Genomic DNA, 57,671 nt, shown 5'->3' with positions numbered 1-57,671 from the left:
GATGGATTGTCGAGCTTGTCGCGACGGTGTTCCGCGCCCACTGCCAGGCCCAGGGCGCCGCCCGGCAACTGCATCAGCTCGCGCGAGGCCTTGAAGTCGATGATGTCGAGCTTGGTCGTCGAATCGGAGGTGGCGTTGGTGACCATGGCTGCGTACAGCGAGGCCGGATTCTTGCCTGCCTGTGCACCGATGTAGTAGGGGAAATGCTTGCTGGCCGGACTGGAATCGCCCAGGGCATCCCTGACGACGGCCATGTTCAGCATGTTGCTGTAATCGAGGTGCAGCTTCGATTCCGAATGCGTGTAGCCTGCATCGTAGTCCCAGCCCATGGCATTGCCCTTGACGCCGAGCACGATGCGGTTGAACTCGTTGTTGGCCTGGCGCGTGCTGGGGCCGACGTCGAAAGCCTGGTAGCGCACGCGTACCGGCACGCCGTACGGATTTTGCGGATGGTTGGCGGCCAGCACAATGGTGGTGCCGGCACCGGAACCGTAATTGACGACGCCAGTCGGGCTGGTGGCGTTCGGCGGGAAGGCGACGGTGGGCGTGACCGATGGCGGGATCAGGGTAAAGGCCGTGTCGCGTTTCGAGTAGCCCGCTTCCGCGTATACCTGGGTGTCGGCATTGACTTGCCAGGTGCCGCGCGTGTACAGGTTGACCGATTCGATCTTCGGCTGCATCGAGCGGAACTGGTCGTGGTGCCACACGCAGCCGCCTTTCGGATCTTGCGGTGAAGACACGGACAAGGTGGAGCAGCCGGGCAGGGAGACATAGTTGTTGGTGACGGGGTCGCGGATCAGGCCTGTCGGCGAGGGATTCGCATCGTTGTTGCTGTTGATGTAGCCGCCGGCGAACTGGGTGTTGATCGCATAGCCATACGGGCGCAGGTCGCCCTTGCCTATCCATTTGCGCCCGGAGCGGTCGCTGTTCATCAGCATGTCCGATTTGCTGTATTCGGCATTGACGACGACATTGAATTTATCCGTGTCCAGGTTGCCCTTGCCGAAGGTCAGCGAGGCGCGGTGCTGCTTGGCGTCGCTGTCGCCGGAGATACCCGTGTCGGCCTTCAGGGTCAGGCCTTCGAAATCCTTGCGCAGGATGATGTTGACGACGCCGGCGATGGCGTCCGCGCCATACGTCGACGAGGCGCCGTCCTTGAGGATTTCGATGCGCTCGACAATCTGCATCGGCACGGTGGACAGGTCGGTAAAGCTCTTCTGGCCGTCATCGGCGCGCGCGAACGGCGCCATGCGGCGGCCATTGAGCAAGACCAGGGTCGAGGTGGCGCCCAGGCCGCGCAGCGAGATGGCCGTGGAACCGGCGGCAAAACCGTTGCCGAAGCCCGTCGGCAGGGAGCCGGCGCCATCGGCGGTCAGGGTTTGCAGGTATTCGGCCACGGTGGCCTTGCCCGATTTCATCAAGTCGTCGCGGGTGATGAGCTGTACCGGCGATGCGGTCTCGGCCGTGGCTCGTTTGATGCTCGAGCCTGTAATTTCCACACGTTGCACATTGGCATCTTGTGCCATTGCCGGCGCAGCCATGATGCCAAGGCTGAGCGCTGCCACGCTACCCGAAAAGATCAGGCGTACGGAGCGGGATATCACTGTTTCCATCATCATTCTCAGAACTCCGAAAGTGTGCTCGGCTGGCCCTTGTGCGGCACAGCTTTGCCAGGGTGATAAAGATTGCTGCGTCGGCAATCGCTGTGGGTCAAACGGCATATCGTGCATTGCCGTGATTGATAAGACCATTTGCCGGGAAAACCTGTCAACGCGCACACATGCTTTTTCGGCATGGAAACAACAGTGTTTTTTATAATATTGACTTGTTTCAATATTTGCAATTATTTCAATGTTGCAGTGCGCCGCATATTTTCCGTACTGCCATAAAAACAGCTGTCATTCGGGGCCGTAAGGGTTGTTACCAAGGTATTTTTTCATGGTGGCGGCTGGCTTTTGTTGCGATGCGGAAGATTTTCCCCGTGATCGGGCGGCCGTGGCTGCGCGCCACGCCAGCACTGCGGCTTTTCGCCCGGCGGACAAAATATGCGTTATCGTTACGCCTTTTTCCAGCGCGCCTGCATGCGGACGGGGCTGGCGATAAGCAAGGCATAGATCTTGCGTGGATGGACTGGTTTTGGCGGTGGAATCCTGTATCCCAGGGGGAAGCCAGTACAGGCGCACCAATGCGGTGCGACAGATAATCGAGATGAAGGGTATTACATGAAGTCACCATGGATGCGGCGCGTGGCGCTGCTCGCCTGCCTGGCCACCCTGCCGCTGGCGGCCGTTGCCGCCGATGCCGCCCCTGCCGCGGGCGCGCCGGTGAAAACCTTGCGCTATATTCTGCCGGCCGCCGAGACGGGCTTCGATCCGGCCACCGCGCGCGACCTGTATTCGAACCACATCACGCAGGCCGTCTTCGACACCCTGTACACCTATGATTACCTGGCGCGCCCCGTGAAGGTGGTGCCCGGTGCGGCCGCCGCCATGCCGGAAGTGTCCGCCGACGGCAAGACCTATACCATCCGCCTGAAAAAAGGCATCCTGTTCACGCCGGACGCCGCGTTCGGCGGCAAGCGCCGCGAACTGACGATGGCCGATTATGTGTATTCGTGGAAGCGTTTGTTCGACCCGCGCCTGGCTTCGCCGCACAGCTGGCTGTTCGAAGGCAAGGTGGTGGGCCTCGATGATCTGGCCAAGGAAGCGGCCAAGTCGAACAAGCTCGACTTCAACAAGAAGGTGGCCGGCCTGGAAATCCTCGACCCGTACACCTTGCGCATCACGCTGACCAAGACCGATTTCAATTTCCCCATGATCCTCGCCTACGTGCCGACGGCCGCCGTGGCGCGCGAAGTGGTGGACAAATATGGCGACGTGAAGGGCGAAGTGGGTTCGAATCCCGTCGGCACCGGCTATTACACCCTCGGTGAGTGGACGCGCGGCAACCGCATCGTCCTGAACCGCAACCCGCAGCACTTGCCCGAGACGTGGAACTTCATGGCAGGCGACGACCCGGACGACCAGCGCATCGTGCGCCAGATGCAGGGTAAACGCATTCCCGCCATCGACCGCATCGAAATTTCCGTGATGATCGAAGACCAGTCGCGCTGGCTGTCGTTCCAGAGCGGCGGCACGGATGTGTTCTGGCTCGATGGCCCGCTGGCGCCGAAAGCATTGCTCAACGGCAAGCTGCGTCCCGAGCTGGCGGAGAAGGGCGTGCAACTGTCGCGCCTGCTCGATCCCGAGATCAGCTATTACTACTGGAATATGGAAGACCCGACCCTGGGCGGCTTCAGCAAGGAAAAGATCGCCCTGCGCCGCGCCATCGCCATGGCGCACAATATCGACGAGGAAATCCGCATCATCTGGAATGGCCAGGCCAAGCGCCTCGACTATCCGATACCGCCCGGCGTCGTCGGCTACGATCCGCACTACAAATCCCTACTGCAATACGATCCCGTGCTGGCCAACAAATTGCTGGATAAATTCGGTTACAAGAAGGGCGCCGACGGCTGGCGCACTCTTCCGGACGGCAAGCCGCTGCTGATCCGCTACGCTTCGCGCAACGAAGCCAATGGCGTGCTGCAGGCGGAAATGTGGCGCAAGACGTACAACTCGCTGGGCATCCGCATGGAAAACGACCGCATGATCTTTTCCGACATTTTAAAGACGGAAAAGCAGTGCAAGATGCAGACGCGCACGGCGCCGTGGCTGGCCGACTATCCGGACGGCGACAACTTCATGCAGCTGTTCTACGGCCCGAACACGCACCAGAACAACAATGGCTGCTACCAGGATCCCGAGTACGATAAATGGTACGCGGCCAGCCAGGCCATGCCGGCCAGCCCTGAGCGCGACGAGCTGTTCCACAAGATGGCGCGCCGCCTGGAAGTCAATGCGGGCGCCCTGATCGGCTATGCGCGCTACCGCAACATGCTGGCGCAAAAGTCGGTGCAGGGCTACAAGAAGCACCCGATCCTGTTCCAGGAATGGGCGTATATGGATATCGACAATACGGGCGCGCCGGTGGCGCCTGCTGCCGACCCGGCTAAAAAATAAGCGCAGCTTATAGAAACAAGGAATCATTATGTTTGCTTATATCCTGCGCCGCCTGTGGCAGATGCTGCCGACCATGCTGGGCGTGGTCCTGCTGGTGTTTATCCTGTTTAACTGGGTCGGCGGTGACCCCGCCTACATTTTGGCCGGCAAGATGTCGAGTGCCGAAAGCATCGCCAACATCCGCCGCCAGCTCGGGGTCGACCAGCCGTATTACGTGCAGCTGTGGATCTTCATCAAGCAGATCGTCACGTTCGACTTCGGCCAGAGCTGGGCCACGGGGGAATCCGTGTCGCACATCATCACCTCGCGCCTGGGGCCGTCGATGATGGTCTTGATCCCGCTGACCGTGCTGGAAACGTTTTTTGGCGTGGCGCTGGCGCTGGCCATCGCCTTCGTGCGTGGCTCGCTGACGGACCGCGCCGTCATGATCGCCTGTACAGTGGGCATGTCGATTTCCATCCTCGTCTACATCATCGTCTTCCAGTACGGCTTCGCTTATAAACTGGGCCTGTTCCCCGTGCAGGGCTGGGGCGACAGCTTCTGGGAAAACCTGCTGCGCTATTCCACCTTGCCGATCCTGATCGGCCTGGCCGTGTCGATTGCGCCGACCCTGCGCCTGTTCCGCACCTTCGTGCTGGACGAGGCGAACCAGGATTACGTGCGCACGGCGCGCGCCAAGGGCCTCAAGGAAGGCCGCATCATGTGGGTGCACGTGCTGCGCAATGCCGGCATTCCCATCATTACCTATGTGATGTCGAACTTGCCGGCCCTGCTGATCGGCGCTTTCCTGCTCGAGCGCTTTTTCGGCATCCCCGGCATCGGGCGTGAAGTGATTCTGGCCGTCGAGCGCAGTGACTTTCCGGTGATCAAGGCGATCACCGTGTATGTTGCCGCCGCCACCATGCTCTTCAACCTGCTCACCGACCTGCTGTACCAGGCGGTCGATCCTCGCGTACAACTGAAGTAGAAAGAGACGATGTCGAAACCTCATACATCGCCCGGCCTGTGGGCCCTGGCGTGGCGCCGTTTGCGCGGCGACAAGATTGCAATGGTATCGCTGGCCGTGGTCGGCGCCTTTTTCCTGCTGGTGCTGGCGTCCGCCAGCGGCCTGGTGGCCTCCAACTGGGAAGACGAAGTGGCCGTCAGCTATGCGCCGCCGACCTTCGTGGGCGCCGACAAGGACGTCGCCGCCGATGGCGCGATGCCCGTGACGGACGAGCGCAGCGCGCCCACCCCCGTCAACGTGCTTGATCCGCTGGCCGACGACATCGCCGAACTGCGGGCCCAGATGGGCAGTAATCCATCGGCCGGCGTCGAGATGTACGGCGTCACGGACCCGCTGGCCGACGACTTGACGGCCTTGCGCGCCGGCATGGGCAAGGCCAAGAAACTCGTCACGCACAAGGCGGCAACCCTGCCGTTCGGCGCCGACAAGTGGGGTCACGACATCCTGCAGAAAACCATCAAGGGCGGCGAAACGTCGATCGTCGTGGGCCTGGTGGCGGCCTTGCTGGCCGTGGTGCTGGGCACCATCTTTGGCGCCGTGTCCGGCTACTTCGGCGGCGTCGTCGATGACTTTTTCAACTGGTTCTACAGCATTTTCACGTCGATCCCATCGATCCTGATGATCTTGACGGTGGCGGCCGTGCTGCAACAGAAGGGCGTGCTGACCATCGTGCTGATCCTGGGGCTGACGGGCTGGACGGGGCCGTACCGTTTGATACGCGCCGAATACATCAAGCACAAGGCGCGCGAATACGTGATGGCGGCAGACGCGATCGGCGCCTCGCACTGGCGCAAGATGTTTTCCCACATCTTCCCCAACGTGAGCCACGTTGCCTTGGTGCAAATGTCGATTCTGGTCGTGGGCTTCATCAAGGCGGAAGTGATTTTGAGCTTCCTCGGCTTTGGCGTGCCGGTGGGTACCGTCTCGTGGGGCAGCATGCTCAACGAGGCACAAAATGAACTGATCCTGGGCAAATGGTGGCAGCTGACAGCCGCCGCCACGGCGATGGCCGTGCTGGTGACGGCGTTCTCGCTGTTTACCGATGCCTTGCGCGATGCGCTCGACCCCAAAGTGAAATAGGAGTTGCTCATGGACCAGAATAACCTGTTGGAAGTGCGCGACCTGCGCGTCACCTTCCGCCTGGACAAGAAGACCACGTTCGAAGCCGTCAAGGGCATCTCGTTCAACGTGCCGCGCAACAGCACCGTCGCGCTGGTGGGCGAATCGGGCAGCGGCAAGTCCGTCAGCTCGCTGGCCGTGATGGGCTTGCTGCCGCCGGATAACACCATCATAGCCCCCGCCTCGAGCATCCACTTTGGCGGGCGCGACCTGCTCAAATTGTCGATCGCCGAGCGGCGCACCATGTGCGGCAAGGATATCTCGATGATCTTCCAGGAGCCGATGTCGTCGTTGAACCCCGTGTTCACGGTCGGCTTCCAGATCGCCGAAGTGTTGCGCCAGCACATGGGCATGAACCGCAAGCAGGCGCGCGCGCGTACGCTGGCGCTGCTGGAAGAAGTGGGCATCCCCGACCCGGCCACCAAGATCGACGCCTACCCGAGCCAGATGTCGGGCGGCCAGCAGCAGCGCGTGATGATCGCCATGGCGATCGCCTGCGAACCGAAACTCTTGATCGCGGACGAACCGACAACGGCGCTGGACGTGACGATCCAGAAGCAGATCATGGACCTGATCGCGGCGCTGCAAAAGAAGCATCAGATGTCCGTGCTGTTCATTACCCACGACCTGGGCCTGGTGGGGGAAATCGCCGACCAGGTGATCGTCATGCGCCACGGCGAAGTGCGCGAGACGGGCGAGGTGCGCCAGGTCTTTGAAGCACCGACCGACGCTTATACCAAAGCCCTGCTGCATTGCCGCCCTTCGCTGGACGAGCGCCCATGGCGCCTGCCAGTGATTGCCGATTACATGGACGGCAAGGCCGGCCCCGGTGTCGAGGTGAAACAGCGCACGCGCGGCTACACGCCCGGTGACGAGCCCGTGCTGGTGGTGAATAATCTCAGTAAAAGTTTTTATACGCGTGTCGGCCTGTTCGGCAAGCGCGAGTTCCAGGCCGTCAAGGACGTGTCGTTCACTTTGCCGCGCGGCAAGACGTTGGGCGTGGTGGGCGAGTCCGGTTCCGGCAAGACGACGGTGGGCTTGACCCTGCTGCGCCTGCACCAGGCAACGGGCGGCACGGCCATGTTCCACGGCAAGGATCTGATCGCCATGCCGAACAAGGAATATTTGCCGTATAAACGCCGCATCCAGATCATCTTCCAGAATCCATACGCGTCCTTGAACCCGCGCTTTACGGTGGGGCAGATTTTGCTGGAACCGATGCGCATTCACAAGATCGGCGCGACCGACCAGGAACGCATCGCCAAGGCCTACTGGCTGCTCGATAAAGTCGGCTTGCCGGAACAGGCCTTCCACCGCTATCCGCACGAGTTTTCTGGCGGACAACGCCAGCGCATCGCGATTGCCCGCTGCCTGACCATGCAGCCGGAAATCCTCGTGTGCGATGAATCCGTGTCGGCGCTGGACGTGTCGGTGCAGGCGCAGGTACTCAATTTGCTGCAGGATTTGCAGGATGAATTTGGCCTGTCCTACATCTTCATTTCGCACGATTTGTCGGTGGTGAAATACATCGCCGACCACGTGATGGTGATGCACAAGGGGCAAGTGGTGGAGCTGGCCGATTCGGATGAGCTGTACCGCAATCCCGTGCATCCATACACGCGCACCCTGCTCAGCGCCATACCCAAGGGCGTGCAAATCTAAACACGCTTTTACGGTAAGATAGCGGCCATGCCCAACCTCATTTACCTGCTCGAACATTACGGTGTCCTGATTGTCTTTGGCATCGTGCTGGTGGAGCAGCTCGGCCTGCCGATTCCCGCCTTTCCCATCCTCGTGGTGGCGGGGGCGCTGGCCGTCGATGGCGACATGAATGGGGGCCTGGTGCTGGCCGCCGCGCTAAGCGCCTGCCTGATCAGCGACTTCACGTGGTTCCGCGCGGGCCGCCATTTCGGCAAGCGCATCCTGCGGCTGCTGTGCCGCATCTCGCTGTCGCCCGATTACTGCGTCAGCCAGACGGAAGACAAATTCAAGCGCTGGGGCCCGAAAGCCCTGATCGTCTCCAAGTTCGTGCCGGGTTTCAATACCGTGGCGGCGCCCATGTCGGGCGCGCTGGGTACGCCGCCGGGACTGTTCTTCCTGTACGCGGGCCTGGGCGCCTTGCTGTGGAGCGGCACGGGCATCGTCGTCGGCGTGATTTTCCATGCCAGCGTGCAGCAGGTGCTCGACTTGCTCAGCACCATGGGCAGCACGGCCTTGCTGATGCTGGCCACCTTGCTGGGCTTGTTCCTGCTGTACAAATTCCTCGAACGCCGGCGTTTCCGCCAGGCCTTGCAGATCGAGCGCATCGGCATCGATGAATTGCTCGAACTCATAGAGCAGGGCGAAGAGCCGCTGATGGTCGACGCGCGCAGCGCCACGGCGCAGGCGCTGGAGCCGGCAGTGCCGGGCGCCTTGTTCTTCAACGGCAAGGAACCCGTGCCGGCCATGATCGCCATGGACAAGGACCGCCACATCATCGTGTATTGCAGCTGTCCCAACGACGTGACGGCCGCGCAAGTGGCCAAGCTGCTGCACCAGCACGGCTTCCACCGGGCCAAGCCCCTGCATGGCGGCCTCGACGCTTGGAATGCCGCCTACCGCTCCGACGAGCCGGCGCCTGCCAGCCTGCTGGGCGAAGGTTTGCCTTCCTGATCCGCCTGATTGCTGGCCGATAGCTGTTGCTTGGTAGCACGCAAGTCGGTAGTAATAATACGAAAACATCGTTGCAGCGCCGCCAGGACGGCAGCGCCACACCTGCGCCGTTCCATACAAAGCGGCTTTGCGCAAACTCCGGCATACTGTGTTTTCAAGGCGATTCCTGCTGCTATGCAACATGCTTTTCTTGAGTTTACCGAGTGCGAGCACTTACTATAAATCATTGTTTTCAAGCAATTTTTGCGCTGCCTGTTGCATTTGGAGTGGAACTACCAATAAAGGCTCGTTTTGATGTACTTAAACTACAAACTTTGCTTGCCTCCGGGCGCATTCATCCTTTAAGCTTGGCGTCCCATGCGTCCCACTTCATCATTTAAAATCATGAGCGCTTCGTCTTCTCCCGTACTGCCGACTTCCGCCTTCGCCGATGGACCGCGCCTGCTGGCCGACGTGGGCGGCACCAATGCCCGTTTCGCCCTGGAAGTGGCCGCTGGCCACATCACCCTGGTGGAAGTGCTGCCCTGTGCCGATTACCCGAGCCTGTCCGCCGCCCTGCAAGCCTATCTGGCCCTGCCGCATATCGCAGCCGCCGGCGGGCAAGCCGTGCGCCATGCCGTGATCGCCATCGCCAACCCGGTCGACGGCGATTTCCTCAGCATGACGAACCACCACTGGTCGTTCTCGATCCGCGCCATGCGCGAAGAGTGCGGTTTCACGACCCTGGACGTGGTCAACGATTTCACGGCCCTGGCGCGCGCCTTGCCGCAGTTGTCGAACGAGCAAAAGCACCAGGTGGGCGCGGGCACGGCCCGTCCGAACACGGCCATCGGCCTGATCGGCGCCGGCACGGGCCTGGGCGTATCGGGCCTGATTCCGTCGCATGGCGGCTGGATCGCCCTGCAAAGCGAAGGCGGCCACGTCAGCTTTGCGCCGTTCAATGAAACGGAAGTGAGCATTCTGCAATTTGCCTGGCGTGAATATGAGCACGTCTCGGCCGAACGCCTGATCTCCGGCGATGGTCTGGAACTGATCTACCGCGCCCTGGCCGACCGCGCGGGCGTGCCGGCGGAAGACTTGCCGGCGGCGGAAATCACGCGCCGCGCGCTGGCTGGCGAATCCCAGCTGTGCGACGACGTCATCGAAGCGTTCTGCTGCATGCTCGGCACGGTGGCGGGCAACGTTGCCGTCACCCTGGGTGCGCTGGGCGGCATTTATATCGGCGGCGGCATCGTGCCACGCCTGGGCGCGCGTTTCGACCGCTCCGGCTTCCGCGCCCGCTTCGAGCGCAAGGGCCGCTTCGCCAATTATGTCTCGCAAGTGCCGACCTTCGTCATCACGGCGCAGTACCCAGCTTTCCTGGGTGCATCGGCCATTCTGTCGGAGAAACTCGCCTCCCTGTGATGCGGGCAGCGGGCGATATGTCGCGCCAGAACCGGGTAAAACGCGTGTTTTGCCCGGTTTTGCGCTTTTCCGCTTTTTATCAGGTACAATTGGCATCGTTGGATGAAACGACGACTGTCGCTCTCCTGTCTGGCTGCTTCGTCGCCACGGGAAAAGCAGCTGCTCCGGAGATCGTTTCATTGCTGGTTACTTAGTGAAGGTTAATTAAGGCCAGCACCATGGATGGCAGGACTTTCACTGCATCCGCTTTAGTCCCGCTTTGCGCGCATCGGCCAAGGCGTCGGAAAAACAGCCTCAACTAGTAACCCAGCACGGCGTCATCATCGATGTCTGCCCTCTGTTACGTTGAAATGAACGTTTTTGATTTCTTTCTCTGCATACGAATTGCAACACACATCCGCACAGAATTGCTATGAATACAATTGAGGCTAAAAAAGTCCTCGAAACCGCGTTGCTGTGCGCTCGTGAGTCGCTGACGATCCACAGCTTGAAGAAGCTGTTCGTCGATGCGGACGAGAATGGTCGCGTGCGCGGCGTCGGCGTTGGCGCCGACACGATCAAGCAATTGCTGGAAGAGTTGCGCGATGAGTGGGAAGGGCGCGGCATCGAGATCGTCAGTCTGGCGTCGGGCTGGCGCTTTCAAAGCCGCCCGGAAATGAAGATGTATCTCGATCGCATGACGCCCGAGCGGCCGCCCAAGTATTCGCGGGCGACCCTGGAAACCCTCGCCATCATCGCCTACCGCCAGCCGGTGACGCGCGGCGATATCGAGGAAATTCGCGGCGTTGCCGTCAATTCGCAGACGATCAAGATGCTGGAAGACCGTGGCTGGGTCGATGCCATCGGTTACCGCGACGTGGTGGGGCGGCCGGCCTTGCTGGCCACCACCAAGCAATTTTTGGATGACCTGGGTTTGCAATCGCTGTCCCAGCTGCCGCCTTTGCAGCAAATCAGCGAGATGCAGGGCAATGGGCTCGAAGCCCTGGAAGCGGCCCTGCAAGAAAATTTTGACAAGGCAAGCAATGAGCTTGTCCCCCAGCTTGGTGCAGGTAGCAATACGGCTGTGACAGATATAGATGTGACAGCAAGCCTTGATGCCGGCCCCGATGCTTCGCCCACGGACGAAGCCTACACTCACGACCCTGCGCCAGAACTAACGGTTGACGCTGCGCCAGGTCAGCACAGCCAAGAAACGAAGAATGAATAATCCGAACACACCCGAGACAGTAACCGCCAGCGACGAAGCCATCGTTGCCAAGCCCAAGCGCCGCACCAAGGCTCAGATCGAAGCCGATGCCGCTGCTGCAACTACCGCTGCTGGCGACGCTGTCCCAGCCAAGCCGAAGCGCCGCACGAAAGCCGACGTGGCTGCTGATGCGCCCGTCGCCGCTGCTGAAGTTGGAGCCGCCCCAGCCGTCAAGAAAACCCGCGCCAAGCCAGCCTTGAAGGCCGTGGCCGACGCCGCGGAAGCGGCTGCCGAAGCGGTTGCCGCACCTGCACCGCGTCCGCCGCGCGCCCGCGCCGCCGCCAAGGCCGCTGCCGCTGTCGCTGAAACGGCGCCCGAAGCCGTCGCCGACAAGCCGGCTGAGGCACGTCCGACCCGCGGTCCGCGCCAGATGCGTGGCGTGCAGGCGGAACGCGCACTGCGCCAGCCGCCGCGCGCCGAAGCACCGCAGGCCGCCGAAGCCGTTGCAGCCGCGCCTGCCGCAGAGCAAGCCGCCGCGCCTGTCGCCGACGTGTTCGATGCCGAAGGCAACCTCGTTTCCGGCCCGCGCCTGCCGCGCGGTCCGCGCAACGACGTACCGGGCGCTGGCAAGAATGCCGGCAAGAGCCGTAAAAAGGGCAAGGGCCGCCAGGCTGCGCCAGGCAAACTCAGCGACGCTGATGCTGTCTTCTCGTTCGTCACCTCCGACGCGTTCGACAGCGAAGAAGGCGGCACGGGCCGCGTGCAGAAAGTGGCCGTGCGCCGCGACCTGACGTCCGACGACGACGCGCCGAAGCTGCACAAGGTGCTGGCCGAAGCCGGTCTCGGTTCGCGCCGCGACATGGAAGACCTGATCATTTCGGGCCGCGTGTCCGTGAATGGCGAGCCGGCCCACATCGGCCAGCGCATCTTGCCGAGCGACCACGTGCGCATCAACGGCAAACTGATTCAGCGCCGCGTCAGCAAGAAGCCGCCGCGCGTATTGGTCTACCACAAGCCGGCCGGCGAAATCGTCAGCCACAACGACCCGGACGGCCGTCCATCCGTGTTCGACCGCCTGCCAACCATGAAGGCAGGCAAGTGGCTGGCCGTTGGCCGCCTCGACTTCAACACGGAAGGCTTGCTGCTGTTTACCACCTCCGGTGACCTGGCCAACCGTTTGATGCACCCGCGCTACGGCATCGACCGCGAATACGCCGTGCGTACGCTGGGCGAGCTGGAAGAGGGCATGCGCCAGAAACTGCTGGCCGGCGTCGAGCTGGAAGACGGCCTGGCGCAGTTCTCCAAGATCGCCGATGGCGGCGGCGAAGGCATCAACAAGTGGTACCGCGTGGTGATCGGCGAAGGCCGTAACCGCGAAGTGCGCCGCATGTTCGAAGCGATCGGCCTGACCGTGTCGCGCCTGATCCGTACCCGCTACGGCGCCATGACCCTGCCAAGCGGCCTGAAGCGCGGCCGCTGGGAAGAGATGGATGAAAACACCGTGCGCGACTTGCTGACCGCCTACGGTATCGAAAAGAAAATGCCGGCATCGGGCGACCCCCGTGCCGCTGGCGCCGCCAAGGGCCGCGAAGCGCGCAAGGTCGAACGCAAGGACCGCGATGACGAGCCGAATGGCAACCGCATCGATGTGAGCAACCGCAACGCCGATCCGTTCCCGGTCGCGCCGCGCCGTGGCCAGCCGCAAGGCCAGTTTGCCCGTCCGCAAGGTCAGGGCCGTCCAGGCGGCGTCGGCCGTCCAGGCGAAGCGCGTGGTCCTGGCCGCGGCCAGCCGCAAGGTCCGTTCCAGGGTGGCCAGCCCCGTTCGTCGGCATCGTTCGAAGGCGCGCAAGGCCAAGGCCAGGGCCAGGGCCGTCCGCCGCGTGCGGCAGGCCAGGGGCAGGGCCGTCCTTCCGGTGGTGGCGAAGGCCGCGCGCCGCAGCGCGGTCCGCGCCAGCCCGATCCGCTGCAAACGGCCTTCGGCTTCGCCAACACGGGTCCGCGCCGCAATACGGGCGGTGGTGCCGGTGGGCAAGCGCGTTCCGGTGGCCAGCCGCGTGGCGGCATGGATCGCGGCGGCATGGATGGCATGCCGCGCCGCCGCAGCAAAGGTTAATCGGGAAGAGTTTCTTCTTGCGCACCCGCCGATCTGCGGCGGGTGCGCGCTCTTGTAACTGTTGTAAGCCGGGCCGCTCCTCGTGTGCGGCATTGCGGCGAAGTTAATAAGAGGTTATAATCTGCAGCCTAATAAAAGTTCTCCGCAGGGTTGTTTGGTGGGGAGTGCTTTCATCTGGTTGGGGAAATACAAGAAGATGGGCAGATGCCCATTTTTTTTTTGTTGAACCGTTTGTCATGGCTCCGCAAGGGGCCATATATGACTTGAATGCGTGTTTTTGCATGTTGTCGGCGCCCAAGTGGTGCTGTCATGCCGAAAACGGGCCTTATTTCTGGAGAATTTCTTGCAGCAGTTGGGATTAATTGAAAAGACAGTTACTGGTCTGGGCTATGAGCTCGTTGATGTCGAACGTGCCGAGCGCGGACTGCTGCGCGTCTTTATTGATTTCAGCGCCGCCGATGCCGCTGAAAAAGGTCCGATCACGGTCGAAGACTGTGCCACGGTGAGTCACCAGTTATCGCATGTGTTGACGGTAGAGAACGTTCCTTACGAGCGTCTCGAGATTTCTTCCCCGGGTCTTGATCGTCCGGTGCGCAAGCTGGAAGACTTTGTCCGTTTCGCAGGTCAGGAAATCATCGTCAAGCTGATGGTGGCGATGCCGGGTACGAACAACCGGAAATCGTTCCAGGGGATCTTGCAAGAACCCGTGGGCGATAAATTGTCGTTGGAATTTGAAGGTAAGGATGGTCCGGCGATGTTGGAGTTTACGCTCGCGGATGTGGATAAGGCACGCTTGGTGCCGCAGGTGGTTTTTAAGGGACGCAAAGCATGAGCCGCGAAGTTTTATTATTGGTTGACGCGCTGGCGCGCGAAAAAAACGTCGATAAAGATGTCGTCTTCGGCGCCCTCGAATTCGCGTTGGCGCAAGCCACGAAGAAACGGTATGAGGGTGAGGTAGACATCCGCGTTTCGATCGACCGCGAAACGGGCGAATTCGAATCGTTCCGCCGCTGGCACGTCGTGCCCGATGAAGCGGGCCTGCAATTGCCGGATCAGGAGATCCTGCATTTCGAGGCAAAAGAACAGATTTCCGATATCGAAGTCGATGACCACATCGAAGAACCGATCGAATCCGTTGAATTCGGCCGCCGTTTCGCCCAGGATACCAAACAGGTTGTCCTGCAGCGCGTGCGTGACGCCGAACGCGAACAGATCCTGGTCGACTTCCTGGAACGCGGCGACTCGCTCGTCACCGGCACCATCAAGCGCATGGAACGCGGCGACGCCATCGTCGAATCGGGCAAGATCGAAGCCCGTCTGCCACGCGACCAGATGATCCCGAAAGAGAATCTGCGTATCGGCGACCGCGTGCGTGCTTTCATCTTGCGCATCGACCGCAATATGCGCGGCCCGCAAGTGATTCTGTCGCGCACCGCGCCAGACTTCATCATGAAGCTGTTTGAGCTGGAAGTGCCGGAAATCGAGCAAGGCATGCTGGAAATCAAATCCGCTGCCCGCGATGCCGGCGTGCGCGCCAAGATCGCCGTCTACACGGCCGACAAGCGCATCGACCCGATCGGTACTTGCGTCGGCATGCGCGGTTCGCGCGTGCAGGCTGTCACCGGCGAACTCGGTGGCGAACGCGTCGACATCGTGCTGTGGTCGGAAGATCCGGCGCAGTTCGTCATCGGCGCCCTGGCGCCGGCGAACGTGTCGTCGATCATGGTTGACGAAGAAAAACACGCGATGGATGTCGTCGTGGACGAAGAAAACCTGGCAATCGCGATCGGCCGTTCCGGCCAGAACGTGCGCCTGGCCTCGGACCTGACCGGCTGGAAGATCAACATCATGACGGCCGAAGAATCGGCTGACAAAGCTGCCCAGGAAACGGCTGCCGTGCGCATCCTGTTCATGGAAAAGCTCGATGTCGACCAGGAAGTGGCCGATATTCTGGTGGAAGAAGGTTTCGCCAGTCTGGAAGAAATCGCTTACGTGCCAATTTCCGAAATGCTGGAAATCGAATCGTTTGACGAAGATACCGTCAATGAACTCCGTACCCGTGCGCGTGATGCGCTCGTTACCGAAGCGATTGCTTCGGAAGAGGGTCTGGAAGGCATGGACGAGGCGTTGGTAGGTCTGGAAGGCATGGACCGCATTACCGCCGGCAAGCTGGGTCTGGCTGGTATCAAGACCGTTGAAGCATTTGCAGCACTGGCATACGACGAATTTGGCGCAATCCTGGCCTTGTCTGCGGACCGTGCGCGTGAACTGATTACAAGTGAATTTAAAGATGTGACCGACGATGAGATGAAGTTGGTTGACTCGAAATACGACGATCGTGCCAAGGCGTTGCAAGCCAAGGCATGGAGTCTGGCCGAATCCGCAAAGGCTTAATTTGAGTATCTTTATCATCTCCGCGACACATAGAAAAGAGGACTGAATGGCGAGTAACAACGTAGCCCAATTTGCCACCGAACTGAAGATGCCTGCAGATTTGCTGCTGACGCAGCTGCGTTCTGCCGGCGTCGAGAAAAGTTCGACGTCAGATCCATTGTCGAAAGATGATAAGGACAAGCTTTTGGATCATCTGCGCCGCACACACGGCGCAGCGGCTGACACAGAAAAGAAAAAAATCACCGTGACCCGCAAGGAAACGACTGAGATCAAGCAAGCTGACGCAACCGGCAAATCGCGCACCATCCAGGTGGAAGTGCGCAAGAAACGCACTTTCGTCCAGCGTGACGAAGCTGCGCCGGTCGCAGCTGAACCGGTCGCGCCTGCCGCACCGGTGATCGATCCCGCCGACGTGGCGCGCCGTGAAGAAGAAGCCCGTAAACAGGCTGAACTGATCGCCCGCCAGGAAGCCGATCTGCGCGAAAAGCAAGAACGTTTGGCCAAGCTCGACGCGGAAAAAGAAGCCCAGGCGAAAGCCACACAGCAGGCTGAACTGGCTGCGAAGAAAGAAGCTGAAGCGGAAGCGAAGAAAGCCGCCGCCAAAGCTGCTGCCGCGCCTGCCGCGAGCGCCGCTGCGCCTGTCGTTGACGACGCCGCCGCCGAAGCGAAAAAAGCTGCTGCCGCTGAAGAAGCGAAGAAGAAAGCGGCTGCCGCTGCTGTTGCCGCCAAGGAAGCCGCTGACAAAGCGGAAGCCACCGAGCGTGCACGCAAGGCCGTTGCCGACGAAGTCGCCCAGATCAAGGCCATGATGAACGCGCCACGCCGCGCCATCAAGGCACCGGAACCCGTACCGGTTCCCGTCAAGCCGAAGGCGCCGGAAGGCACCCTGCACAAGCCTGCTGACAAGAAACCTGGCGACAAGCCGGGCGACAAGAAGCCTGCTGTTGCAGACAAGAAATCCATCAAGTCGGCCAATGTGTCGTCCACCTGGTCCGATGACGCGAAAAAACGCGGCACCACCGGTGGTCCCAAGCCACGCGGCAACAGCGGCCCAGGCGGCCGTGACAGCTGGCGCGGTGGCGCGAAGGGCCGTCGCCCGACGCACCATGACGACCGTGAATCGAACTTCCAGGCTCCTACGGAAGCCGTCGTCAAAGACGTGCACGTACCGGAAACGATCACCGTGGCCGAACTGGCGCACAAAATGTCCGTCAAGGCATCCGAAGTCATCAAGCATTTGATGAAATTGGGCCAGATGTGCACGATCAACCAGGTGCTGGACCAGGAAACCGCCATGATTCTGGTGGAAGAAATGGGCCACAAGGCGTTCGCCGCCGAACTGGACGATCCGGAAGCGTTGCTGGCCGATGTGGGCGAACACGCGCACTTCGAAACCAAGCCACGCGCACCGGTGGTCACCGTCATGGGTCACGTCGACCACGGCAAGACCTCGCTGCTGGACTATATTCGTCGCGCCAAGGTGGCATCCGGCGAAGCGGGCGGCATTACGCAGCATATCGGTGCTTACCACGTCGATACGCCACGCGGCATGATCACCTTCCTCGACACCCCGGGCCACGAAGCGTTTACCGCGATGCGTGCCCGTGGCGCCAAGGCAACCGACATCGTGATTCTGGTGGTTGCCGCCGACGATGGCGTGATGCCGCAAACGAAAGAAGCGATTGCCCATGCGAAAGCAGCTGGCGTACCGCTGGTGGTGGCGATCAACAAGGTCGACAAACCAGGCGGCAACGTTGACCGCGTGACGCAGGAACTGGTCGCAGAACAAGTCGTACCGGAAGAATACGGTGGCGAATCGCCATTCGTGCCGGTCTCGGCCAAAACGGGTCAAGGTATCGACGACCTGCTGGAACAAGTGCTGTTGCAAGCCGAAGTGCTGGAACTTACGGCACCGGTCGATGCGCCTGCGCGCGGCCTGGTAGTCGAGGCGCGTCTGGACAAGGGCCGTGGTCCTGTCGCGACGATCCTGGTGCAGTCCGGTACCTTGCGCCGCGGCGACGTGATCCTGGCTGGCTCTTCGTATGGCCGTGTTCGCGCCATGCTGGACGAGAACGGCAAGTCGATCGCTGAAGCCGGTCCTTCGATTCCGGTCGAAATCCAGGGCTTGACGGAAGTGCCGGTTGCCGGTGAAGAAGTCGTCGTCATGGCTGACGAGCGCAAAGCGCGTGAAATCGGTCTGTTCCGTCAAGGTAAGTTCCGCGACGTGAAACTGGCGAAACAGCAAGCTGCGAAACTGGAAAACATGTTCGACCAGATGGCCGAAGGCGAAGTGAAAAACTTGCCATTGATCATCAAAACCGACGTGCAAGGTTCGCAAGAAGCGCTGGTCGGTTCGCTGCAGAAACTGTCGACCTCCGAAGTGCGCGTACAAGTTGTGCACGCAGCCGTCGGCGGCATCACGGAATCGGACGTCAACCTGGCAGTCGCCTCGAAAGCGGTCATCATCGGCTTTAACGCCCGTGCTGATGCCCAGGCACGCAAGCTGGCCGAGTCGAATGGCGTGGACATTCGCTACTACAACATCATTTACGATGCGATCGACGAGATCAAATCGGCGTTGTCGGGCATGTTGGCACCAGAGAAACGCGAAACCGTCATCGGCCAGGTCGAGATCCGCCAGGTTATCCTGGTCTCGAAAGTGGGCGCGATTGCCGGTTGCCTGGTCACCGATGGCGTGGTCAAGCGTGCTTCTTCCGTCCGCCTGTTGCGCAACAACATCGTGGTCTGGAGCGGCGAGATCGACTCCCTGAAACGCTTCAAGGACGATGCGAAAGAAGTTCGCGCCGGTCTGGAGTGCGGCCTGTCGCTGAAGAACTACAACGACATTCAGGTTGGCGACACCCTGGAAGTGTTTGAAGTCCAGGAAATCGCTCGTACCCTGTAATCACAGAAGCAATGGCGCGGACATATCGTTGTCCGCGCAAACACGTGGGGCGCATTGGTCAACGGGCAACCGTTTGACTCATGCGCCCTGCGGCACTTAGGACAGCATAAAATCATGGCTAAACATAGCAAAACCATGCCAGCGCGCGGCTTGCGCGTGGCTGACCAGATCCAGCGCGATCTGGCTGAAATCGTCGCCTACGAATTGAAGGATCCACGCGTCGGCACGATGATCACCATCACCGAAGTGCAGATCACGCCCGATTACGCGCACGCCAAGGTGTTTTTCACGATGTTGAAAGACAGCAAGGAAGCCATCAAGAACACCACCGAAGGCCTGATGGCCGCGTCCGGCTTCATCCGTGGCTTGCTGGGCAAACGCCTGCACATCCACACCCTGCCGATGCTGCATTTCGTGCACGACAGCTCGACTTCGCGCGGCATGGAAATGTCCTTGCTGATCGACAAGGCCAACGCCACGCGCGCGGCTGACGCCGAGCCGGATGTCAAACCAGAAGCGGACGAGCAATAACAGTGGCGGGTCCGAAGAAACCGCCCGGCATCAAGCGGGTGCGCGACCTGGTCGACGGCGTCTTGCTGTTGGATAAGCCTGTAGGCTGGTCCAGCAATGACGCCCTGATCAAGGCCAAGCGCGTTTTGAACGCGAAAAAAGCGGGCCATACGGGCACGCTGGATCCGTTCGCCACGGGCTTGCTGCCGCTGTGCTTTGGCGAAGCGACGAAGTTCTCGCAGGACTTGCTGGAAGCCGATAAAACCTACGAAACCCTGGTGCACCTGGGACAGACGACGGATACGGGCGATACCGAGGGCGAAGTGCTGGAAACGCGCGACGTCAACGTCACCGAAGAGCAGATCGAAGCCGTGCTGGCGCAGTTCCGCGGGCCGATTTTGCAGACGCCGCCGATGTACTCGGCCTTGAAACGGGATGGCAAGCCCTTGTATGAGTATGCAAGGGCAGGCATCACCCTGGAGCGCGAAGCGCGCCCGGTGACCATCCACAAGCTCGAGTTCCTCGGCTATGACGCCCCGTTCCTGAAATTGTCCGTGATGTGCAGCAAGGGCACGTATATCCGCGTGCTGGGTGAAGACATCGGCCATGCCTTGGGTTGTGGCGGCCATCTGAACGCCTTGCGCCGCACGCAGGTGGGCAGCCTGACCTTGGACGGCGTCGTCTCGCTCGATGAGTTGACTGCGCATGCCGCGCCGTTGAGTTTGCTGGCGCCCGTCGATGCTTTGCTGTCGAGTTTTCCGGCCGTCCAGCTGACGGAAGAATTGGCCAAGCGTTTCCTGCATGGCCAGCGCATCGCGCTGGGCAAGGAAGACGTTGCCGTGCCAGCCGAGCCGGGCAGGGTGCGCGTGTATCACGACAGCAAGCTGCTGGGCACCGGCCAGTTGCAGGAATACAGCATCCTGGCGCCAGAGCGTCTCATTGCCACAGCGCATCAATAAGTCACAGCAACGTCATATTACCCAGCGACACTCGTTAAACAGTGTCGCTTTTTTAAACAAACCGTCCCCGACTGCGGGAGCCGCCAGCATTTTTAGATAGCGTTGCAACGCAACATGCTATACTACGCGGTTCCGGAAATAGATTAGCATTCGGGTATCTCGTACACCTTGTACGCACTCCGCAGTTTTTCAGTAACTACTACGACCATGTCAAATACAAAACGCGCAATTCGTAATATCGCCATTATCGCCCACGTTGACCACGGCAAAACCACGCTGGTGGATCAGCTGCTGCGCCAGTCCGGCACCTTCCGTGAAAACCAAGCGGTCGACACCCGAGTCATGGACTCGAACGACCTGGAAAAGGAGCGCGGCATTACGATTCTGTCGAAGAACTGCGCTGTTGAGTACGAAGGCACCCACATCAATATCGTCGACACCCCAGGCCACGCCGACTTCGGCGGCGAAGTGGAACGTGTTCTGTCGATGGTGGACTCGGTTCTGCTGCTGGTCGATGCACAGGAAGGCCCGATGCCGCAAACCCGTTTCGTCACGCGCAAAGCGCTGGCACTGGGTCTGAAGCCTATCGTTATCGTCAACAAGGTCGACCGTCCAGGCGCGCGCCCGGACTGGGCCATCAACCAGACGTTCGAACTGTTCGACAAGCTGGGCGCGACCGACGAACAACTCGATTTCCCTATCATTTACGCTTCGGGCCTGAACGGCTATGCCGGCCTGACCGAAGACGTGCGCAGCGGCGACATGAAGCCGATGTTTGACGCCATCCTGGAACACGTTCCAGTGCGTGACGACAATCCTGAAGGCCCGCTGCAAATGCAGATCACCTCGCTGGATTACTCGTCGTACGTCGGCAAGATCGGCATTGGCCGCGTCAACCGCGGTACAGTTAAAGTTGGTCAAGACGTGCTGGTCATCAATGGTCCAGGCGCCACGCCTATCAAAGGCCGCATCAACCAGGTGCTGAACTTCAAGGGCCTGGAGCGCGTGCTGGTTGACGAAGCCGTCGCCGGCGACATCTGCCTGATCAACGGTATCGACGAAATCGGCATCGGTTCGACCCTGTGCGCAGTCGATACCCCGGATCCGCTGCCGATGCTGACCGTTGACGAGCCGACCCTGACCATGAACTTCATGGTCAACAACTCGCCACTGGCTGGCCGCGAAGGCAAGTTCGTTACCTCGCGCCAACTGCGTGACCGTCTGGACCGCGAACTGAAAGCCAACGTTGCTCTGCGCGTTTCGCCAACCGACGACGACACGATCTTCGAAGTATCGGGCCGCGGCGAGCTGCACCTGACGATTCTGATCGAAAACATGCGTCGCGAAGGCTTCGAGCTGGCCGTTTCGCGTCCACGCGTGGTCTTCAAAATGGTTGATGGCGTGCGCCACGAGCCGTTTGAAAACCTGTCCGTTGACGTGGAAGAAGTCAACCAGGGCGGCGTCATGGAAGAACTGGGCCGTCGTCGTGGCGACCTGCAAAACATGGAATCGGATGGCAAGGGCCGCGTGCGTCTCGAGTACCTGATCCCGGCGCGTGGCCTGATCGGCTTCCAGGGCGAATTCATGACCCTGACCCGCGGCACCGGCCTGATGAGCCACGTATTCCACGAATACGCGCCAGTCGACAACACCCGTGGCGAAATGGCTGGCCGTCGCAACGGCGTGCTGATCTCGCAAGATGACGGCGCTGCTGTTGCCTACGCTATCTGGAAACTGCAAGACCGCGGCCGCATGTTCGTGTCGCACAATGACCCAGTCTACGAAGGCATGGTCATCGGTATCCACTCGCGCGACAACGACCTGGTCGTCAACCCGATCAAGGGCAAGCAGCTGACCAACGTGCGTTCGTCGGGTACCGACGAAGCGGTGCGCCTGGTACCGCCAATTCAGATGTCGCTGGAATACGCAGTCGAATTCATCGAGGACGACGAACTGGTGGAAATCACGCCTAAATCGATCCGTCTGCGCAAGCGCTTCCTGAAAGAGCACGAGCGTAAAAAAGCGTCGCGCGATTCGTAATCTGTTGTAGCGCATGGCCTGCGGGCCATGCCACGCTCAAGCCCGTTGCTCCGCCTTTCCTTCACCGGTGAGGCGCGCAGCGGGTTTGTCATTTGCAGCTCCTGTTTTTTGTAGACACCATGACTTCCTCTTCTTTGCCTTCCCGCCGCCTGTCCGTCGCCCCGATGATGGACTGGACCGACCGCCATTGCCGCAAGTTCCACCGCGAAATCACGCGCCACACCTGGCTCTACACCGAGATGGTGACGACGGGCGCGCTGGTGTACGGCGACGTGGAGCGCCATTTGCGCTTCAACGAGGAAGAGCATCCGGTGGCGCTGCAGCTGGGCGGCAGCGATCCGAAGGACCTGGCCACCAGCGCCAGGCTGGGCCAGCAGTGGGGCTACGATGAGGTCAACCTGAACTGCGGCTGCCCCTCCGAGCGCGTGCAAAAGGGCGCATTCGGCGCCTGCCTGATGGCCGAGCCGCAACTGGTGGCCGACTGCGTGAAGGCCATGCGCGACGTGGTCGACATCGATGTCACCGTGAAGCACCGCATCGGCATCGATGACAGCGAATCGTATGACTTCGTGCGCGATTTCGTCGGTACCGTGGCCAATGCCGGCTGCAAGACGTTTATCGTGCATGCGCGCAATGCCATCCTGAAAGGCCTGAGCCCGAAGGAAAACCGCGAAGTGCCGCCACTCAAGTATGACTATGCCTACCGCCTGAAGCGTGATTTTCCGCAATTCGAGTTCATCATCAATGGCGGCATCAAGACCCTGGACGAAATCGACCTGCACCTGCAGCACCTGGACGGCGTCATGCTGGGCCGCGAGGCGTACCATAACCCGTATGTGATGGCGCAGTTCGACCAGCGCTATTACGGCGACGACACGCCCGTCAAAACGCGTGAACAGGTGCTCGAAGCGATGATTCCGTATATCAGCGCGCAGCTGGAAAAAGAAGCGGGGAGATTAAAACTGAACAGCGTCACGCGCCACATGCTGGGCCTGATGCAAAACCTGCCCGGCGCGCGCGGCTTCCGCCAGACCTTGTCCGATTCCAAGAAGCTGGCGTCGGGTGATCCGCGCCTGCTGCTGGAAGCGGCGGCGCGCTTGTCCTTGCCTGCCTGATGCGCGGCGACGTCCACGTCCATGCACAGCAGTTGCATGGCTACCTGCAGGCTGTCACAGCATTGAAGGATGATGGCAGCCTGTTTCTGTGCGAGTATCTGGGGCCCGTCGCGCCGCAGGCATCGCTCGACGCGCTGTGCCGCACGCTGAAGCTGGAGCCGGACGGCATGCGCCTGCAGCCGATCGAGAGCATGGACTGCAGCGGCGCCTTGTGCACGCCGCGCCAGTGGCTGCTCGAGCGCTTGCTGCCGATGAGCGAGGCGGACCGCGAGCCGCTCGACGCCCGTTTATATGATGGTTTCGAGGCCGAACTGGCCGAACTGTTCGGTAGCGAGCCGCACTGGTATCAACTGGTATCGTCGGGTCAGGGCAGCCTGGCTGGTCGATTGGGCGCCATCTGGAGCATCTTTGTCTTCGGCACAGACGGCCACGCCTATGTGATGCATTGCAGCTGGGACCGCTAATCCAACTTGTCTATACCGGTACCCTTGCGCACTGGTATTGTCCGCACTACCCCCTCCTCTGAGTCCCTCTCCCCAAACGATGTCATATGGCTATGCCATGTGTTGTAAATGCGCTGTTTCGGCGCACGCCCGCACTGTCGTGGGGCGTTTCTATGGGGCAAGAAACGGCGTTGTTGCCATTTCCCCGAAGAAAGTTAATCAGCCATTTATTCGGGTACTTATTGCTTGCTTTGAGGCAAAATTTACACCTATAATTGATTATAGACAAATATTTCTCATATGAATGTTTGATGTTGATCTCGCATCATCTGTGTCAAAAATTCAGTGTGTAGAACAAATTTGCATTCGCAGTCACTGGCGTTTTCAGGGCTGTTGTAGATCAGGAAGTACCCCAGGCTGCGTGCGGCCGGAGACCGCCAGCATACCAATGGGTAAGGGCGGACACCGGTGTTGCGCAGCCTTCGTCTTGTCGTGCCGGGCAAAAATCCTTATCAATAGTTTCATTTACGAAGAGCCGAAATGAATTTAGCAAAAATGAAGGTTGGTACCCGCCTGGGCCTGGGTTTCGCCCTGGTACTGGTTCTGCTGGTGGCCGTGACCGTCCTCGGCATCGCGCGCATGGCGCAAATCCAGGAACGTCTCGATCACGTGATCAATGTCAACAACGTCGTCACCCGCCTGGTGATCGACATGCGTGGCAACGTCAGCGACCGCATCACCTCGCTGCGCATCCTGACCCTGATGACGGACGCGGGCGATATGGAACCTGAAATGGCGCGTATCAAGACGCAGACGAGCACCTATCAGGAAACGCAGAAGAAGCTCGAAGAGAAATTCGCCGTCGAGTCGACTCCGGAAGAAAAAGCCCTGCTGACCTCGATCAAGGAATACGAAGCGGCCGCCATGCCGGCCATCGCCAAGGCGTCGGCGCTGTGGATGGCCAACGATGCGGAAGGCGCCACGCGCGTGATGATCAAGGAAATCCGCCCGGTACAGAAAAAATGGATGGAAGCGCTGGAGCAACTGGCCGTGCTGGAAGACAAGCTTAACGAGCAGATGCAATCGGACGCCCGCAAGGCCTTCGACAGCGCGCGCCTGTTCATGATCATCCTCGGCGTACTGGCCGTGGCGATGGGCGTGGCGGCGGCACTGGTGATTACCCGCGGCTTGCTGAAACAGCTGGGCGGCGAGCCTGACTACACGGCATCGATCGCCGGCAGCATCGCCAATGGCGACCTGTCGATCGGCATCCATACGCAGCCTTCCGATACGTCCAGCCTGCTGGCGGAAATGAAGGAAATGCGCAACAGTCTGGTGGGCATCGTCGGCCAGGTGCGCGTCGGTACGGAAACCATCGGCACGGCCTCGCGCGAAATTGCCGACGGCAATATCGACCTGTCGTCGCGCACGGAAATGCAGGCCAGCGCGCTGGAAAAGACGGCGTCGGCCATGGAAGAGCTGACCTCGACCGTGAAACAGAATGCGGACAATGCGCGTGAAGCCAACAAGCTGGCCGCCACTGCTTCGGACGTGGCCCTGAAGGGCGGCTCCGTGGTGTCGCAAGTGGTAGACACCATGAGTTCGATCAATGAATCGGCGAAGAAAATTGTCGACATCATCGGCGTGATCGACGGCATCGCCTTCCAGACCAACATCCTGGCGCTGAACGCGGCCGTGGAAGCGGCACGTGCCGGCGAACAAGGCCGCGGCTTTGCCGTGGTGGCGTCGGAAGTGCGCAACCTGGCCCAACGCTCCGCTGGCGCGGCGAAAGAAATCAAGATCCTCATCGACGATTCGGCCGAGAAGACGGAACGCGGTACGCGCCTGGTCGGCCAGGCTGGCGTGACGATGGGCGAAGTGGTCGACAGCGTGCGCCGCGTGACCGACATCATGAGCGAGATCGCCAGTGCCAGCCAGGAACAAAGCGCCGGCATCGAACAGGTCAACCTGTCGATCATCGAGATGGATGGCATGACGCAGCAAAATGCGGCCCTGGTCGAACAGGCAGCCGCCGCGGCGCAAAGCCTGCAGGATCAGGCGGCCGAACTAGCCCACGTGGTCAGCATCTTCAAACTGGTCGACGGCGAAGAGAAGCCGGCGGCGTATGTGCCGGCCCCAGTGGCTGCCGCGCCAGTGGCCGTGCGCAAGCCGGCGCCGGCATTGCGCCCGGTCAAGTCGCTGACCCGCAAGACCGAAGCAGCCGCTCCCGTGGCGGCTGCAGCGCCACGCAAGGCTGCAGGCGCCGGCAGCAATGACGAGTGGGAAGAGTTTTAAGCGCGGCCAACAGCGCACCGGAAGTTGTAATTACCGTATCTGATAATCATGGGGAAGCACATGTTTGAGAATAAGCGTTTGATGAGTGTTGCAGCAGCCTTGCTGGTATCCGTTTCTTCCGCCGCCTTCGCGGCCGAGGTGCCGGCATCGTTCGATGCCAAGAACTGCAAGGCCGACTATCCGAAAGCCTCGCTGATGAACGAAGAGCAGGGCACCGTGTCGATGTCCTTCCTGGTCAATGCCGATGGTAGCGTTGCCGATTCGAAAGTCGACAAGAGCAGCGGCTTCAAGAACCTGGACAAGGCCGCCATCAAGGCCCTGTCCGCATGCAAGTTCAAGCCGGGCACCAAGGATGGCGCTGCGGCGCAAACCTGGACCAAGGTCGACTACGCCTGGAAGCTGGACTGATCCATATTTGCCGGGAGCGGCGCTCCCGGCATGGCCGACTCCGCTACGGGCGGCGCCTGCAAGGGTGCCGCCCGTACTGTTATGTGCGCCAGCCAACGGCACTGTCGCCGCCGATTCTGTTACCCTCGAAACATACCTTCGGGATCTCCCATTACAAGAGGCCTACCATGCAGCGCATCCTGACACTTTCCTCCCTGGCCGCCAGCGGCTTGCTGCTTTCCGCCTGCGCATCGCTGGGCACGCCCGTGGGCTTGCAGGCGGGGCAGACCGTGGCCGTCGTCAATAGCCTGAGCTGGGACAATCCCCTGACGGGCAAGCGCGACGGCGTGCGCACCAGCTGGCCCATCAAGGATGGCAAGATTGCCCCTGAATATTTTCCGCTGGCGCAGCTGAAGCAGTGCGAGGCCGGCGGCAAGCCTTGCGCCTGGGGCGTGATGCGGGCGCAGCGCGGCGCGCCCACGCTGAGCTATGCGGACGGCGGCGTCGACCTGGCCGTGAGCGTGGCCATCGACGTGGCGCGACGCCAGGATGCGCGCCAGGGCGAGACGCAAACGGCGATGGCGATTCCGCAGGATGTGGCCGCGCTGGCTGGCCGGCAACAGGTGCAACCCAGCTGGAAATTGAAGTATGGAAAGGTCGAGCAGGTCGAGCTCGATTACGGCGTGCGCTACCAGGTGTGCGTGCAGCGCTACGATGCGGCCGGCAAGGCCATCGATACCTGCGCGATTCCGTTTATTTGAAGAAACATGCCATGCGGGCCGTTTGTGGCGGCCTTGCGACATTTCATGTTGCGGCGTGCGTCGGCGTGTAACAATCGGTAAAAGCACAGCAAAGCACCGCGTAATTTCTTATAGTACTTAATTAAGCAGTACACATTAGGAGAATTGCGATGAAAACCCTGTTGGCAGTAATCTCGCTGGCCGCCCTGGGTGGCTGCGTCGTGGCGCCTCCCGGTCCTGCGTATTACGGTTCGCGCGCGCCGCAGGGAGCCTACAATCCTTACGACTGGCATACGGTCTCGTCCGAGCCGGTGCAGTCGGGCCGCGTGATGAGCGCGCCGCGCGTGGAATATACGAATGAGCCCGTGTATGTGCAGCAGCAGCCGGTGTACGTGCAGCAGCCCGTGTATGTGCCGGCGCCAGTCTACGCGCCGCAACCGTATTATTACAATCCGCCCGTATCGATCGGGCTGGACTTCATGTTTGGCTTTGGGCGCTACGGTGGACACCGCGGCGGCTGGGGCGGACATGGCCGCTATCACGGCCGCCGCTAATGTAGCGTGCTTGCATGCAGGACAAAGCCGGACAAGCGTTGCTTGCCCGGCTTTGTCATTTTACTAGTGGAAATACACCGAACCCTGGTGCAATACGTCCGCCGAGCACAAGATGTACATCGCCGCCGCTGCCAGACCTATTTGCAAGGCGCCAAAGCTGATCGGGATGAGGCGGGACATGTCGTACTCCTGAGTGGTGTGAGGTATGGTCAGGCTTTCATCATAGGATGAGTTGATGCCTTTGGGCATCGGATGAATGTCCGCTACCGTGTAGGACAACACCTCGTGCCTGGCGCCCCGCCTCGCTCTCCGGAAGGCTAGCGGTTTTTCCAGCGCACGACGGGCTCTTCCGGCGCCGTGTCCGGCACGTTCGAGATCGCCAGCCAGTGCGTCAGGCGTTCCGGGTGTTTGAGATTGATGCCCATGCCATCGATGATGCCGACCTGTTCCAGCATGCGCGCATCGATTTTCGCTTTCGACACCGTGGGCGCGCCCATGACCATGCGGTCATACGCCTTGCGCGCCTTGTGTTCCCACTTGTGCAGATTGCTTTCGTCGAAGCGGTTCGCTTCGAAGTACACGGTCAGGGTGCCATCGAGGTTGCCGAAGCCGACAATGCCCGCGCCCTTGCGGATGGTGGTGGTGTTGTCGATATCAAATTCCGCCGTCGGCACAAAAATGCCGGCGCGGCCGTCGATGTCGGGACGTCCCACGGGCGTTTCCTTGCCGTAGGAACTCGTTTCGGTAATGGTTTTTTCTGCGGACATGGTGCGTGTGCGGTGGCCGTGCCGGGAGCGCTATCGGGCCCGGTGGTGCCAGCCTTCCTGTTCAAAAAATGCGTGCTGATGATCAGGGCGGGGTAGGGGCCCTGGCGGAGCGATGCTTGGCATTGCTTGATACCCCGCTATTGTAGCGTCAATTTAATTCTTCTTGGCAACATTTCCTGAAAATTATGCTCCCGTCTTTCCATGAAAAAAGCCGCCCGGCCATGGCGGCGGGGCGGCTGATGTGCGACGCTAGATCAGGCTCAGGCGCCGTTCTTGCGGCGCACCACAAAACCCAGCAAACCCAGGCCCAGCAGCATCATGGCGTAGGTTTCCGGTTCCGGCACGGCAGCCATCACCGAGACATTATCCAGATAGGAACCATAGGTCGGCGCGGAGACGGGGCCGATCGATTCGAAGCGCAGCAGGCTCGACGAGCCGAGCGCCGTCACGTTCTGGCTGTAGGTTTGCCACACGCCGGTGGTCGTGCCGACCAAGGCCGTTGGCGTCAGCAGGGTCGAACCCCAGTAGACGTTCATCAGGCTGCTCGCGCCGCCTGGCGTATTCGGGCGGCCCGAGTAGGCGAACGACAACGCATACGTGCCGCCGGCCGTGGTGGCGATCGACTGCGAGACGGAAGTCAGGCGCTCGGCATTGAGTTCCAGGTATTGCGTGCCGGCAGCGGCGACGGGGTTGAAGCCGCTCTGACCGCCTTGCGTGGCTCCCTTCTGGATTTCAAACGCAGTGTTGCCGCTGACGGACGAGGTCCAGCCCGTTACGGCGCTCAATTGCGCGAACGGCGTGCTGATGGCGTTGCTTTCGAAGCTACCGTTGATGACCAGTTCGGTCGCGGCATTGGCGGCGCCGGCAGTGATCAGCGAGGTGAACGCGGCAATCTTGAAGAGGGTGGCAGGCATGTTCATGTAAGGTCCGCTTTCTTATCTAATGATTAATTTAATTTCCTAAATGATATTAAAGAATATCACTAAAACTCACCGGAAGTAGAGATTTTTCGCTAAAAATTTTGTAATTGTGAAATCATTTGTGTTTAAAATGAAAATAATTTCCATGGCGAACTTGTTGCGCGTACGTCCAAGGGGGCGCGGCCATGCTTCTGCTTGCATCACAGCATCTTTGTGACATCAGGAGGCGAAAAAAAACCTGCATCGAAAACACAACGGTGCAGGTTTTACAGGGTGCGCGCGCCAGGCACGCTGCCGGATCAGAATGCCAGGCGACCCTGCAGGTAGACCATGCGCGGCGCGCCCACCAGCTTGCCCAGATTGCCATCCGAGGTGCGCGTGAAATAGCGCTTGTCGGCGAGGTTGTTGACGCCGGCGACCAGTTCCAGGCCGTTCTGGCCCGGCACTTTCCATTTCACTTGCGTATTCCAGGTACGGAAGCCGGGAATCACGCCCAGGCTGCCAGTCGGATTTTCCGCCACGGTGTTGGCTTCGTCGGCGAACTGGCGGCTCTGGTGGCTGCTCGACAAATCAAAACCCCAGGCGCCCAGCTGGTAGTGGGCGCCGACGGTGTCCGTGGTGCGCGAATAGAAGGGCACGTCGTTGCCCGCGTTCACGCCATCCTGCAAGGTGGCCTTGGTGTAAGTGTAGGTGGCGTAGGCATTCAAGCCGGCCAGCGGGCCGGACTGGTCGAAGTGGTAGTCGATGGCCGATTCCAGGCCCCGGTGGTGCGTGGCGCCCACGTTGTAGAAGACGACGTTTTCGCCGCTGCCGACGGACTGGATCTGGTTGTCGAACTTGATGTTGAACAAGGTCGCCTCGGCCGACAGTTGGGCGCTTTTCCAGCGCGCGCCCAGCTCGGCTGTTTTCGCCAGTTCCGGCTGCAGCGGGTTCTTGCTTGATTGCGCATTGAGCTGCGTATTTTGCACGGCGCCAAACGAGCTGTTGTAGTTGCCGAACAGGGTTACATTATTGTTGAGCAAGTAGGCCACGTTCAGCGAGGGCAGGGCCTTGTTGTTGAGCAGATCGATCTTCTGGTCGGTCGGCAAGTGGTTGAAGCGTTCCGTCTTGATGTGCTCGTAGCGCACGCCGGGCGTGATGCGCCACGCGTCGATGGCGATCTTGTCGTCGATATACACAGCTTGCGCATCGGTCGAATTGTCGGCGAAGCGCGTCGGCTTTTGTTGCACGCCCGTGGCGATGACGACGTTGTAGATGGTCTCATCGGCCCGCTCGGCCAGGTAGCGGTAGCCGACGGTGACGTCCTGCGATACCTTGCCGGTCGTGAAGCGCTGCGTGTAGCGCGGTTCGATGGCCGTCGTCTCATAGTTGCGCGGCTGGTGGCCCAGGTTCTTTCCGCTGATCAGGGTGCTTTCGCGCGAGCTCTTGTTGTAGTAGGCGCGCACCTCGAATTCCTGCGTGCCGGACAGGGCGTTCAGGTAGCCGATGTCGAAGGCTTTGCGCTCGCCGCTCCAGAAGTCGCTCGGGCGCGTGTTCTGGAACGGGTTCTGTTTGTACTGGGCGGCGGTCAGGCCGCCCGGCGTGCGCGACGTCACGTCATAGTAGGACAGCTTGCCGTACACCTCGGCCGTCGGGCTCAGGTCGTAGCGGAATTTGAGGGCGAAGTCGTTGACCTTTTCATCGCTGCCCACGCGCCAGTCGCTGCCGCGGATGCCCGAATACAGCACCGCCAGGCCCAGGCCGCTGTCGAGTTGGGTGCCGGCAAAGACGCTCGCTTGCGTGTTGTGGCCCACTTCGCTGTACGAGTTGTAGCGCACGGTGGCGTCACCCGTGATGCCTGGCGTGGTGGGCACGCGGCGCGTCTTGAAGTTGATGATGCCGCCCACGTTTTGCGGGCCGAAGCGCACGGCGCCGCCGCCGCGCACCACGTCGACCGTCTCGACGTTGGCCAGGCTGACGGGCGCGAACGACAGTTGCGGCTGGCCATAGGGCGCCACCGACATCGGGATGCCGTCCAGCAAGACCGTGCTGCGCGGCGAATAGCGCCCGGCCAGGCCGCGCACGCCGATATTGAGGGAGATGGCGCTGCCGGCGCTGCCCGAGTTGTCGCTGATCTGCACGCCGGGAATGCGGCGCATCACGTCGCTGAGGCTGGTTGCGCCCGAGTTCTCGATATCGTCCTTTTGCACCACGGTGCGCGCGCCGGCGAAATTTTTCGTGCTGGCGGCCATGCTGGTGCCCAGCAGATTGCTGCTGACCTGAATCGATTCCAGGATGGGGCCGGCGTTATCGGCAGTATTAGCTTGCTGTGCCTGCGCGGCGATGGGCGCGTTCAGGCAGGCGAGGGCGATGGCCAGCGCGCATGGGCGCAGCGAAAAGGGCAGTGTGAAAGGTGTGGCAGCCATGCATGGATCTCCGTAATGACAATGTTTGCGCGGGCAATCGGGCGGCGCGACAACATCGTGGCGTGGACATCCGGCGCAAGGGGATGATAATGATAATGATTCTCATTTTATCCGTCAATTGCGAGTATTGCGTAGGGGAGGTATGGCCGCTTGCGAGGTGGGAAAGTGTTGCTGGCGCGGTACAGCGGGTGGCTTCGATTGCCGCTTGGCACCATTGCTCGGGTGCGGCGGCATTGTGCGCGCTTCTTGTATACTCGCGTTTTTGCAGCCGTCAGACGTGAACGTACAATGAGCCAGACAACTGAAACGACACCAGGCAATTCCTCCGTGGAACGCCGTCAGGGCGACCAGCCGGCAAGTGCTGCGCGCAAATTAAATCTCCTGGTGGTCGACGACAACCAGGAAGTGGGCGAATCGCTGGCCATGCTGCTCGAAGCGCTGGGCCACCATGTCGTGGTGGTGCGCAACTGGCAGATGGCCGTCGAGCAAGTCAAGCTGTGCGTGCCCGACGCCGTCTACCTCGACATCGAAATGCCCGGCATCAGCGGCATCGAAATCGGCCGCCGCCTGCATAACAATCCCGACACGGCCAACGCGGTGCTGATCGCCGTCACCGGCCACAGCCTGCCCATGTACATGGACGACGCGCTGGCCGTGGGCTTCCGCCACTTCCTCGTCAAGCCCGTGCGCCTGGAGGATTTGGCGACGACGGTGCAGTCGGTGCTGGCGGGCTAAAATGTGTGCTATGGTTTGCGGCCCATTCCCGGGAATCCGGACACAGGCACGCAATGACCATGCATTCCCCGCAGCAAGCTGCAAGCACCGACCTGGCCAGCCGCTATCTGGGCGTACTGGCCGATTTTGATACGGCCTTGCTGCATCGCCATGCGCCGCATGCCGATGCGGAAAAGCTTTCTGGCCTCTTCCTTCCCAGCGTGCCGCCCAACTGGCTTGGCGCCCGGCAGCGCATCATGATCGTGGGCTGCGAAACGCGGCAATGGAATGTGCTGCAGGCAGGCGAGCGTTTTAGTTCGCTCGAACACTATGTTGAGCGGTCCATGGCCGTGCACCAAGCTTATTTTGCGCAGCAATTGTCACAGTCGGATATTAGGGGCCTTGCCTTCCATAATTTTACGCGCGCCGTGGCGCAGCGCTGCGGCAGCGACGGTTTGATCTACGCCAACCTGTTGTGCATGGCATGGAAGCGGGGCAGCCCCGTCCGGTGCGATCACTTCGATCTGATCAAACGTTATTCCAAGCTGTTGCTGGAGGTGCAAATCGATTTCTTCCAGCCCGAGATCATCATCTTTGCCAACGGCAGCGCCACCGCCGGGCATAGGCGCGACTTCTTTCCGCTGGCCCGCGATGAGCATGGCAAGGCTATCGGCGTTGAGTATGTCGAGGAGCACATTCCCAATGCACAGTTGTGGAAATTTCAGTTGGGGCACAGGGATTGCTACCGCATCCAGCATCCGTCGTCGCGCTCGCCTGATGCCGCCAGCGCGCGCCAGTTCTTGTTGGGATTGCTACCTCAGAAGCCGGAGTGAAGTAGCCGATGGCGCCATGTTATTTATGGCTGGCGGAAATGAAAAAAGGGTTACAAGCCGAAGCATGTAACCCTTTTATTTACTGCTAATTCTGTGGGGTGGCTGATGGGGCTCGAACCCACGACAACAGGAATCACAATCCTGGACTCTACCAACTGAGCTACAGCCACCACTGTCTTACTTACCTGTTTAGCTGTTTTGCTGAACAGGTGCCGAATTATACAAAGAACTCGGCAAAGTGGCAAATCTAAATGCGGTCTTTTTTAAAGAATCGAAAGATTGCATGAAAACGGTCGCTTTTGCTCTCACACCGCTCACACGGACAGGTGCGCCACGGGAGGCTGCAAGTCCAGCAAACCGGCGAAGGCTTGCGCCAGGGCTTCGACCTTGGCCGTCGTGTAGCCCAGCAGGCGTGGCGTGTCGTTGCTGGTGCGGCGCAGGCTGGCCGCGTCGAGCAAACGGGCCAGCTGGCGCGCCACGGCGTCGCCGGTGTCGACCAGGGTGACGGGTTCCGGCGTATGCGCGCGCACCGTGCGTTCGATGGCGTCTTGCACGAAGGGGTAGTGGGTGCAGCCGAGCACCAGGGTATCGACGCCTTGCGCCAGCAGGGGGGCGATATAGCGGTCGAGCATGGCGCTGGTGGCGTCGAGCGGGTCGCTGCCCATCGCGGACTGTTCGATGCGTTCGACCAGGCCCACGCAGGGCTGCAAGATGAACGTGGCACCGGTCGCGCTGCTGACTTGTTCGCGCAAGGCCAGCAGCTTGTCGCCGCGCAAGGTGCGTTCCGTGGCCAGCACGCCGATCTTGCCGTTGCGGCTGATGGCGGCCGCCGGTTTCAGACCCGGTTCGACGCCGACGATGGGCAGGTCCGGGTAGCGCGCGCGCAGCGCCTTGATGGCGGCGATGGTGGCCGTGTTGCACGCCACCACCAGTGCTTTCGCGCCTTGCTGCAGCAGGTAGCCGGCAACTGCCAGTGAACGGTCGATCACTTGCTGTTCCGTCTTGTCGCCATACGGTGCATGGCCGGAATCGGCAAAGTAAATCAAATCTTCCTGCGGCAGCTGCGCGCGGATATGGCGCAGCACCGACAGGCCGCCCACGCCGGAGTCAAAAATGCCGATGGGCGCGTCGGGGTGGACATTGCTTGCAATAGAAGTCATGGGGAACCGGAGTAGATAAAAAAACGCCGCGCTGGATTGCCGCGCGGCGTTAATGGTAGAGCTTGTTTAAGCAACCGTCACGGGAATCTTGCTGACGCTATTGAGTTGCTCGATCTTCGCCTGCCATTCCTTCGGACCCGTGTTGTGCACCGAGGTGCCTTTCGCATCCACGGCCACCGTCACCGGCATGTCGACCACGTCGAATTCGTAGATCGCTTCCATGCCCATGTCGGCAAAGCCCAGCACCTTGGCGTGCTTGATGGCTTTCGACACCAGGTAGGCGGCGCCGCCCACGGCCATCAAATAGGCCGACTGGTGCTTCTGGATCGATTCGATGGCGACCGGTCCCCGTTCGGCCTTGCCGATCATGGCGATCAGGCCGGTTTTTTCCAGCATCATGTCGGTGAACTTGTCCATGCGGGTGGCGGTCGTTGGACCGGCCGGGCCGACGGCTTCGTCGCGCACCGGGTCGACGGGGCCGACGTAGTAGATCACGCGGTTCTTGAAATCGACCGGCAATTCTTCGCCCTTGGCCAGCATGTCCTGGATGCGCTTGTGCGCGGCGTCGCGGCCCGTCAGCATCTTGCCGTTCAACAGCAAGGTCTGGCCCGGTGTCCACGAAGCGACTTCTTCTTTTGTGAGGGTATTCAGGTCGACGCGCTTGGATTTTTCCGTGTCCGGCGTCCAGTGCACTTCCGGCCACGACGACAGCGATGGCGGTTCCATGTAGGCAGGGCCCGAGCCGTCCAGCACGAAGTGGCCGTGGCGCGTGGCGGCGCAGTTCGGGATCATGGCGACAGGCTTCGACGCGGCGTGCGTCGGGTGCATCATGATTTTCACGTCGAGCACGGTCGTCAGGCCGCCCAGGCCTTGCGCGCCGATGCCCAGCGAGTTGATCTTGTCGCACAGCTCGATACGCAGTTCTTCCAGCTTGTTTTGCGGACCGCGTTGTTTCAGCTCAAACATGTCGATGTCTTCCATCAACACTTCTTTTGCCATCAGCATGGCTTTTTCGGCCGTGCCGCCGATGCCGATGCCCAGCATGCCAGGCGGGCACCAGCCGGCGCCCATCGTCGGCACGGTCTTCATGACCCAGTCCACCAGCGAATCGGACGGATTCATCATGATCATCTTCGATTTGTTTTCCGAACCGCCGCCCTTGGCAGCGACTTTCACGTCGACGGTATTGCCTTCGACCAATTCCATGTGCACGACGGCTGGCGTGTTGTCCTTGGTGTTCTTGCGGTCGAAATGCGGGTCGGCCACGATGGAAGCGCGCAGTTTGTTGTCGTCGAAGTTGTACGCGCGGCGCACGCCTTCGTTGACGGCGTCGGTAACGGTGCCGGAGAAGCCTTCGAAGCGCACGCCCATGCCGATTTTCAGGAAGACGTTGACGATACCCGTGTCCTGGCAGATAGGACGCTTGCCTTCCGCGCACATGCGCGAGTTGGTCAGGATTTGCGCGATCGCATCTTTTGCCGCCGGGCTTTGCTCGGCCGCGTAGGCGCGCGCCAGGTGCTCGATGTAATCAGCAGGGTGGTAGTAGCTAATGTACTGCAACGCTGCGGCGACGGATTCGATCAGGTCTTCTTGCTTTATGACAGTCATGGTGTTCTCGCGGTGGATAAGAAGGGTAGGACTCTTTGCTGAAAGCCCATGGCCGCCGCTGGCAGCCATGAGCTTCTCTCATTAGTGAGGTGCTCTGGCTTGATTCTGGGTGACCGTCATGATGCGGTCCGTGTAGGCAATCGCCATCGCCGACAGGATGAAGACCATGTGGATCACCGTTTGCGCGATGATCACTTCGATCTTGTACGAGTTGGCGTTGATGAAGGTCTTCAGCAGGTGGATGGACGAGATGCCGATGATGGCCATCGCCAGTTTCGTCTTCAGCACGGAAGCATTTACGTGCGACAACCATTCCGGCTGGTCTGGGTGGTCATCGAGGTGCATGCGCGAAACGAAGGTTTCGTAGCCGCCAATAATGACCATGATCAGCAGGTTCGAAATCATCACCACGTCGATCAGGCCTAATACCACCAGCATGATGGTCGCTTCGTTCAGCTTGGTCGGCAGGGCGCTGCCCGGCACGGCAACGGCCGTCAGCACGTGCTGCAGGGCTGCATCATTGCCGAACACGGCGCCGATCAGGTCGGATAATTCCACCCAGAAATGAAATACATACACGCATTGTGCGAGGATCAGGCCCAGGTACAGCGGCAACTGCAGCCAGCGCGACATGAAGATGAAGGAGGACAGCGGGTGCAGCTTGGTATGTTTGGATGACGGTGGTAGGTGGTCGATCATGTGGGGTTTCCTGGGGGAGTAAATACCAATTTTTGGTATGCCCGACATTTTACACTTGCTGCTGATTACTGCGCATGGCCTTGCTTCTGATTATTAGGTTTGATGAAACACGAAGTGGTATTGAACCTTCGGTGCAGCGTGCATTTTCCCAGTGAAAATACTGTATGGCGTCCCCTTGACTCCCATTGCCGAAGGCGCTTATGGTTAGCCTTGATAGGGGTAAAACGCTGCATAAACGCGACATGTAAGGCGTCCGTAAGACACGGGGTCTATCGTGTTAGCAAACAATTACTACACTGGAGACAAGCATGAGCGCTACAGAAAACCAAGGGCAGGGCACGGAACAGCAGGGACCAGGAGAGTCGCGCGTATTTGACCCATCGGCAGCGTTTGCCGCACAGGCAACGATTTCCGGCATGGACGCCTACCGCGCCATGGTGGCTGACGCCGAACGCGACTACGAAGGCTTCTGGGCCAAGCTGGCGCGTGAAAACCTGAGCTGGAAAAAGCCGTTCACCCGCACCCTGAACGAAGACAATGCGCCATTCTACAAATGGTTCGAAGACGGCCAGCTGAACGTGTCCTACAACTGCCTGGACCGCAATATCGAAAATGGCCTGGGCGACAAGACGGCCATCATCTTCGAAGCGGACGACGGCACCGTTACCAAGGCAACATATAAAGAACTGCACGAAAAAGTCTGCAAGTTCGCCAACGGCCTGAAAGCCAAGGGCATCGCCAAGGGCGACCGCGTGATCATCTATATGTCGATGTCCGTCGAAGGCGTTGCTGCAATGCAAGCCTGCGCGCGCATCGGCGCCACCCACTCCGTGGTCTTTGGCGGTTTCTCGGCGAAATCCCTGCAGGAACGCATCATCGACGCGGGCGCCGTGGCCGTCATCACGGGCGACGAACAATTGCGCGGTGGCAAGAAGCTGCCATTGAAATCCATCGTCGACGAAGCGCTGGCGCTGGGCGGCTGCGACTGCGTGAAAAACGTCATCGTCTACAAACGCACGGGCAGCGACTTGCCGATGGTGGCCGGCCGCGACACATGGCTGCACGATCTGGTCGAAGGCCAGCCGGCGCAATGCGAACCGGAATGGGTCGATGCCGAGCATCCACTGTTTATCTTGTACACCTCCGGTTCGACGGGCACGCCGAAGGGCGTGCAGCATTCGAGCGGCGGCTACCTGCTGTGGGCCGCGCTGACGATGAAGTGGAGTTTTGACATCAAGCCGGACGACGTGTTCTGGTGCACGGCCGACATCGGCTGGGTGACGGGCCACAGCTACATCGCGTATGGCCCGATGGCCGTGGGCGCCACGCAAGTGGTGTTCGAAGGCATCCCGACCTACCCGAACGCCGGCCGTTTCTGGGAAACCATCAAGAAGCACAACGTCAGCATTTTCTACACGGCGCCAACGGCCATCCGTTCGCTGATCAAGGCGGCCGACGTGGACCCGAAAGTCCATCCAAGCAACTATGACCTGACCAGCTTGCGCCTGCTGGGCACGGTCGGCGAGCCGATCAATCCGGAAGCGTGGATGTGGTACTACAAGCACATCGGCGGCGAGAAATGCCCGATCGTCGATACCTTCTGGCAAACGGAAACGGGCGGTCACATGATCACCCCATTGCCGGGCGCCACGCCGATGGTGCCAGGTTCCTGCACCCTGCCATTGCCAGGCATCATGGCCGCCATCGTGGACGAAGCGGGCCAGGACGTGCCGAACGGCCAGGGCGGCATCCTGGTGGTAAAACGTCCATGGCCATCGATGATCCGCACGATCTGGAACAACCCCGAGCGTTTCAAGTCCAGCTACTTCCCGGAAGAACTGGGCGGCAAGATGTACCTGGCAGGCGACGGCGCCATCCGCAACAAGGACACCGGCTACTTCACCATCACGGGCCGTATCGATGACGTGCTGAACGTGTCGGGCCACCGCATGGGCACGATGGAAATCGAATCGGCCCTGGTGGCCAACCCGCTGGTGGCCGAAGCCGCCGTGGTGGGCCGCCCGGACGACACGACAGGCGAATCGATCTGCGCCTTCGTGGTGCTCAAGCAAGCGCGTCCGACGGGCGAGGAAGCGAAACGACTGGCGCTGGAGCTGCGCAACTGGGTCGGCAAGGAAATCGGCCCGATCGCGAAACCGAAGGAAATCCGTTTCGGCGACAACCTGCCCAAAACCCGCTCCGGCAAAATCATGCGCCGCCTGCTGCGCGTGCTGGCCAAGGGCGAGACGATCACGCAAGACGTGTCGACCCTGGAAAACCCGGCCATCCTGGATCAGCTGAAGGAAGCGTCGTAATAGAGCGGCCAGCCCCTGCGGAAGGGGAGTGCGCGCCACCGTGGCGCATCCTTCCGCCGGGCCGGGCCAAACTTTTACCCCTGGGTAAATAACTTTGGCAGTCCGTAGAATCTTTGCTATAATCTGCGGCTTCGCGACAAGCGATATGCAGTACACAATGTGAGCAAGCAAGACGCGCGCATTGCCTTCAGGAGAGATGGCTGAGCGGCTGAAGGCGCACGCCTGGAAAGCGTGTATAGGGTAATACTCTATCGGGGGTTCGAATCCCCCTCTCTCCGCCACGGATAGTAATTAAGTAAGATCAGGACGTCTCAGGAAGTCCCTCAAAAACCGCTTAGATCATTGATTCTAAGCGGTTTTTTCGTTTTTCGGCGTCTCGAAATGTGCCAAGACGTTTCAGTACGTCTAACTTTTTTGAGGGAAAGCGCCGGGCCGGATTCCCCCATCCTTGACTACCATTCCCGCATAACTGTCCTATAGTGGTTTCAGACGCATTTGCGAAGGAGGCCACCATGGCAAAGCTCATCGTACCGCTGTCCGAACTTCAGGTCAAAAACGCCAAACCAAAGGATAAACCATACAAGTTATCCGACGGCGGCGGCCTGTTCGTGGAAGTCATGCCGAGCGGGTCTCGCATCTGGCGCTGGAAGTTTCGCCAGGCCAACGGTAAGGAGAACGCACTGACGTTTGGTCCTTATCCGGAAATTACGTTGCAGGATGCGCGTGAAAAGCGCTTGGCAGCGCGGCGCCTGATGCTGCAAGGGATCGACCCGGCCAAGCATCGCGACGACGCCAAACGACTGTTGAAAGAGCGCGCCGCCAATACTTTTGAAAAAATCGCCCGCGAGTGGCATGCCAACAGGGTTCCGACCTGGAGCGAGCGCACCGCCAAGAACGTCCTGCAACGGCTGGAGGCAGATATCTTCCCTGCCATTGGCCGCAAGCCCATCGATGAACTCAAGCACCTCGATGTGATCGCCGCACTGCGCAAGATCGAGGAGCGCGGCGCAAGCGAGGTCGCCCATCGCCAGAGAGCGGTATGTGCGTCAATTTTCAGCTACGCGATTCAGTGCGGATTCACAGAGCGCAATCTGGTCACCGATATGAAGGATGTGTTGAAGACCGTCCGCGCCGGACACTTCGCCGCCATCAACGCCGACGAGCTACCGCAGTTCCTGGCCATTCTGGACCGCAACGAAGCACGTATGTTCGCGCCGACCCGCATTGCGCTGCGGCTGATGCTGCTGTGCTTTGTGCGTACCAGCGAGTTGATTGAAACGCCCTGGAGTGAAATTGACCTGGAGCGCGGCGAGTGGATCATTCCATGGCAGCGCATGAAGCGCGGCAAGCTGACCGTCAATCCGGATATGACCAACCATCACGTATGCCTGTCGCGCCAGGCGCTGGAGCTGCTGCGCGAACTGCACGCGATCACGGGCCGCAGCAAGTACCTGTTCCCGAATCAGCGCGACCACGAAAAGCCGATCAGCAATAACACGATACTGGTGGCGCTTGGACGCATGGGATACAAGGGCAAGATGACCGGCCATGGCTTCCGGGCGCTGGCCATGAGCACCATCAAGGAGCGCCTGGGCTACCGGCATGAAGTCGTGGACCGGCAGCTGGCACATGCGCCGAAGGACAAGGTGGCCAGTGCCTATGACCGGGCGCAGTTCCTGGCCGAACGGCGCAAGATGATGCAGGATTGGGCCGACTACATCGATGCCGTCAGCGGCAAGGGAGAGCCGCCGCAGACGCCCAGATTAACGCTGGTCAGCGGTGAGTTCAGCCGGGATGGCGGAACAGGAGGGCACCATGTCTGAGTATGTACTGCGCCTCATGGATGCGCTTATCAAGCAGGCCGCTTCCAAGGAAAAATTACATAAACTGGCTATCGGAGTCTTTGTCCGGGCTGCAACGCTGCCGGTCAATGCCAGTGGCGCCAGTCCAGCACGCGCCGGTTCCAATTCTGCGTACTACGAAAAGCGCACTTGACGAAACGAACTACTTGCAAACGTCGATAGCAGGCATAGAATGAAGCTCTCTTATGTGGGAATCGCTCCCACGAGGGCATGCATCGAGCATGTACCTATGCTTAGCGGCATAGGCGTTGCGGTCGTTACCCGCCACCATGATACATAGCAGTTTCTGCTAGATATATCGCCGGGCTATGCAGAAGCATGCAGATCTCGGCATGATAAAGCGCTGCCTTTAGCGCTTATATATCCCACAATTCGCATGACGGATTGCCTGGATGATTGCGCCCGGTGGGCGCTTCTTCAAACAGGAGCAAGACTCCTGCCCTGATTGGTTCGCATGCCCCGCGAGGTAGCGCACCGTATGAAGCACAGCATGGCTTTGCCGCAAGCCGCACCGTCAACAGAAATGCTAGCGATGCGATGCCATCGCGGCTGCCGCCAGCGCGTGTGCTTCAGAGTCGCCAGTATCGTCACCGCGAGTGCGATGCTGGCATGTATGCCGTCACATGCCATGGCTGCGTGCGCGCGTCGTTACTGGCGGCGTGCTGCCAGTGACGACGCGCCGCCGACGGCATAGGCCCAGGCGGCAAGCGGAATTCCACCGCGTGATGTTGTTCAGTGATGGGGCCAGGTGCCCCGCATCGCAGGCAAGCCCTGCGATGTCCTTTGCCCGCTACGGGCTGATTAATAGAAGTTGATCCGTGCACGATGTGCACTCCATGGACCCTGGGTGATTGGTCCCCGCTGCGGCAGCTTCCTCCGGGAGCGCGCAGCGGTGCCACACGCGCATGCGGCGCGGGCAGGCAGTAACAGCAACCGCATACACGGGAGTGGTGTCCCGAGGCCCTTGATTCAACCTTTTCTGCCGAGGCAGTGAGGGTGGCCAGAAACACTTACCAGACAGGATTACACCACGCGGCATCGATGTGAAAACCAATGATCGAAAGGATGACTTTGCCATGCGCGACTTGAACTACCAGCTCAAGCAACTCTGTCACCGCAACCGGGATGGCAGTTTTGCGACGCAGGCCGACCGCGAGCGCTTATTAAACCTGTGCGCCAACGACCTGGCGGAACGGGGCTTTCAGCATATGAGCGTGGACAGCCTGAAACCGAAACATGTGGCGGCGCTGCTCGACAAGTGGAAGCAGGATGGTGTCAGTACCGGAACGATCAAGAATCGCATGAGTGCCCTGCGCTGGTGGGCCGAGAAGATCGGCAAGGAAAACATTATTGCGCGCACCAACGGCGAATACGGCATTGCGGAGCGGGTGTTTGTCACCAACGTCTCGAAGGCGAAGGTGCTGGACGCCGACACGCTGGCCCGCGTGAGCGATCCCTATACGCGCATGTCTTTGCAGCTGCAGGCGGCGTTTGGATTGCGGCGCGAGGAAAGCATCAAGATCAAGTCGGGATGGGCCGATGGCGGGAACATCCTGCGGCTGCAGGATAGCTGGACCAAAGGCGGCAAGTACCGGGAGGTGCCGATTGCCACCACGCAGCAGCGTGCCGTGTTGGAAGCCGCCAAGGCGCTGGCGGGAAAAGGCAGCTTGATTCCGGCGCAGTTGCGGTATCGGGACCAGTTGAACCGCTTTCGGGCGCAGTGCGACAAAGCTGGCATCCATGGCGTGCATGGGCTGCGCCATGAGTACGCGCAGCGGCGCTATGCCGAGCTGACTGGCCGACCTAGTCCAGCCAGTGGCGGCATGACGTCCAGACAGCTGGATGCTTCACAAAAACTCGCAGATCAAGCTGCGCGGCTGAAGATTTCGGAGGAGATGGGACATGGGCGTGAACAGGTTACGTCCATCTATCTGGGCAGATGACCGCCCACTTGTATCAGGGCCGCAGCGCATGGAGCGGAAGATATATAAGGGGTGCAGCCCTGGCGCTGCCGGAATGATCGCGGAGAGTCGGCACGACTTTCCATTGTTTGCTGTTCATCAATCGAAGGAGAATCTTATGACCACGACTAAAAAATTCCTCCGCTTGCCTGCTGTCATCGAGGCTACCGGCTGGTCCCGCGCCACAATCTGGCGCAAGGTGAAGGCAGGCGTGTTGCCAGCGCCTATTCCCATCGGCCCCAAGTCTGTCGCCTGGGATGCAGAGGAAATCGCGCAATGGCAGCAGCGCTGTATAGATGCCAGCCGCAGAATCGCCTGAGCGAACATGACGAGGTGTTCGTGCCTGACCATTACTAGGTGGGTTTTGCGCTTAGGTATTTTGTTGATTTCCTCCGTCCTTCCCAGGGGGCTTTTAATAAAAGGAACGACGCGGATTTACCAGCAATGGACCGGCGCCGGTATTAATTCCCACCGCCATAAGCTTGACGTACGCTAGATACCTCGCGAATGCTAGCGTCATGCACCTCGTTCGCCAATAAGGAGCATTCCTACACAAAGGCTAGTGAAATTAACGTCGTTCTACCGAACTAAGGCACGTTTTTTCATCGCAATACAGTTCTTTACGCAATAGCAAAAGACGGCGGGTACTAATGATTCAATTAGGAAATAAATGGTATAGTCTGCAAGTATTTCATTCGATTAAGTGCGGTGGTTCCGCACCGATTTTTGTCATGAACCCGTTTAAGCATTCCACTAACCTTAATGACTATTCCAGCGAAGCTAAAAAAGCCACAAGCCAATCGCTTGGTCGTGAAACGTGGTACGGTTCCGCCGTCCGTATTCCTGCATACGATCTCTGACAAGGAATGGGAGGAGTTCATTGCAGCTGCTTGTCGCCAGCGGATGATCGGCACCGCCAAGTACGTTTCTGTAAAAGTGCTTGGGAATGCTGGTGACAAGGGGCGCGACATTGAGGCGCGCTTTCAAGCTGACTTGGTGGCGGAAGGTTGGGACTTATATCAGGCAAAGCATTACGAAAATCGCCTGACACCAGGCAATGCATATCCCGAACTCGTGAAGTTCTTTGGCCACCTGCTGGCCAAGGGCTTCCCTGTGCCGCGGAAATATTATTTCTGCGCGCCAAAGAATGCCGGTCCCGACTTACACGATCTCTTTGCTAATCCTGACAATTTTCGAACGCAGCTTCTCAGTGCGTGGAAGGCTGGAAGCCATGGTCTTAAAGACCATATAGCTAAACTAACCAATGAAATGGAAGCCTTTGTCAACGCGTTTGACTTCACCCGGTTCGAGGAGTGCCAGGTTGTGGATCTGTTGGACTGGCATGCACAAGACTCCATTTCCCATTGCGCTCTGTTCGGGATAGAGCCAGAGAGAGGTGATGATCCGGCAGTTCCAGTACAGGCTCAGCCCTATGAAATGATCTACGTCGAAGAGCTTATTCGCGCATATGAGGAGGCGGAGGGCGTGCCGATTGATTTGGCGAAGGTGATGGCCAACGAGGTATATCGCGAGCATCTTGCTGCCGCTCGTGAAACCTTTTATTCGGCAGAGGGACTTAAACGCTTTAGCCGCGATATCTATGTCGATGACGAATTCAGTAAGTTGCTCGATATGGTTAAGAAGGGTATCAGGCTCAAGATCAATAGCCCGCTGCTCAAGGCTGGCCTTCAGCGACATGATGCTGCCATCGATGCTATTCAGGGCCTGGCGGTCACAGACAGCGTATTGCATACACGATTGCGTGGCGGCGACTTGCCGGGTACCTGTCATCATCTAGTAAACGAGAAACACTTCAAATGGGTTCGATAAACCGCAAACATCCTGAGTTGTTCAATACGCCTTTCGAGCTTGGTTTGCGCATGGTGTACCTTCTCTTCGCCCTTCGGCCAGGCGGCGCGGATCTGCAAAAGCTCGTATTGTTGGACTACGCAATAGTGTATTCGCAAGATGTTGGGGGACCGGCTAGCCTTCATACTCCAGTTCCGTATCGAAACGCAGAATTGTTCAGTCGACGCGAGAGAATTGAGCAGGGACTGTACATCATGAGTACACGTGGTTTGGTCGATGTAGTTCTCGACGATAGAGGAATGACATATGTTGCTGGCCCCGGTAGCTTTACTATGGTCGGATCATTGGCATCGAAATACTGGCGAGACTTGCAAGAGCGCTGCATCTGGGTGGCAAAGAATTTTGGATCGGTCAGCTCGAACGAGCTACTTAGTCTTTTTGCCGAAAGTGGGCACCTATGGGGTGCTGAATTGGAAACCATTAAGCCATCGTATCATCTATGACAGTTAAGCTCCTTTCGTTAGTCGCTACTGGGCCAAATAAGCCTGAAGCCCGTGTTAATTTCCGACATCCGGCAATGCTGGTACGCGGTGCAAGTGACACCGGAAAGTCATATATCCGCGATTGCCTTTGGTACCTGTTAGGTGGTGAGAAGCTGCCAAAAAAAATTCCGGAGGCCGCAGGCTACGACCAGCTAATATTGGAAATTACGACCGATGACGGCACATATGAAGTTCGCCGCGCTCTAGCCGGTGGAGACTCCGGCCTAATTAAAATTGACCTGGATGAAAGTGGCGATCCTTTGCGCGAGATCGTGCAGGAAGACATCAGTGATTTCTTGGTGCGTCAAGCTGGAGCGACGGGCAAGCAACTACTTAGGTCTCGCTCTAAACGCGGCTCGGTCACCGGGGGCGACCTGCGTCATTGGTGCTTGCTTTCCCAGCCGACGATGATTAGTGAAGACCCAACTGCTGGACCGGTCAATAATGCGACGCAACGGACTGGTGCCTTCCATATGTTTCTCACTGGCGTGGACGATTCCGCCATTGAATTGGTCAAAACATCAAAAGAGCTTGATCGGATAGCTGGACAAATAATTGGCATCGAAGAGGCATTACGTCGCGTCCGAGCCGACCTGCCCAGCGAGCAGACAAAGGATGAAGTAGCAAGCGCTCTTGAGCGCGTGGACGTTGCGCTGAACGCAATGACGAGCCACTATGAGGCAAGAGCAAGCACGCTCAAGAATGTCCGCAGCGACATACTAAGAAAAAGTGAGGAACTTCACCAGGCTGTGCAAGATCGGAATCACAGTCTATCCATGATTGAGCGGTTTCAACTGCTCAACGAAAAGTATAAGAGTGACAGTGAGCGACTCGGAGCGACTTGGGAGGGTGTTGCCATGTTTCAAGCCCTTGAGGAAGTCCCATGTCCACTATGTGGAACACCGGCCGAGGTGCAAATAGATCCAAAGCATTTGCGTCAAGGAGCTCAGGAAAGCTACCGCAAAGCTTTGAAGGCTGAACTTGAAAAAATCGTCGCACTGCGGCAAGGGCTAGGCATAGCACTTTCTCGTGAGCGTGAGCGTGCTGGCAAGCTGGGACAAATTGTCCTTGGTATACGCACGGAGCTCGATGCACATGAGGCGACGGAGAAAGAGCGTGTGAACGAAACTCGATATGAATTCTCCGGCGATCCTAAGTCCCTCGCCGTTCGTCGCAGTGAATTATCCGAACAACTAGCCAAGTTTGGTGAAGAAATTCAGCTGATGGTTGAGCTTTCGCGGCTGACAAATGCCAAGAAACAAAAGAAGGTACCGCTGAGCCGCAATGTTGGTGACGCGGCAAACGAGGTGGCAGCTTTCGCCAAGGCACATCTTCATTCTTGGGGCTTCACTGGCATCCAGTCTGTATCGCTCGACACTGATGTGTGTGACCTCATCCTGGATGGCCGTGCTCGATTGGACTTTGGTGCAGGGAAGCGTGCGATTTTTCTAACGGCCCTGACGATCGCTGTCATGGAGCATACTGTCGGTAAGGGATACCCGCATTTGGGAGTTGTTGTCATTGATTCGCCACTTAAGTCTTATGCTGACCCGAAGAGCAAAGAACAACGGGATGTTGAAGCATCTACCGTTACTGATCGTTTTTATGCATGGCTCTCCAAGTGGATGGGCCCAGGTCAGCTTGTAATTCTGGAGAATCAGGAAATCAAAGGAAATTCAAAGACAGCATTGAATCCTCTTGAATTTGTCGGAGACAGCGATGATGAAGGTCGCCGTGGCTTCTATCCAGGAGCGTTTAGCGATATTGGCCCAGTTTTGTGACGAGGGATATGACTTAGAAACAATATGGGTGGGTCGGGCGGTGGCTCTTCGCTGCAAGCGGCGCCTTAGGATGCCCTTTCAGGTGCGTGCACTCAGCTTAGGGCTTTATTTTTTGACTGTTCAGAACGATTGAATCATGGTGGTATCCAGTGTCGTCGCGTTGGCTCATGCGGTCGATTTGGAATTTGGTGTTGCAGTGTCCTGGGTGTTCGTCCTGGTTATGTTGTACTGTTGTATGTCGATGTTCTAAACAGCAAGAATCCCCCATGACATCAGTTTTTTGATAAGTCGAATGGTTTGGCGCAAGGCTTTGCTGCCAGGAACGGATGGCAGTTCGATCGTATAAAGTGGTGGCCACCTGCGATTACAAAATTAAGTTTGCAGAATGGAGGAAATGAGGCCAGCCTTTTCAGCTTCACGTAAATACGCAGCTTTCAAAAACGAGGCCTCGATCCACGGTGATTCAAGGCAGGCCAGCAATTCAGCCTCCATAGCTTGTTCTGGCGAACGATCATAGTTGCGACATTCAATCAGTATTCGATTCATCCAAGCTTTGTTTACGGCAGGCGAACAGCACTTCGCGATGAATCGCTGTCTGATTTTATAGATCGAGTCCCATGTCGCTATTTCTTCCTCATAGCCGGGACATGCAAGGTCAACCCGAATATGTTTCGGTTCGGTAGGAGATTGCCCATTGTTTAGAAACTGCAGCGATATCTGGATGTTATATTGATGCAACGAGTACGGATAAAACGCCCGTCGCTTGATACCGTCGGCACTTAATAGTGGGTCTTTCGCACCTTTGTATTGGGAATTGCATTTATGGCAAGCAGGTGTGAGATTTCTAAAATTCACTGAGTTAAACGGATAGATGCTCGAAGGAAGATAGTGGTCGTATGCCTCACGAGTTGCGTCGTACTCCGTGTCCATCGGTTGTAGACCGCAGAATGGACAACATGGCATTGCATTGGCTTTTGCAAATGCCTTGTAATGGTCATGCAAATCAGCGCCAATCTTGTCTTTAACAATTTTTAAGTTGAAAAAACCACTTCTGTACAACTCGCTAAAAAAACTTTTGATCTTTGTCTGAAGCGGTGTAGTTGACGCTGTTTCGTACCTAAATGGCAACAAGGTCCCTTCGCATAATGCCTTGATATTATTGTTATTTAAAAATAGTCTTCGGAAATTTTCTATTTCATCGGACGACAGAGACTTGAATTCAATAAATATTTCATTGACGTGCCGATAAAAGAACGCACCAGCCCCTTTGTCAACCCCAGCTTTATCTTCGCGATCGAGTTGCTCAATGATCGAGTGCAGGCTAGTTAGGCCACTAAACAGGTCAATACTGTAGTCATTTTCAGGAGCTTTACACCAGACTCTCGCAAAGATATAACCTACAAATGTGTGCATCTGTCGCATGCCATGCTGAATAGGGGTGTATGAGTAAAGCATCAGTGTGACCCATCCTCTTCGTTGGTCTGTTTACTACGAGCCAGTACAGACTGCACCGCGAACGTTCGCTCAATTGAATCGCCAACGGTCGCCATGATGCGTCTAGCTAATGCATGCGGGTCGTTTTGAGTTACGCGATCAGACAGTAGATTTTGCAATATTTGGTTGGCACGGCGACCAATCGTTTCTTGCTTGTGAAAAGTCTCCATTGTGATTTTGTTGATCGATGCTCCTAAGGTGTTGTATTCGGGTTGACTAATGCTGACCGTGTCATTTTCCTTATTCTTGGTGAACAGCAGTACCTTCTCAGGTTTGCTATCGGATATCAAAAATGGCGAGTGTGTGGTGATTAACATTTCCTGATTTACATTTTCATTGGCCTCATCAGGTAGGCATTGCTTCAGTTGAGTAATGAAGTTGGCACGCCAATCAGGATTGAAATGGGTTTCTGGTTCATCCAGCAGGAACAGGCTGTTGGTGTTGCGGAAGAGCAGGCATAACCCCAGACTGTGCAGCAATTGGTATTCGCCGTCCGATAGTTCTTTGAGCAGCATCGGCTTTTCTACGCCTTGCTTCGTGAAATAAAAATGTTTGAGGCGCATTATGCGCTGATCTGATGCCAGCGTCGGTACAGTCTCGCTTACATAGTGGCTATTGGAGCGGTACACGTCATTTTTTAGCGTATCGCTCACCGTATATAAGTTCAGCGATAGCAAAACCTGAAAGGAATGGAACAGCGCCAATGGTGATTTATAGAATCCATAATCGAAATTGTCGCGGAATGCCTCACGCGTCTCATTGTTCACAAAGTAGTCCAGCACGAGCGTATCTGTGGCCTCATCTACATACCAACATGTGGCGCAGCGTTTCAGCCGAGTGACTATTGGATCAAATGTTTCCGCCGAATCTGATCCGGCTTCCAGAAGCTGCATCAGGTTGACGGTATAGCGATTGGTTTCGCTATCTCTTCTCAAAGCGGGATTTGAAGTAGCGTAGCTGTCTTGAACATACCCTTTTTCGACATAGTCATCTGTCATGAATCCTTCGGCGACATTTTCCGATACTTCAATGCTGCGCTTGATAATAATGCGAAATTCTTTTAGTTCCTCAATACCTACATCGTCGCGAAAAGGGCGTAATACGTGGTCCTCCTGCATCAATAGATTGCACAGTAAGATGGCTTGACTAAAGCTATTGTCGAGATATGCCATTCGTGTTTCTGGGCGGCCTGGATACTGTAGTTGTTCTTTCAAACAATTCAAGTATTCGTCTAACTGTATGAAACGCATCTTGAAGAAAGGCAGACTAAGTATTTCGTTTTCGCCCGATGAATAGCCCAGTACATATTCAGGCAGCAAAAACTTTCGTTCGTGCTCGCCGCACAAACCATCGGCGGCGAGATCTTTACTAAATGCCGCAAAGTTGTTTGGGTTCAGCCAGTGCATTTGGGGTGAAGCATCTGGCTCTTTGCTTATCCGAACGTGAGCGTACCGCTGTGATTCTGGCAAGGCCCCAAAGGGCAATTTGATTAAATATTCCAGTTCGTACGCGTTGGGACTGCCGTCTTTGTCTTGGATACCGTTTGTGTTGTCCTGCGGATCGTAATTAAAGATAAGGGGGAGAAAGGTTCTGCGAACGCGTTGCACTTCGAGCTGAAAAAATATTGCTGCCAGAACTTCTAGTAAATTGGATTTTCCGCTGCCATTTGGACCGGCGCAAACGAAAGGCGCGAAGCCTTCTGGATTAACTAGTTCCTCCTGCAAGCTACGCTCGTTCCGAAAGTGATACTCAAAGCCCGGCTTCAGGCTCCGAAATCCCATTGGGTCGGTGATTTTTATACGCAACAGTTTCAAGGCCTGACTCCGCTCTTGATCTCTAGGATATTACCAAAAATCGGTTTCCCATTTTCATCGTGGCCAGTGATGTCACGAGATTGCTGGAGTAAGCCATGCGTTAGTGACTCGAATACCCAAGTCTTGATGTATTCGTAGTCGCTCGCGCCTAGCTCGAAATCATCATCAACATGCAATTCCGCTAGCCGAGTTTGCGCTGCCGCCATAAAGCGCTGTACCGAAAAAGGTGTATCGCCCAGTTGGCCGCGATAGGCCTCTAGCCATTGCGTCATCAATGTGCGTCGAGCCTCTTCGTTATCAAGCGCATCCAAAAGAATATTAGTGTCTGGCAGGTCAATGGTGACACCTTCTTCGACGGGGGCATGTGACGTTTCTATCACCATGGCGTTAACTTCCTCAGGTTTTACCTCAGACATGAGCACGCGCGACAAATCCAGTTCGCCCTTAAATGCCTGTTGGCTCAGCGCGTCGTAAAGGGTTTTTAGATCGGTGAGGCTTTTCCGGTAGTGGGACTTAATGCCTTCGATTTTTTCTACGATGACGGCGAATTGGTCCTGGATATCGATTGGTGGTTTGATCATCGTGATCTGCTCGAAATCACCTTTTGTCAGAATCTTCTTCATTCCTTTTGATGCTTGACTTTGTATATAAGCTCTGGATAATTTAAAAAGACCATACAAATACAAGGGATTGACATCCGTACCTGGCTGGATGGCATTGATCTGTTGGTTGAAGGACACTGTTCTGTTTGTAAGTGCCGCGCGCCCAATTGATTCGACGCTGCCTGCAATGCAAGCAACAAGTAGAGCCCCGTTTGTTACTGTTCGAGCCTTTTTCGCACCTACCTCAGAAAGGTGCTCGGTAGATGACGTGACGAAAACGGCCTCGGCACCGATGTTGTCGGTTTTAATCCATTCGACGAATTCATTGTTGTAATTCGTGGGGTCATTTCTGGGTGGCGTATTGCCCGTGGAAATTTTGCCAAATGCCTTCAGTGCTGGCTTGTCCCACGCCTTCTCATTTCGAACCGGGTCGCCAAACATCTCCAGAAATACACTCTTGATTAGATCGTCGAGCTGGTGCAGGTGTTGTTTGCGTTGGACGATCAACCCTTCCACTTTGCCAAGCAGGTACGCAATGCGAATTTGATCGTCAAGATGCGGGATAGGAATCTCGATCTCGGCGAGAGACTTTGAATTTAGCGTCTTTCCCATTGCGGCCTGGTTCGACCCGCCATAGGTTGCTGACTGCAATGCATAGTAGAGAAATTCAGAATTGAGTTTTTTGTCGTCCTTTATAGAAAAGGCAGCAATCGCTTCATTCGTGAACAGGTCGCAGCCGGCAAACGCCATCTTGCCTATGGTCAACTTGAAGCTAAAAAGTAAGGTCCCCTTTTTGACCATCTTACACCGAACCTCTTTAACGGCCAGATCCGTAATCTGCTCTTTTGTATCAGTGACGGTTTTCGAACTCAGATCACGAATTGAGACCCATGGATGTCCTTTTCCCCAATATGTGGGCTCGTTCCTTGATGGTGTCCTGCCAATTGAAATATCTAACAGCCCAGAGAGTTTTTCATACCTCATCCGATTAACTCCCGCAACTCTAGCAACTCACGCACGATGCCACTTTGCATTTTGTCCAGTTCTGCCTCATCCACATCGCCCACTTCCGATTGAATCAGTCGATCCAGAATCATGCCTGGCGCATCGTAGTGCACTTCCTCGAACACATTCGTTTTGTAGCGGGATAGCGAAAGGTCGTAGTCATTCTCCTCGTCCGCGATCTCAGCGCGGGGCACCATGAAGCACTTCGCAGTGCGGTCGGTATCGGTGGCTGGGTTGCGGGCGTTGTATTTGGCGATGACGTCTTGCAGGTCGCCGTTGCCTTCTTGCTTACTGCGTTTGTCGTCCAACGAATAGCCGTCGGCGGCCATTTCATAGAACCAGACGTTTTCAGTGGCGGGCTGAGTGACCTTGTCTTTTGGGCCCCAGACCTTAGTGAACAAGAGAATCGCGGTGCTCACTCCGGCATACGGCTTGAACACACCGCTAGGCATCGTAATGACGGCCTTGAGGTCACAGCGCTCCACCAGCAGCTGGCGTAGGGTCTTGAAAGCGCCACCGGAGCTGAACAACACGCCCTGCGGCACGATTACGCAAGCGGTGCCGCCCTTTTTCAGCAGTCGGTATATATTCTCGACAAACAGCAACTCGGTTTTTGTGGTGCTCAGTTGCAGATTTTCATTGATGTCGCCCTTGTCGATGCTACCGGTGAAGGGAGGATTGGCCATCACAATGTCGTATTCGGATTCTTCGGTGTAGCTCTTGCTGAGAGTGTCCTTGTAGTCGATGTGCGGCTCGTCGATGCCGTGCATCATCAGGTTCATCAGGCCCAGCCGCACCATGGTGGCATCGATGTCGTAACCCCATAGCGAGCTTGAAAGAATGGCCTGGGCTTTTTCGGTAAGTGCGGCAGCGACTGATGTGCGCACGAAGCCATCTTCGTCGAGTGGCAGGTCTTTGGCCGCTTCCTTGATGGCTAGTTGAGTGACGATGTACTGGTAAGCACCCAACAAAAAGCCGCCAGAGCCGCATGCTGGATCGGCGATCTTGTGGCCCAGTTGCGGCTGCACCAGATCGGCCACTAGCTTGATGATGTGACGTGGTGTGCGGAACTGCCCGTTCTTGCCAGCGGAGGCAATTTCGGACAACAACATTTCATAAACGTCACCCTGGATGTCCTGGAAGGCTTGGCCATTCTCCCGCGAGTCGCGTTCCATCACCTCAAAAATTTCGTCGATGGTCTTCACCGCTTCCACCAACAAGGCTGGTTTTGGAATGATGAATACGGCGTTCTTCATGTGATGGGTGAAGTTGGATTCGGCTCCATTCAGATCCTTTAGGAACGGAAATACCTTGCCTTGCACGTGCTGTAGCATCTCTTCTGCTGGCATGCGCTTGAATTCGCTCCAGCGGAGTGTGTGCTTTTCGATTTCATATATCTTTGCGTCGGCGTGACGTTTGTCGGTTTCTTCCTGGGTGTCGCCCTCCCTTGCTTTTGCGCGGTACTCGGGCGAAATCCATTTTCCTTCAAATTTTGATGTGTACTTTTCTCCTGTGAATTCGGCATCGGCCTGCTTTTTCTGGTCCAGCTCATCGAGCCGCTTCATGAACAGTAGGTAGGTGATCTGTTCGATGGCAGTGAGCGGATTACTGATGCCGCCGCTCCAGAATTTGTTCCAGAGTTGGTCGATCTTGCTTTTGAGTTCGGGGTTATTTTGAAGCATGGGATTACCTGTTCGTTATGCGGCTAACCGTTCGGTCAGTTGCAGGATTTCGTTGATCTCGGTAGGACTGAACACGCCGCGTATGCCCTGTGGGTGAATGACCGTAAAGGGCGTGCTGATGAGGTCGCGTTTTTCGACCTTGTCGCGCTCAACAATGAATTTCTTCAGCAAGCTAAGAAATTCCAGCTGGCGGGTGTTAAGTGTGGTGTGCACGCGGATGAATCGATCGAACGCCTCGCCGACAGTATCGGGGAAGCTTTGCAGCGCCTCGATGCCAAGAATGTGGCGGATGAACTGAATGAAATGCGCTTTGCGATTTTTGTAGGCTTGTCGCAGCAGGTTTTCGGTGATGTGGGGGTACTCCTCGTGTAGCAGATTCGCCAGTTCGTTGGCCTCGTCTGTACTCACCGACTCACCATTCTTGATCTTTTGAAGCGCCGGGTTGTATTCGGTCAGTTCGACTATTAACGCCTCGACCATCTCGCGGTAGCGAGTTATGCTTGCGGCTTCATGCTGGGGGCCAAATTCCACCCATTCCTTTTTGTGCAGTTCATCGGTAAGATCAAGATGCATTTGCTCTTGGCCGATGCTTTGTTCGCGGAACTTCATCAGTGGGCCGAGCTTGGCAACCATCTCGTCGAAAGCGTCTTCGTTGGCCTTGGCCCAGTAATGGCTGGCTTGCGCGACCCGGATCAGCGATTCCTCTTGCTTCACGAAACTGACCGAGAGTGGCAACTCGCTGATTTGTTTCACGATGCCTTCCTTGATCGTTTCTGCCTGTTCTTTGTCTTCGTTCAGAACGGCCAATGAGTATTCTAGTAAGTCACGCTCAAACCTCATGGCTTTGAAGTCGGCTTCGGAGACGGTACGGAACAGCGGCTTGATTTCGGTACGCAAGAACTCCAGCCGCTCATGGGGGAGGCTGATCCAGAAATTCTCCTCTTCCAGTCGCGCCAGTGCAGCGGCGGCTTCTTTGATTATCACCGACTCTTTGGGCAGCGCGGCAATTTGCAGGCGCAGCTTCGTGATTTCGCGGCCGGTGATTTCTGTATGGCCACTGTCGATGGCCTTCTCGATCTTATCTAGGCGCAGACCAACCAGCCGCACGGGCAGCGGCATCTGCGGCTTGAGTTTTTTGCCCTTGGGATTGAGCTTGAAGTATTCGAAGTTGTCCCAACAATCGAGAATCAGGAACACATCTTTCTCAAGGCACCATGGTTTGGGTTTGCTTGTCTCTAGCAGTCGTGTGCCGCGCCCGAGCATCTGCCAGAATTTGGTGTAAGAGTATACCGGCTTGGCGAACACAAGATTGACGATTTCGCGCACGTCAATGCCAGTGTCGAGCATATCCACGCTGATGGCAATACGCGGCATATCGTTGTTCGTGAATTGATCGAGCAGACCACCTTTGCCATATACGCGCGGATCGTCCGACACCAGCACTTTGGCCAGTTCGCCGTGGTATTGCGGATAGAGCTTGTCGAAAATTTCCTCTATGCGCCGGGCGTGTGCCTTGGTGGCGCAGAAGAAGATGGTCTTGCCAGGTAGTACACCGTTAGCGTCCTTGATAGACTCTTCCATGAATTCTCGGACGATTAGGGTGTTGGTACCTTTGTTGATCACCTGTTTTTCGAGCTGCGAGCCTTCGAAGTTGATTTCTTCAACCTCTTTGCCTTGTAGGATCAGCTTTTTCTGGTCGTCCAATGAAATGGTACGCTTGCTAATACCGTCCATCTGAAACTTGGTCTGAATCTTCATCACCTGAAAATTACTAAGGTAAGGCGGCACGTTGTTCACGGCCTCCTCGAAGGTATAGGCAAAGGTCGGTAGGCCGTCTTCACAATGGAAGATCTGAAAAGTGTTGTGATCGATGATGTCTGTTGGCGTGGCAGTCAAACCCAACGTGATGGTTTTGAAATAATCGAGTACTTCGCCATAGGTGTTGTAAATGGAGCGATGGCTTTCATCGACCACAATGAAATCGAAGAAGTGCGGCGAGAGGTGCTGTGCCTCGTCCCGGATGATGTTGAGCATCGTCGGGTAAGTGGCAACATACACGCGGCGGTCTTTAGCGATGAGTTTCTCGCCAACATTGGGCCAGCGTGGCTCGTTGGGCATGTGCTCTTTGAAGGCCGCCAGCGCCTGCTCGCGTAAGGCGATACGGTCGACAAGGAACAGCACTTTTTCGGCATGGCCAGCACGCATCAGCGCATCGACCATGGCAATGCAGGTGCGGGTTTTACCGGTGCCGGTTGCCATCACTAGCAGGAAATCGCGCTTCTTCCGCTCGATGCCCTCGAGTACCGAGCGGATAGCGCGAATTTGGTAATCACGACCGGCAATCGAGGTATTGATGAACTCCTGCGTCAGCGGTTTGCGGTTGCGGCGGATATAGGCAAAGCGCTCCAGATCGTCGCGCGTAGGAAAGCCCACTACTTTGCGTGGTGGCGCATTTTCTAGATCCCAGAAATAAGTTTCGTGGCCATTGGCGTAGAAGCAAAATGGCAGCTCACAACCCAACTGTTTCTGGATGTTGTAGCAATACTGCTTGGCTTGCTCACGACCAATAGCGGCCTCCCGGCTGGTTTTTTTGGCTTCAATCACCGCCAGTGGTTTTCGATCTTTGCCCAGCAGGACGTAGTCACTGAACTGGTGGCCTTCATAGGGAGTACGAGATTCGGCAACGCCTTCTGGCAACGTGGTTAGAATGTCGAATTCTTCAATGACATGTGTGGGGTCTTTGACGTTCCAGCCGGACTGCGCGAGCTGCTGGTCAATTAGCTTAGAACGGGTTTGTGCCTCAGATTTGATCATATTCCAGCCCAAGGGTTTCATTGGAGCGCTCAATAGCTGTCCCTATGAGGTATTTTCCTCGAAATTCGTCTCCTATAGTTAGTCTAAGCATTATTTCTTTCCCGTATCATTTGATAGTCGATAGGCAAGCTTCGACCGTAGTGGTTGAGACTGGCGCCTTCGTTGATTAGTGGTCAATGTCTGCGCGAGAAAATCGCACGTCCCACATGCTTTGAAGACAGGGACCTTTTTCGCCGCAATGTGCTAAAAGTTAGTCCAATCAGTGACCTTTAGGTATTCTGAACTTGCTTAATGGCAAGGATTTCGTCTTGGATGCTTTGATGGTCAAGGAATGGACACTTTATGACAAATGGAGCAGAGTAGAGCAAAAATTTCAAAACGGCAATGGACGATTGTCAATGGGCTACTTTTTGGGAAGGCCGTGAGCTAGTCAGGCGAATTTGATGTTCAAGCTCGTGCGCGTTGCTTCTCTGCGTGCCTTCATTAAGGACGGCGCAGGTGTCACTGGTTTGATTGGGTTTTTAGGAAGGCAGACTAATACAAGATGCCTGCGGCGGTTATAGTGAGTGAAGTATCAAGGAGTACGAGAAAAGCCGGAAATAGACCAGACACAAGGACGTTTCGTTCCACAAACAAAAACGCCAACCAGTAATAGTTGGCGTTGCGTCAAGTATGTTCTTGGTGGCCTGCGGCGAAAGCGAACCACCGAGACAAGAATTTTCAAGTTTTAGTGCGAACGGATATTTTGTCGCATTGGTTTGTGGTTATTTTGGCAATTTTCTGTTAAGGGGAAAATTTGGGGTACTCGTGAATATGCCATCCGATGAAATCAGCCAACCATGCGCATTTTCAGTCAAGATTCGAATCCCCCTCTCTCCGCCAAAGACGAAAAAGAAAAAGCTACCCTCGGGTAGCTTTTTTTTCGTCTGTAGGCGGAGAGAAGCACGCCCCCTGCGGGGCGTGCGCGGGGGATTCGAAGGGTCGGGCCAACCGGCCCGGCC

42 protein-coding genes and 2 tRNA genes (1 of these 44 running past the window's edge) are annotated in these 57,671 nt (G+C 57.7%); 31 read left to right on the top strand and 13 right to left on the bottom strand.

Features of this window, described 5'->3' with window-relative positions:
• On the bottom strand, positions 1-1,499 hold the 5' portion of the coding sequence (locus tag HWE17_RS11810; protein ID WP_369681724.1) for a TonB-dependent receptor. 1,186 nt of this gene lie to the left of the window's left edge; 1,499 of the gene's 2,685 nt are visible here — the first part of the coding sequence; the start codon lies at positions 1,497-1,499; its stop codon lies off the left edge, out of view.
• A 723-nt stretch (positions 1,500-2,222) separates the two neighbouring features.
• Between HWE17_RS11810 and HWE17_RS11805 the strand changes: the two genes are divergently transcribed.
• From HWE17_RS11805 to HWE17_RS11710, 20 genes are all read left to right on the top strand, one after another.
• A complete protein-coding gene (locus HWE17_RS11805) occupies positions 2,223-4,061 on the top strand; it encodes an ABC transporter substrate-binding protein (protein ID WP_255206213.1) in 1,839 nt (612 codons plus the stop codon).
• Between the two features lie 28 nt (positions 4,062-4,089).
• Positions 4,090-5,028, top strand: coding sequence for an ABC transporter permease (locus HWE17_RS11800; protein ID WP_034782513.1), 939 nt, complete (start codon positions 4,090-4,092; stop codon positions 5,026-5,028).
• A gap of 9 nt (positions 5,029-5,037) precedes the next feature.
• Positions 5,038-6,147 (top strand): ABC transporter permease, encoded by a 1,110-nt coding sequence (locus HWE17_RS11795; protein ID WP_035825181.1) that lies wholly within the window; start codon positions 5,038-5,040, stop codon positions 6,145-6,147.
• 9 nt (positions 6,148-6,156) lie between these two features.
• Positions 6,157-7,848: an ABC transporter ATP-binding protein gene (locus HWE17_RS11790; RefSeq protein ID WP_176388869.1), complete on the top strand. Its 1,692-nt coding sequence runs from the start codon at positions 6,157-6,159 to the stop codon at positions 7,846-7,848.
• A 27-nt stretch (positions 7,849-7,875) separates the two neighbouring features.
• On the top strand, positions 7,876-8,838 hold the full coding sequence (locus HWE17_RS11785) for a VTT domain-containing protein (RefSeq protein ID WP_035825185.1): 963 nt from the start codon (positions 7,876-7,878) through the stop codon (positions 8,836-8,838).
• A 384-nt stretch (positions 8,839-9,222) separates the two neighbouring features.
• Entirely contained in the window at positions 9,223-10,242 is a 1,020-nt protein-coding gene (locus HWE17_RS11780) for a glucokinase (protein WP_077400303.1), read from the top strand.
• A gap of 412 nt (positions 10,243-10,654) precedes the next feature.
• Entirely contained in the window at positions 10,655-11,449 is a 795-nt protein-coding gene (gene scpB / locus HWE17_RS11775) for an SMC-Scp complex subunit ScpB (protein WP_035825189.1), read from the top strand.
• On the top strand, positions 11,442-13,541 hold the full coding sequence (gene rluB / locus HWE17_RS11770) for a 23S rRNA pseudouridine(2605) synthase RluB (protein WP_176388868.1): 2,100 nt from the start codon (positions 11,442-11,444) through the stop codon (positions 13,539-13,541). The genes scpB and rluB overlap by 8 nt, the downstream gene beginning before the upstream one ends.
• A gap of 343 nt (positions 13,542-13,884) precedes the next feature.
• A complete protein-coding gene (rimP, locus tag HWE17_RS11765; protein WP_035828693.1) occupies positions 13,885-14,373 on the top strand; it encodes a ribosome maturation factor RimP in 489 nt (162 codons plus the stop codon).
• The gene (gene nusA / locus HWE17_RS11760; protein ID WP_035825194.1) at positions 14,370-15,935 is read left to right on the top strand and encodes a transcription termination factor NusA; all 1,566 of its coding nucleotides are present in this window, start codon (positions 14,370-14,372) and stop codon (positions 15,933-15,935) included. Before rimP ends, nusA begins: the two co-directional genes overlap by 4 nt.
• A gap of 46 nt (positions 15,936-15,981) precedes the next feature.
• On the top strand, positions 15,982-18,840 hold the full coding sequence (gene infB / locus HWE17_RS11755; protein WP_035825196.1) for a translation initiation factor IF-2: 2,859 nt from the start codon (positions 15,982-15,984) through the stop codon (positions 18,838-18,840).
• Positions 18,841-18,954: 114 nt separating this feature from the next.
• A complete protein-coding gene (rbfA, locus tag HWE17_RS11750) occupies positions 18,955-19,371 on the top strand; it encodes a 30S ribosome-binding factor RbfA (protein ID WP_035825200.1) in 417 nt (138 codons plus the stop codon).
• Positions 19,372-19,373: 2 nt separating this feature from the next.
• A complete protein-coding gene (truB, locus tag HWE17_RS11745; protein WP_176388867.1) occupies positions 19,374-20,309 on the top strand; it encodes a tRNA pseudouridine(55) synthase TruB in 936 nt (311 codons plus the stop codon).
• Between the two features lie 207 nt (positions 20,310-20,516).
• The gene (gene typA / locus HWE17_RS11740) at positions 20,517-22,349 is read left to right on the top strand and encodes a translational GTPase TypA (RefSeq protein ID WP_176388866.1); all 1,833 of its coding nucleotides are present in this window, start codon (positions 20,517-20,519) and stop codon (positions 22,347-22,349) included.
• Positions 22,350-22,468: 119 nt separating this feature from the next.
• The gene (dusA, locus tag HWE17_RS11735; RefSeq protein WP_176388865.1) at positions 22,469-23,464 is read left to right on the top strand and encodes a tRNA dihydrouridine(20/20a) synthase DusA; all 996 of its coding nucleotides are present in this window, start codon (positions 22,469-22,471) and stop codon (positions 23,462-23,464) included.
• Complete coding sequence (locus tag HWE17_RS11730) at positions 23,464-23,928, top strand: hypothetical protein (protein WP_035825207.1); 465 nt, start codon at positions 23,464-23,466, stop codon at positions 23,926-23,928. The genes dusA and HWE17_RS11730 overlap by 1 nt, the downstream gene beginning before the upstream one ends.
• Before the next feature lie 519 nt (positions 23,929-24,447).
• Positions 24,448-26,202, top strand: a complete 1,755-nt coding sequence (locus tag HWE17_RS11725; protein WP_235211801.1) for a methyl-accepting chemotaxis protein — start codon at positions 24,448-24,450, stop codon at positions 26,200-26,202.
• Between the two features lie 60 nt (positions 26,203-26,262).
• Entirely contained in the window at positions 26,263-26,610 is a 348-nt protein-coding gene (locus HWE17_RS11720; protein ID WP_233516259.1) for an energy transducer TonB, read from the top strand.
• Positions 26,611-26,777: 167 nt separating this feature from the next.
• Positions 26,778-27,350, top strand: coding sequence for a hypothetical protein (locus HWE17_RS11715; protein ID WP_099400781.1), 573 nt, complete (start codon positions 26,778-26,780; stop codon positions 27,348-27,350).
• Between the two features lie 149 nt (positions 27,351-27,499).
• On the top strand, positions 27,500-27,883 hold the full coding sequence (locus HWE17_RS11710) for a hypothetical protein (RefSeq protein WP_035825214.1): 384 nt from the start codon (positions 27,500-27,502) through the stop codon (positions 27,881-27,883).
• Between the two features lie 317 nt (positions 27,884-28,200).
• On the opposite strand, the gene HWE17_RS11705 is transcribed toward HWE17_RS11710, so the two are convergent.
• The 3 genes from HWE17_RS11705 to HWE17_RS11695 all read right to left on the bottom strand — a co-directional run bounded on the left by HWE17_RS11705 (position 28,201) and on the right by HWE17_RS11695 (position 31,975).
• A complete protein-coding gene (locus HWE17_RS11705) occupies positions 28,201-28,650 on the bottom strand; it encodes a hypothetical protein (protein WP_035825219.1) in 450 nt (149 codons plus the stop codon).
• Positions 28,651-28,910: 260 nt separating this feature from the next.
• On the bottom strand, positions 28,911-29,570 hold the full coding sequence (locus HWE17_RS11700; RefSeq protein ID WP_176388895.1) for an FxDxF family PEP-CTERM protein: 660 nt from the start codon (positions 29,568-29,570) through the stop codon (positions 28,911-28,913).
• A 299-nt stretch (positions 29,571-29,869) separates the two neighbouring features.
• Positions 29,870-31,975, bottom strand: coding sequence for a TonB-dependent siderophore receptor (locus HWE17_RS11695; protein WP_176388864.1), 2,106 nt, complete (start codon positions 31,973-31,975; stop codon positions 29,870-29,872).
• 288 nt (positions 31,976-32,263) lie between these two features.
• Here HWE17_RS11695 and HWE17_RS11690 point away from each other — a divergent pair, with 288 nt between their 5' ends.
• Together HWE17_RS11690 and HWE17_RS11685 are read left to right on the top strand one after the other, a co-directional pair.
• Positions 32,264-32,710, top strand: a complete 447-nt coding sequence (locus HWE17_RS11690; RefSeq protein ID WP_176388863.1) for a response regulator — start codon at positions 32,264-32,266, stop codon at positions 32,708-32,710.
• A 53-nt stretch (positions 32,711-32,763) separates the two neighbouring features.
• Positions 32,764-33,522 (top strand): hypothetical protein, encoded by a 759-nt coding sequence (locus tag HWE17_RS11685; RefSeq protein ID WP_176388862.1) that lies wholly within the window; start codon positions 32,764-32,766, stop codon positions 33,520-33,522.
• 94 nt (positions 33,523-33,616) lie between these two features.
• On the opposite strand, the gene HWE17_RS11680 is transcribed toward HWE17_RS11685, so the two are convergent.
• From HWE17_RS11680 to HWE17_RS11665, 4 genes are all read right to left on the bottom strand, one after another.
• Positions 33,617-33,692: transfer RNA gene (locus HWE17_RS11680), tRNA-His, on the bottom strand.
• A gap of 144 nt (positions 33,693-33,836) precedes the next feature.
• On the bottom strand, positions 33,837-34,682 hold the full coding sequence (gene murI / locus HWE17_RS11675; protein ID WP_176388861.1) for a glutamate racemase: 846 nt from the start codon (positions 34,680-34,682) through the stop codon (positions 33,837-33,839).
• Positions 34,683-34,748: 66 nt separating this feature from the next.
• Positions 34,749-36,290: a fumarate hydratase gene (locus tag HWE17_RS11670; protein ID WP_034784516.1), complete on the bottom strand. Its 1,542-nt coding sequence runs from the start codon at positions 36,288-36,290 to the stop codon at positions 34,749-34,751.
• Between the two features lie 81 nt (positions 36,291-36,371).
• On the bottom strand, positions 36,372-36,989 hold the full coding sequence (locus tag HWE17_RS11665; protein ID WP_099400789.1) for a YqhA family protein: 618 nt from the start codon (positions 36,987-36,989) through the stop codon (positions 36,372-36,374).
• 308 nt (positions 36,990-37,297) lie between these two features.
• Here HWE17_RS11665 and acs point away from each other — a divergent pair, with 308 nt between their 5' ends.
• From acs to HWE17_RS11625, 9 genes are all read left to right on the top strand, one after another.
• A complete protein-coding gene (acs, locus tag HWE17_RS11660) occupies positions 37,298-39,304 on the top strand; it encodes an acetate--CoA ligase (RefSeq protein WP_176388860.1) in 2,007 nt (668 codons plus the stop codon).
• Positions 39,305-39,494: 190 nt separating this feature from the next.
• Positions 39,495-39,585, top strand: a tRNA-Ser gene (locus HWE17_RS11655).
• A gap of 231 nt (positions 39,586-39,816) precedes the next feature.
• Positions 39,817-41,127 (top strand): integrase arm-type DNA-binding domain-containing protein, encoded by a 1,311-nt coding sequence (locus HWE17_RS11650; RefSeq protein ID WP_176388859.1) that lies wholly within the window; start codon positions 39,817-39,819, stop codon positions 41,125-41,127.
• Entirely contained in the window at positions 41,120-41,299 is a 180-nt protein-coding gene (locus tag HWE17_RS11645; protein WP_176388858.1) for a hypothetical protein, read from the top strand. Before HWE17_RS11650 ends, HWE17_RS11645 begins: the two co-directional genes overlap by 8 nt.
• 943 nt (positions 41,300-42,242) lie before the next feature.
• Complete coding sequence (locus HWE17_RS11640) at positions 42,243-43,109, top strand: phage integrase N-terminal domain-containing protein (protein ID WP_176388894.1); 867 nt, start codon at positions 42,243-42,245, stop codon at positions 43,107-43,109.
• A gap of 136 nt (positions 43,110-43,245) precedes the next feature.
• Entirely contained in the window at positions 43,246-43,446 is a 201-nt protein-coding gene (locus HWE17_RS11635) for an AlpA family transcriptional regulator (protein ID WP_152258972.1), read from the top strand.
• Positions 43,447-43,889: 443 nt separating this feature from the next.
• Positions 43,890-44,957: an ABC-three component system protein gene (locus HWE17_RS11630; RefSeq protein ID WP_176388857.1), complete on the top strand. Its 1,068-nt coding sequence runs from the start codon at positions 43,890-43,892 to the stop codon at positions 44,955-44,957.
• A complete protein-coding gene (locus tag HWE17_RS28955) occupies positions 44,945-45,439 on the top strand; it encodes an ABC-three component system middle component 2 (protein WP_369681723.1) in 495 nt (164 codons plus the stop codon). The genes HWE17_RS11630 and HWE17_RS28955 overlap by 13 nt, the downstream gene beginning before the upstream one ends.
• A complete protein-coding gene (locus HWE17_RS11625; protein WP_176388856.1) occupies positions 45,436-47,259 on the top strand; it encodes a hypothetical protein in 1,824 nt (607 codons plus the stop codon). Before HWE17_RS28955 ends, HWE17_RS11625 begins: the two co-directional genes overlap by 4 nt.
• 372 nt (positions 47,260-47,631) lie before the next feature.
• On the opposite strand, the gene HWE17_RS11620 is transcribed toward HWE17_RS11625, so the two are convergent.
• Genes HWE17_RS11620 through HWE17_RS11600 form a run of 5 tightly spaced genes read right to left on the bottom strand, consistent with a single transcriptional unit; the run spans position 47,632 to position 56,670 of the window.
• Positions 47,632-48,672 (bottom strand): hypothetical protein, encoded by a 1,041-nt coding sequence (locus tag HWE17_RS11620; protein ID WP_176388855.1) that lies wholly within the window; start codon positions 48,670-48,672, stop codon positions 47,632-47,634.
• Between the two features lie 41 nt (positions 48,673-48,713).
• Complete coding sequence (locus HWE17_RS11615; protein ID WP_176388854.1) at positions 48,714-50,567, bottom strand: restriction system-associated AAA family ATPase; 1,854 nt, start codon at positions 50,565-50,567, stop codon at positions 48,714-48,716.
• Positions 50,564-52,153: a restriction endonuclease subunit S gene (locus tag HWE17_RS11610; RefSeq protein ID WP_176388853.1), complete on the bottom strand. Its 1,590-nt coding sequence runs from the start codon at positions 52,151-52,153 to the stop codon at positions 50,564-50,566. Before HWE17_RS11610 ends, HWE17_RS11615 begins: the two co-directional genes overlap by 4 nt.
• Entirely contained in the window at positions 52,150-53,856 is a 1,707-nt protein-coding gene (locus tag HWE17_RS11605; RefSeq protein WP_176388852.1) for a class I SAM-dependent DNA methyltransferase, read from the bottom strand. Before HWE17_RS11605 ends, HWE17_RS11610 begins: the two co-directional genes overlap by 4 nt.
• Positions 53,857-53,871: 15 nt before the next feature.
• Positions 53,872-56,670: a DEAD/DEAH box helicase family protein gene (locus HWE17_RS11600; protein ID WP_176388851.1), complete on the bottom strand. Its 2,799-nt coding sequence runs from the start codon at positions 56,668-56,670 to the stop codon at positions 53,872-53,874.
• Positions 56,671-57,671: the final 1,001 nt, after the last annotated feature.

The organism is Janthinobacterium sp. BJB401 (genome assembly GCF_013372745.1).
Classification (GTDB): domain Bacteria; phylum Pseudomonadota; class Gammaproteobacteria; order Burkholderiales; family Burkholderiaceae_D; genus Janthinobacterium; species Janthinobacterium rivuli.
The sequence above is the reverse complement of the archived record's forward strand: the minus strand, read 5'-3'. Positions and strand labels throughout refer to the sequence as shown.

Bases quoted from the DNA above. Each gene is read 5' to 3' on its own strand.
- nusA (WP_035825194.1), top strand. From the start codon at position 14,370: ATGAGCCGCGAAGTTTTATTATTGGTTGACGCGCTGGCGCGCGAAAAA.
- HWE17_RS11780 (WP_077400303.1), top strand. From the start codon at position 9,223: ATGAGCGCTTCGTCTTCTCCCGTACTGCCGACTTCCGCCTTCGCCGAT.
- HWE17_RS11600 (WP_176388851.1), bottom strand. From the start codon at position 56,670: ATGATCAAATCTGAGGCACAAACCCGTTCTAAGCTAATTGACCAGCAG.
- HWE17_RS11700 (WP_176388895.1), bottom strand. From the start codon at position 29,570: ATGAACATGCCTGCCACCCTCTTCAAGATTGCCGCGTTCACCTCGCTG.
- HWE17_RS11635 (WP_152258972.1), top strand. From the start codon at position 43,246: ATGACCACGACTAAAAAATTCCTCCGCTTGCCTGCTGTCATCGAGGCT.
- HWE17_RS11710 (WP_035825214.1), top strand. From the start codon at position 27,500: ATGAAAACCCTGTTGGCAGTAATCTCGCTGGCCGCCCTGGGTGGCTGC.
- HWE17_RS11725 (WP_235211801.1), top strand. From the start codon at position 24,448: ATGAATTTAGCAAAAATGAAGGTTGGTACCCGCCTGGGCCTGGGTTTC.
- HWE17_RS11670 (WP_034784516.1), bottom strand. From the start codon at position 36,290: ATGACTGTCATAAAGCAAGAAGACCTGATCGAATCCGTCGCCGCAGCG.
- HWE17_RS11645 (WP_176388858.1), top strand. From the start codon at position 41,120: ATGTCTGAGTATGTACTGCGCCTCATGGATGCGCTTATCAAGCAGGCC.
- HWE17_RS11720 (WP_233516259.1), top strand. From the start codon at position 26,263: ATGTTTGAGAATAAGCGTTTGATGAGTGTTGCAGCAGCCTTGCTGGTA.
- murI (WP_176388861.1), bottom strand. From the start codon at position 34,682: ATGACTTCTATTGCAAGCAATGTCCACCCCGACGCGCCCATCGGCATT.
- rluB (WP_176388868.1), top strand. From the start codon at position 11,442: ATGAATAATCCGAACACACCCGAGACAGTAACCGCCAGCGACGAAGCC.
- HWE17_RS11610 (WP_176388853.1), bottom strand. From the start codon at position 52,153: ATGAGGTATGAAAAACTCTCTGGGCTGTTAGATATTTCAATTGGCAGG.
- dusA (WP_176388865.1), top strand. From the start codon at position 22,469: ATGACTTCCTCTTCTTTGCCTTCCCGCCGCCTGTCCGTCGCCCCGATG.
- typA (WP_176388866.1), top strand. From the start codon at position 20,517: ATGTCAAATACAAAACGCGCAATTCGTAATATCGCCATTATCGCCCAC.
- HWE17_RS11695 (WP_176388864.1), bottom strand. From the start codon at position 31,975: ATGGCTGCCACACCTTTCACACTGCCCTTTTCGCTGCGCCCATGCGCG.
- HWE17_RS11790 (WP_176388869.1), top strand. From the start codon at position 6,157: ATGGACCAGAATAACCTGTTGGAAGTGCGCGACCTGCGCGTCACCTTC.
- HWE17_RS11630 (WP_176388857.1), top strand. From the start codon at position 43,890: ATGACTATTCCAGCGAAGCTAAAAAAGCCACAAGCCAATCGCTTGGTC.
- HWE17_RS11690 (WP_176388863.1), top strand. From the start codon at position 32,264: ATGAGCCAGACAACTGAAACGACACCAGGCAATTCCTCCGTGGAACGC.
- HWE17_RS28955 (WP_369681723.1), top strand. From the start codon at position 44,945: ATGGGTTCGATAAACCGCAAACATCCTGAGTTGTTCAATACGCCTTTC.
- HWE17_RS11665 (WP_099400789.1), bottom strand. From the start codon at position 36,989: ATGATCGACCACCTACCACCGTCATCCAAACATACCAAGCTGCACCCG.
- infB (WP_035825196.1), top strand. From the start codon at position 15,982: ATGGCGAGTAACAACGTAGCCCAATTTGCCACCGAACTGAAGATGCCT.
- HWE17_RS11640 (WP_176388894.1), top strand. From the start codon at position 42,243: ATGCGCGACTTGAACTACCAGCTCAAGCAACTCTGTCACCGCAACCGG.
- HWE17_RS11650 (WP_176388859.1), top strand. From the start codon at position 39,817: ATGGCAAAGCTCATCGTACCGCTGTCCGAACTTCAGGTCAAAAACGCC.
- HWE17_RS11705 (WP_035825219.1), bottom strand. From the start codon at position 28,650: ATGTCCGCAGAAAAAACCATTACCGAAACGAGTTCCTACGGCAAGGAA.
- HWE17_RS11625 (WP_176388856.1), top strand. From the start codon at position 45,436: ATGACAGTTAAGCTCCTTTCGTTAGTCGCTACTGGGCCAAATAAGCCT.
- HWE17_RS11715 (WP_099400781.1), top strand. From the start codon at position 26,778: ATGCAGCGCATCCTGACACTTTCCTCCCTGGCCGCCAGCGGCTTGCTG.
- HWE17_RS11800 (WP_034782513.1), top strand. From the start codon at position 4,090: ATGTTTGCTTATATCCTGCGCCGCCTGTGGCAGATGCTGCCGACCATG.
- HWE17_RS11685 (WP_176388862.1), top strand. From the start codon at position 32,764: ATGACCATGCATTCCCCGCAGCAAGCTGCAAGCACCGACCTGGCCAGC.
- scpB (WP_035825189.1), top strand. From the start codon at position 10,655: ATGAATACAATTGAGGCTAAAAAAGTCCTCGAAACCGCGTTGCTGTGC.
- HWE17_RS11795 (WP_035825181.1), top strand. From the start codon at position 5,038: ATGTCGAAACCTCATACATCGCCCGGCCTGTGGGCCCTGGCGTGGCGC.
- rbfA (WP_035825200.1), top strand. From the start codon at position 18,955: ATGGCTAAACATAGCAAAACCATGCCAGCGCGCGGCTTGCGCGTGGCT.
- HWE17_RS11605 (WP_176388852.1), bottom strand. From the start codon at position 53,856: ATGCTTCAAAATAACCCCGAACTCAAAAGCAAGATCGACCAACTCTGG.
- HWE17_RS11785 (WP_035825185.1), top strand. From the start codon at position 7,876: ATGCCCAACCTCATTTACCTGCTCGAACATTACGGTGTCCTGATTGTC.
- HWE17_RS11805 (WP_255206213.1), top strand. From the start codon at position 2,223: ATGAAGTCACCATGGATGCGGCGCGTGGCGCTGCTCGCCTGCCTGGCC.
- HWE17_RS11730 (WP_035825207.1), top strand. From the start codon at position 23,464: ATGCGCGGCGACGTCCACGTCCATGCACAGCAGTTGCATGGCTACCTG.
- acs (WP_176388860.1), top strand. From the start codon at position 37,298: ATGAGCGCTACAGAAAACCAAGGGCAGGGCACGGAACAGCAGGGACCA.
- HWE17_RS11620 (WP_176388855.1), bottom strand. From the start codon at position 48,672: ATGCACACATTTGTAGGTTATATCTTTGCGAGAGTCTGGTGTAAAGCT.